This window comes from Veillonellales bacterium (genome assembly GCA_039680175.1).
Lineage (GTDB): Bacteria > Bacillota > Negativicutes > JAAYSF01 > JAAYSF01 > JBDKTO01.
In genome coordinates this window covers 1-57671 of the sequence record JBDKTO010000069.1, presented here as the reverse complement: position 1 = coordinate 57671, position 57671 = coordinate 1, and the positions used below count along the sequence as shown (strand labels likewise).

The following is a 57671-nucleotide window of genomic DNA, read 5'->3' as shown; positions in this document are numbered from 1 at the left end:
GGCAATTGCCTCGGTTAAATCCTCATTCAGCATCAGTCCCCGGGCAATGGTCCGGGAAATCTGCGCCACTTCCAGGCTATGCGTCATTCGCATACGGTAATGATCACCCGGTGATATATACACCTGCGTTTTATGCTTTAAGCGCCGGAAAGCTTTGCTGTGAATAATCCGGTCACGGTCACGCTGAAATGCAGTACGAAAATCGCATGCCGTTTCTCCCTGAGACCGCACGGCTTCCCGGCTTTTTCTGGCAAAAGGCGACAATATTTTATACTCCTGAGCTTCAACGCGTTCCCGAACATTCATGACACAGCCCTCCCGTTTCTATTGTGACTATACAAGGAACTCCATTTTTTCCCTACTCAAACCGCGGTAAAACCTGCTATAATAGAAATAAAAAAAGAAAGGATCCTTTTCTTATGAAACGAAAAATACCTTTACTTTGCCTGCTGATCGTATTCCTGCTAACAAACATCACCTTTGCCGCTATGCCTTCCATTACGGCCGATAGGCAGTATTTCGATGTCAATACCGGCCTTCAGGTTTTAAGCGGCAATGTGCATATTGAACACAAAGGACGAACCGTTACCGCCGGCGAGGCCAAAACCAACATGGTTGAAATCTGGGGCTCAGGCGGAATTACCTTCACTCAGGATGACATATACTTTTCCGGCGACAGTGTTTACGTCTACTTTCCTAATCATTTGGCTCAAATCAACGGCGGCGTTTCCTTTTCCCGCGACGGAATAAAAATCACTGCCGACAAGGTGAATTTCAACTGGGACACGAAAATAGCCGACTTTAACGGCAATGTTTGTGTCGCACAGGGCAATACGACTTGGACGGCAGACAGCGCAAGTTACAATGTTGCAGCAAATACGTTTAACTAAAGGATACGCTAAAAATTTTTTAATTCCTTTAACGGATTGAAAAGAATATAAAAAACCTGTACGTAACGTACAGGTTTTTTATTGCATATTTACTAAACTATTTTGCTTAAATCCGCCAGTTTCCCTGTCAGGCCGACAATTGCTTTTAACAGCGCCAGCCGATTGCGGCGAATCGCTTCGTCCTTATCCATAACCATCACCGCTGCAAAAAAAGCATTAATCGGAGCGTTTAACCCGGCTAAGACAGGAAAAACGCCGGCATAATCCTTTTCTCTTGTCTTGTCGTCAATGGATTGACGGGCGGCGGTAAGTGCATTATACAAAACGTGTTCCGCCTCGTCAGTAAATAATGAGCTGTCGACGGTGCTGTCAGCAGCAGCATTTTTCGCCAGATTCCCCGCCCGGTTAAAAGCCTGCACCGTTTTTTCCATGACAGGCGTACTGCCCTCGGCCTTCATTGCTTTCGCCCGCAGCCAGCTGTCATACAGATCGTCGGTGCCAACCGCCATCACCGCATCAACCATATCATAGCGCACGGCTTCGTCCGCTAAAACATTTTTGAGCCGCAGGCGGAAAAATCCCTGAATTTCTTCAAGTAATCCGGCCTGCTGTTTTGCCTCACGGATGTCAAGCAGCTCCATAGCATATTTTATTACTTCACTTAATGAAATATGATAGTTTGCGTCAATTAAAATATTTACAATTCCCAGGGCCTGACGACGCAAAGCATAGGGGTCCTGAGAGCCGCTGGGAATTAAGCCGCGGCTGAAAGTAGCCACAATATTATCAATTTTATCGGCAATGCTGATCGCCCTGCCTGCCGGCGACGCCGGCAGCACGTCGCCGGCAAACCGAGGTAAATAATGTTCGAAAATGGCTTGGGCGACTGCACTCTCTTCCCCGTTCAAAAGGGCATATTCCCGTCCCATAACTCCTTGCAGTTCCGTAAATTCACAAACCATTCCCGTCACCAAATCAGTCTTGGACAATTTAGCCCCACGGGCGACTATACCGCGCAAGCTGCTGTCGGCACCGGTGATTTCAGCAATTCTGTCCGCCAGTTTCTCTATGCGGCTGGTTTTATCGTATAACGTACCCAATCCTTCCTGAAACACGATTGTTTTCAATTTCTCCACCCGCTGAGCTAAGGGAACTTTCTGATCCTCTTCAAAGAAAAACTGGGCGTCGGCCAGCCGGGCCCGCAGCACCCGTTCATTACCATGCCGCACAATGTCGATATAGTCGGCGCCGCCGTTGCGTACAGTAATAAAATAAGGCAGCAGTTTTCCTGCCTTCGACACAACCGGAAAATAGCGCTGATGTTCCCGCATCGGCGTTATCACGGCTTCCGGCGGCAGCTTTAGGTACTTCTCTTCAAACCGGCCGCATAAAGCAGTCGGATATTCCACTAAATAAACAATTTCCTCCAATAAATCCTCGTCAATCGCCGCCGTTCCGCCTTGCCCGATCGCTATCTTTTCCACCTGTTCCCGAATAACCCTGCGGCGAATCTCCGGATCAACCATCACATGGCCTTCCGCCAGCTTGGTAAAATAATCATCGGCAGATTGCACCACAATCTCACCCTTACTGAGAAAGCGATGACCACGGGTCGTATTCCCCGTATGCACCCCGGCAACGGTAAACGGCACAATATCGCGGCCATACAGACACAACAGCCAGCGGATCGGCCGGACAAACCGCATATCCAAACTTCCCCAGCGCATATTTTTCGGAAAACTTAAACTATGAATGATATCCTGAAGCAGATCCGGCAGCAATTCTGCCACTGCCCGTCCGGCTTCGTGAACCATAGCATAAACGTATCCGTCTTTTTCGACTAAATGACTGACGTCCAGCCCCTGCCCCCTGGCAAACCCATGAGCCGCTTTGGTCGGAGCGCCTTTATCATCAAAAGCGATTTTGACGGAAGGTCCTTTATTTTCACTTTTTTTATCGGCTTGCTGCCCGGCAACTTCCCGGACAATCAAAGTCATGCGGCGAGGCGTCCCCACAGTCTGAACCGCCTCATATTGAATCCGCCCTTCCTCCAGCTTCTCCGCTGCCAGAGAGCGCAATTGCACCAATATTCCCGGCATAAATCTTGCCGGGATTTCTTCCGTACCGATTTCCAATAACAGATCTTGCGGCATGTTAGTTACCTCCTTTAAGCAGCGGATAGCCTAATTTTTCCCGCTGTTCCAGATACCCCTGGGCGCATAGCCGGGCCATATTCCTGACTCTGCCGATAAAAGCGGTCCGCTCACTGACGCTGATTGCCCCCCGGGCATCCAGCAAGTTAAAGGTATGGGAACACTTCAATACATAATCATAGGCCGGCAGAACGTAGCCCAGCTCAATAACGCGTATCGCTTCCCGTTCATACATATCAAATAATTGAAACAACATAGCTGTGTCCGCAATCTCAAAATTGTAAAAAGATTGTTCCACCTCGTTGCGGTGAAAAATATCGCCATAAGTAATGTTGGCAACCCATTCAAGATCAAACACATTTTCTTTTCCTTGAATATACATAGCCAAACGTTCCAGGCCATAGGTAATTTCTACTGCCACTGGTTTTACATCGATACTTCCTACCTGCTGAAAATAAGTAAATTGCGTAATCTCCATTCCGTCCAGCCAAACTTCCCAGCCCAGCCCCCAGGCGCCTAATGTGGGCGATTCCCAGTTGTCTTCCACAAACCGGATATCATGTTTATCCGGCTCAATCCCCAACTGGGCTAAGCTGGCGAGATAAAGCTCCTGAATATTAGCCGGCGACGGCTTCATAATTACCTGAAACTGGTGGTGCTGAAACAACCGGTTGGGATTATCGCCATAGCGTCCGTCCGCAGGACGGCGGGATGGTTCGACATAGGCCACATTCCACGGCTCCGGACCTAAAGCCCGTAAAAAAGTAGCCGGGTTCATCGTTCCTGCCCCTTTTTCCACATCATAGGGCTGTTGAAGAATACAATGCTGTGCCGCCCAAAAATTTTGTAAAGAAAGGATAATTTCCTGAAAAGTCATACACGTTTCGCCTCCTTGAGTTCATTTATAAAAAATAAAAAGCCTCTCTTCCCGGTAACATAATGTTACAGGGACGAGAGACTTATTCCCGCGGTTCCACCCTGATTGGCCAAAATCGACCCACCTTATATTATATAGCGAAGTTTACTCTCCGGCCCGTCGCATTCTCTGCAACCTGCACCGGATTTCCTTCCGCAGCTTGGGAGAGCCTTCGCCGGCCTGTTTCCCGGGCTTGCACTATCCCCAGGTCGCTGCTGCCGCCAGCTACTATTTCCCGCATTGCCATAACAATCTAATGTACCATTAAATATACCAAAAATCATTGTGGTTGTCAAACACTTAAAGAATATCCGTCTTGCCTCTCTCCTCTTCGGACGGCTCCGCGCCGGTAGCATCGTCATCCCGTATGACTTCAATGGTGCAGCTTTTGAATACGGCAAGGACTACGCCCAGAGCTGCCAGCTGCGGCAGCGCAATAGCACCGATCGCCCCGACGGACACCGGAATCTCCAAAAGCACCCTTCCCTCGTGTTTAATGCGGATCTTATTTACATTACCTTTATGAAATAGTTCTTTTACTTTATCAATCACTTCATTCGACCGGACTGAAAATTCTTCCGTCCATCTTGTCTGCTTATTGCTTTCCAGCTCAATTAAAGCTTCGATGACATCTCCCTGATTACGTTCCAGAGCTTCTTTTGCCTCCCTGTAGGATAAACCGGTGCGTTCCCGTAAAATATCAATCTTAGCTAACGTTATTTCTTCCATAAGCTGACGCCCCCTTTATGCATTTTAATTTCCCCCTGAGTACAGCACTTTATTCGTTCCGTTCCGGTTTATCTGACGGTGAAAAGGCCGTCACCTGTTGAATAAAGTCCATGGATTTTAGCGGCTTGTCCATCTGGCAAAGCAGATAGTCCGCCAGTATTTTTTCCGACTGAATCAGCGTCGCGCCGCTCACTGAAAAATGGCCGGGATTACTCCAGTTTAAGCCTAATAGAATATCAATAAATTCAGCTGAGGACTGATGAAAAGCCAAAAGGCCGGCATGACCGCACTCTAAACAGACTCCTCCCCCAGCCGTTGTATCAAAATATGCCGGAAAATGAAGTTTCCGGCTGCATACCACACAATGCCGGTACTCCGGTAAATAACCGGCGAGAGCCAATAGCTGCCAGGCTCCGGCAAGAGCCACTACCCGGGGATTGCGCCGGGAAACGAACTGAAACAGCTGCAGCAGCAAATCAAAGACCTGCGGCTCCGGCTGCCGTTCCGGACAAAGTTCAGCCGCTAATTCCGCCAAAAAAGTAGCATACGCCATACATGTCAAATCTTCCCGTAATTGTCGAAAAGAATTCCTGGCTTCATACTGCTTTACAGAGTCCAGATTTTTGCCAGCCTGCAGCGATAAGTCGACATGCATAAACGGCTGCATTCCCGCTGCCAAGCGGCTTCTTGGCCGTCTGGATCCATAAGCGACCGCCGTGATCTTGCCGAATTCACGGGAAAGTAAAGTGACCATCCTGTCCGCTTCGCCGAAATTACGCACCGCTAACAAGACTGCTTCCGTTTGATATTGTGCCATAATATACTCAAGTGATATCCGCGTGAGTCTGCGAAAATGTTTTCCCTTGGCTGCCATCTGCTTCACTAAAGGAACGATACGCCAAATAGGCCCCGATATGCCCGGTACTCTGGAAGATTTCCCACATAAGATCCCGCAGCAACACTCGACATCATCCTTCCCACGTCGTATTTTATTCTTCGTCAGCAACCGTACCCGGGACGGGTATTGCTTTCACCCGTACAACACGAAAACCATTCACTTTCAGCACGTCAAAAGTATAATCACCAATGGCTACTTGATCGCCTACTTCCGGCCGGCGGCCCAGCAGTCCGAAAATATAACCGCCGATGGTATCCTCCTCATGTTCTTCCAGCTCGATATGCAGCAGTTCAAAGACCTCATCCAGCAATACCCGGCCGTCAAATTCATAGCTGTGATCCGGCAGACGCTGAATTTCCGTCTCCATAATTTCATCATGCTCATCCTGGATATCACCGACAATTTCTTCGATAACATCCTCCAGGGCAACTAATCCGGCCGTACCGCCGTATTCATCCGCCACCACAGCCAAATGAATGCGCTTACGGCGCATGACCTGCAGCAATTTCGCTACCGACATGCCTTCCGGTACAACCAGAATTTCCCGCATGACAGATTTTAAATCTTTTGCGGCGGCTTTATCGTCTAACCCAAAATCCATTAAGTCGCGAAGATGGATCATGCCGATAACATGATCTTTATCATCTAAGCACAAGGGAAACCGGGTGTGATGCGATTCTCTGACCACCCGCATATTTTCCTCAAAGGAATCCTCGGTAAACAGGCAGATCATATCCTGACGAGGCACCATCACTTCCCGTGCCAGCCGGTCGGCAAAATCAAATACATTATCCAGCAGTTCGCTTTCCATTTGGTCCAATACGCCGCCGCGCTGACTGGCGCTGACTATCATCCGCAGTTCTTCCTCCGAATGAGCCAGATCTCCTTCATTGGCAGCTTTTAAGCCAATCAGGCCTAAAATAGCATGGGAAGCATGATTAAACAGAACAATGATCGGATAGCCGATCTTATGAAAAATATAAAGCGGCAGCACCGTCCGCAGCGCAATACTCTCCACTCGCTGAATCGCCACGGATTTCGGCACCAGTTCCCCCAGTACAATATGCAAAAAAGTAACAATAATAAAGCCAATAGTAATACTAATCGTTGTAATCAGCCATCCGGATCCGGGCACATATTGCAGCAAAACCGGCTCCAAAAGAGCGGAAATCGCCGGCTCCCCCAGCCAGCCCAGAACAAGGGAAGCCACGGTAACACCCAGCTGAGTTGCACCAAGGTAGGTGTCAAAAGAAGATACGACTTTCAACGCCAAAGCCGCTCTCTGGTTTCCCTGCTGAACCAATTCTTCCAACCGGGTCCGGCGGATTTTAACTAATGAAAACTCCGCCATTACAAAAAAAGCATTGATCAAAACGAGTACAAATGCTCCTAACAGCTTAAGACCTATATAGATAGGCGAATCGATAACGCATCTCTCCCTCGAAGGCTAGTACAAAACGGCAATCCCCCAAGATAGATTTAGCCGCATTTATTTCATTTTCGGCGCATTATGATTGTGTTCCTGAGGCATAATCGCTCCGGCGGTAATGACATATTGCAAAGCACTCTCACTGGTTACGTCTAAAAATATTATATCCCGTTTCGGAACAATAATATTAACGCCTGCCGTCATATTAAGGCTCATAGGTATAAATACACAAACATGTTCTTCCGTCAGTTCGGCCGCCAGCGGCGATGATAAATCCGGCATCAGAAATCCCAATGCTTTCACCCCCGGATGGGGATAGGGTACTAAAACCGGCTGCTTTAATAATTGCTGGGACTCAAATACCGCTGTTGAAAGCTGCTTCACACTTTTATAAATAAATTTAACTACCGGTATCGACTCCAGTATCCGCTCGCCAAAATCCAGCAGCCGCTTCATCAGCCAATAGGAAGATAACCAGCCTACCATTACAATAAGCAGAAACACTGTCAATAAACCGACGCCGGGAAAGTGAATCGGCAAATACCTTCCCAGAATCATTTCCGCAAAGGAAAAAATCTGTATAATTACATACGCCGTAATCGCGATTGGAACAATGACAATCAGACCATTTAAAAATTTGTTAGATATCCACCGCATAATTCACCCCTCTTTACAAATGATACCATTTGTAAGCACCGTGGTCAATAAAATAAGACCAAGTCCCGGCCTATTAACTCCCGGAAAAAATATAAAGAGCTGTCGGCAAGCGACAGCCACAACAGATATCCTGATATCTTTACCCTATTCGGTTATTCAAAGCCAAAGCTTCGCAGTATTCCTTCCCGGTTGCGCCAGTCTTTCTTGACTTTAACCCACAAATCCAAAAATACTTTAGAGCCCAGCAAGTTTTCAACATCTATTCTCGCCAGCCGGCCTATCTCTTTCAGCAGCCGCCCGCCGGCGCCGATAACAATTCCCTTTTGCGATTCTCTTTCCACATAAATAACCGCTCTGATATATAAATCAGCATTATGCCTGGTAGTAATTTCTTCAATATCGACCGCAACGGCATGGGGAATCTCGTCGCGAGTAGCCAGCAAAACTTTTTCCCGGATCATTTCGGCAATTACCATGCGTTCCGGTTGATCGGTGACCATATCCTCCGGATAATACTGAGGACCCGGTTCCAAATATTTTTTTATTTCGCCAACTAAGTCAGGCAAATTGGTCTTTTCCAAGGCGGATATCGGCAGCACCGCCGCAAAATCATACTGGGACGTATATTTTTGAATGATCGGTAATAACTGCTGCTTCGATATTTTGTCTATTTTATTTACCGCCAGCAGCACCGGAGTTTTCACCTCCGCCAGCCGTTCCAAAATATAGCGTTCGCCGCTGCCCAAAGACTCCGTGGCATCAACAACAAATAAAATTACATCCACTTCGCGCAATGTTTTTTCTGCTGTCTGAACCATATATTCGCCAAGTTTGTGCTTGGGTTTATGAATTCCCGGCGTATCGATAAACAAAATTTGGGCATCTGCCAGCGACAACACACACAATATCTTATTGCGAGTCGTCTGCGGTTTATCGGACATAATGACCACCTTCTGTCCAATCAGACTGTTGACTAAGGTGGACTTCCCCACATTCGGCCGACCGATAACCGCTACAAATCCGGACTTATATTCTTCCGGTTTTTTCAACCTTCAACACCTCCTGCTAAGTCGCTTTCGCCAAATGAATACGGCAACAGTTCTGTTAAACTCACAATCAGCGGCTTCCCTTTTAGATTGCTCATGATAACCGTTGCTATACCAAATTCGGCCATTACCTGGAGGCAGGCACCGCAAGGCGACGTTGGCCCCGGTGTATCGCCTACTACTGCCAAGGCCAGCAGCTTGTCCTCCCCCTCGGAAACCGCTTTGAAAATAGCCGTTCGTTCCGCACAAATCGTCAAACCATAAGATGCATTTTCAATATTGCAGCCACTATAAATCCGGCCGCTTGCCGTTAGCACGGCAGCACCCACTTTAAACCCGGAATAGGGGGCGTAGGCTTTTCCCCTTGCCTGCCTGGCAGCATTCACAAGCTCCTCCATCGGGCATTCCCTCCCTTACCCTAACAGTCTGGGCAGCAGCAGAACATAACCAACAAGCAGCGAGGCGGCAGCAGTCACCAAAACCGCACCTGCCGCCACATCTTTGGCGATCTTCGCCAAAGGATGAAACTCCGGTGAAACCAGATCCACCACTCGCTCAATGGCCGTATTAAACATTTCCGCCACCAGGACAGCTGTCACCGTTAACAGCAAAATCAACATATCCCGGCCTTCCAATTCCAGCCGCCAGGCCAATCCGGCGACGACTGCCGCTGCCACACCATGAATTTTCATATTCCGCTCCGTCTGAAAACAATAAAGAATGCCGGCAGCCGCATGGTAAAAGGATCGCAACATACTTTTTTCCCTTTTCATGCTACTTCCTTGTTATGCCTAACAGCCCTAAAATATGTTCTTCTTCACCGCGCATTTCCTGACGATCGGCCTCCTTCAGATGATCATAGCCCAATAAATGCAGCATGCCATGCACCGTTAAAAAAGCCAGTTCCCGTTCCAAACTGTGATTGTATTCTGCCGCCTGCCGCGCCGCCGTCGGCAGAGAAATAACAATATCCCCTAATAAAGTTTCACCCGGCCCGTCGATCACCTCCGGTTCGTCCCCTTCATTGAGGGCAAAAGACAAAACATCGGTAGCGCAGTCTTTTCCCCGGTAAGTGCGATTTAACTCACGAATCGCAGCATCATCCACTAAAACAACGCTCACTTCAGTATCCGCCTCAATGCCATACGCCTCAGCCGCCTCATTTAACACTGTCGTCACGATTTGTTCCATTTGTGGCGTTACCGTCATCTTTTCCTGGGAGCTGCTTATTACTATTTCCATTTTTCGGCTTTCTCCTTTCCAGTTCAGTTAACGCTTCCGGATATTCGATCCGGGTATGAAACATACCGGATAAAACCCGGATATAAACATCGCCGATAATATTCAAATCCTTCAATGTCAGATTGCATTCGTCAAATTGCCCGTCATTGAGCCGTTCCCGAATCAATTTGCGAACCATAGCCTCGATCCGGTTGACATTCGGCTTGGCAATGGATCGGACCGCCGCCTCGCAAGCATCGGCCAGCAAAATCAAAGCAGCTTCTTTCGTCTGCGGCCGCGGGCCTTCATAACGAAAATCGGCTTCAATAATACATTCACTGTGTTCAATTTCAGTAGCCCGCTTATAAAAATAAGAAACCAGCATCGTGCCGTGATGCTGCTGTACAATATCCATGATCACCGACGGTAGATGATAATCACGGCACAAATCCAGTCCATCCTTGATATGGGAAGTAACAATCAGCGTACTCAATGACGGCGCTATCTTGTCATGGGGGTTGTCCGTTCCTACCTGGTTTTCAATAAAAAAATACGGCCGTTTGATTTTCCCGATATCATGGTAATACGCACCCACCCTAACGGTGATCGGATCGGCGCCAATTAAACCGGCTGCCGTTTCAGCCAGATTGCCCACCAAAACGCTATGGTGATACGTCCCCGGTGCGTCCAGCAGCAAGCGCTGCAGCAACGGATGGTTGGGCTGCGCTAACTCCAATAATTTAATTGGCGTCGTTATATTGAAGGTATGTTCCAAATAGGGCAGTAAGCCGATAGTAATGACCGCCGAACCGACCCCGCTGATGAGGCCCATCAGTCCCTGGGTCAAAATCTGCGGGCTGCTGATTTGTTCCACAAAGCCCGCCGAAGCAATAACAATAAAATTTACGGCTGCAATCCAAAAACCGGTTTTGGTTAAACTGTGACCATGATTCAGGCGCGAAACATTATAAACACCAGCCATGCTGCCAATCAAAGCGACAATTACCGGCCGCAAGTCATGTTCCACTACTATACCAAACAGCAGCGCCAGCACTACGCTGACCAATAGGCCAACCCGTGTATCAATTAAAATAGCGCTCAGCAGCGCCCCGGCGGCAATAGGGGCGGCAAAATCCGAATAATAATGCGCGACCTTGGCCATCAACAGCGTCATCAGAATAATAAGCCCCATCAGAACCACGTGCAAATCATTCTGATACACCGGATAGGCAAATTTGTATAAATAACCTAAGGCAATGCCCATAACCGTCAGCACGAAAACCGTCAGGCCAAAAATCCGCAGTTCGTTGATCTGTCCTCTATGCAGCCCCAGTTCCTCCATAGCATGGATTTGTTCATTGCTAACCACGTCGCCCCGGCGAACTACAATCTGCCCCTGTTTGATTGTCTCTCTCACCGGATCGATACTGGCCAAAGCCGCCTGCTTCCGTTTATCTGTCTCCCGTACATTTAAAATAAAATTCGGGCTTAATAAAGACTGGGTGATTCCCGCCACCGCAGCCTCCTCATTTTTATCCAGATTTAATTCTTCCGTCTCAATGACCACTTGCTTCCTGGTAATATCCAGATCGTCATCCCGGATGCCGCGCTGGAAATACTTGCGCAGTATACTGCGGGTCTGCCCTTCGGCTCTGGTTAACCCTGCCTCGTTCAAATCGGCCAGACCGGCGACGGCGGTGCTTGGTAATGCAACTGTCAGGCTCCGTTGTATTTTGTCCATTCTTTGCTCAGAGTTTGTCAGGCTGCTGTCTGTAACGGCCAGCCGGGAACCATGAAAAATCGCCGTTACACTTTCTTCTGCCTTGGTTAAAACCTCTATATCCAGATCATAAACACTAGCCACACTGGCAAGAACTTCTTCTTCCAGTTTTTTCGTTCTGGCCGCGTCCACATAAGAAACTGTCCGGGGAGCAATAATATCCCGATCGCTTACCTGTCCTTCCTGATAAGAAACTTGGTCAGGAATAAAATCAGCCGACAAAATCACCATAAATAAAAAGAAAAATGCTAACCCCAGCACAATGCGGCGTGCAACCGGTTTTGCATACACACTATCCGGCTGCACGAATAATTCTCGCAATCGGCTATAAAGCGGGATCATTCATACTCACTCCACCCAACATTATTTTTGCTGCTCATATAATTGATAGGCCTTGATAATCCGGCCGACAATTTCATGCCGGATCACATCCTGTTCACTCAACGTTATGCATTGAATTCCCGGAATACCGGAAAAAATCGCCTGGGCCTGCTTCAAGCCGGAAAGGCTGCCATGAGGTAAATCAATCTGAGTGATATCGCCGGTCACAACCATTTTTGAACCAAACCCAAGTCTGGTTAAAAACATCTTCATCTGCTGGGTTGTAGTGTTCTGCGCTTCATCAAGAATAATAAAAGAGTCATCTAAAGTACGTCCCCTCATATAAGCAAGCGGCGCCACCTCAATAATATTTTTCGTCATATATTTTTGATAGGTATCTCCGCCCAGAATATCATATAAGGCATCATACAAGGGACGAAGATAGGGATCTACTTTGTCCTGCAAATCGCCCGGCAGGAAGCCCAGCTTTTCACCAGCCTCCACTGCCGGCCGGGTAAGGATGATCCGTTCCACTTCCTTATTTTTTAAGGAAAATACTGCCATAGCAACAGCAAGATAAGTTTTCCCTGTTCCTGCCGGTCCTATTCCAAAGGTAATATAATTGTGCCGGATCGCTTCCAGATAAACCCGCTGTCCCAGAGTTTTAGGCTTAATATGGCGTCCCTTGGCCGTAACCAGTACAGTGTCGGCAAACATCTGATGCAGATGCTCCAGCCGTTCCTCTTGCAGCAAACGGATACTATAACGCACTTCATGGTCTGTGACAGCATTTCCTTCCCGATATAAAAACAGCAATTCAGTAAATAGCCGTGCCAATTTTTCTACTTCATGCCCATCTTCACCGATAATCACGACTTCATCGCCCCGGGTGATAATCCGGCTGGAAAACTGTTCACGAATCATTCGTAAATGCTCATCGTTACGTCCTAAAATTGCCACTGCTTCCTGATTATCGTTAAAACGGATCCGAGTTTCACACTGTTTTTCCATCTCGTTCTGATTCAACTGCAAAAATATAATCCTCCTCGCATTTCGCCGCTATTATTGGGCTATCGGGACACTATAGCCAATATCTTCTATCGTTTCTATACTCACTTTCACACGAATCAAGTTTGGCTCTGATGATGGCAGCACTTCACTATTCCTTGATAGAATATGTGCCGCTTCAGGAATCAGGCTTTGTACCACATTGAGTGCCCTAGCCCGGGCTTCATCCCGGGCTTGTTCCGGCGATATCGCCAAACTAGAGGCATCCAGTTCATGATAGATATCTATAGTTGATTCGACAGGCAGCCAGTTATTCCTCCAACCCGGAAGGCTTTTATGGATAACCTCGGTTTCAAACAGATTATAGGGTTGGCGGGAAACCTGTTTCAACGGCAGTTCGGTTGAACCAATTTTTAAAGAAACGGCAATTTCCCTCGCACCGGTACGCCGGTAAATAATTTTTTCCACTGCGGCTTCGCCATAGCTTTCATACCAAACCCGGGCTTTTACAATACCTTGGGCTTTTGTCATTTGAGGCATTGCTTGCAGCATGAGCGGCTGCCCGGGGATACTGTCCATTCCCGCTTGCGGCGTAACGATTCCTTTGATGACAATATCCCCTTTTTTAACCGTATCTCCTATTTTTTTAGCAGCTTGGCCGGATAAAACAATAAGTTCGGTAAGAATCCCATCTTTGGCGGCAATAATATCAGCCGGTTCTTTGCCGGATTGCTGCGGCATGGTTTTTTCAACGATCTCAATAACGGCCCGCGTTCCGGTAAAACTCACCCCCACCCAGGCAACCTCCGGCACATTGAGCAGAATTTCAGTTTCAATTTGTTTGGCATTTACCTTTTCCTTGAGAATTCCGGGCTTTAAGCCGTTTTGACAGGCCAATTCCATAATTCGGTCGGAAGAAAGTTGGTTTACGCCGGTTACGTTAACAAACCAAATGTAGGAAGTAATGATATTGAGCAGCAGCAGCCAGATAATCCCGCCGATAACCAGCATTTTTCGTCGTTTCAGACGTTTGATCATAAACGGCAGCCCGGAAAATCCAACTACCTCAATATGAGTCCGGCTTTTTCGCGCTAAGGGACGGATGCGAAAAAAATCGGCCAGCCGCATTGTTACATAAAATAATTCTTCCTGTTTGCTGATTTCCCATAATAATATATGCTCGGCAATACAAAGATTGATAAATCGTTCCGGAAAATCACCCCGCACCAATATCGTAACTGTTCCCCAGGCATAATTCACTACATTATGCATCATATTCTACATGCCTCACTGCACCTTCAATCAGGATTTGTTCGGTTTGCAAATTGCCAATCATAAAATCCGCGCCCAGAATTTTCAATTCACCTTGACTGAGCTTAATGCGCACCAGTGACGGAGTGTACTCAATAATCCCTTTGTGATTTTCAACTAATAGCTGCTGATTTCCCAGCATAGTGATTCTTGGCAGATCAAATACAATGTCCCGGGGGATTTCCAATAATCCGGCCAAAGTCTGTAAACTTCCTTTTTTTCGACTCGCCACGACACTCCCTCCCTCCATATATAAATGTATGCGGTAAGAAAGGGTTTAGTACAAAAGAAAAACCGCGTCAGCGGTGCTGGAGGGAGCGTAGCACATGGCACAAAGGACTTGGTACTTTGCTCATGGATGGCTCACGGCCAAAGTTTGCCTATAGAGAAGCCCCGGAGTAAGTGCACATAGGCGGCCGTCAAACAGCGTGACGGTGCCTTGGGTAATGCTTACTGCTGGCAATAGCTCATAGCTCATAGCTCATAGCTCATAGCTCATAGCTCATAGCCAATTGTTACATAACGGGATTCAACTCACCATATCTTCTTTGCAAAAAGTCTTCAAATTTATGAACCTTTACCGGAGCGGCAAATCGCATGTAATTTGTCGCCACAATCATTTCCCCGCATTCTAAGTTTTTAATTTCATTTCGCTGCTGCAGAATATCTTTGCGGCACATCGCTTCCAGTTTTGATCGGTCGGCCTTGGAAGCCAGGCCGAGAATAAACAGAGTATTCAGCTGGGACAACACTTTATCGGCCAGCAGCCGCGGCTGCTGATCCACTACACACATCCCCAGATTAAATTTACGGGCCTCGCTTACCAGCCGGGCAAACACATTATTACTGCTGTGCTCTTTTTTCCCAAGGAACCGATGGGCTTCTTCCAAAACAAGTAAGACCGGTTTCACCTGATTTCGCTCCTCATCTGTCTTAGCCGCATAATGCTGCAATAATTTCTTCGAGAGTAGCGTGGATAATGCCTGTTCCCCCACTGGTGAAATATTTTTCAGTTCGATCAATACAACTTTCCCCTGTTCTACTTCTTGCATCATGTTGCTGATAGTCGCTTCCTGCTCCTCTTTCAGATTTAATTCCTGCTCCAAATTCCAGCAAACACTTTTAATTTTACCGATTGTGCGGGAATGAAATTTCTGTCCGGTACAGCCGGCCAGTTCATCAATAATATCCGCCGTGTCGTATCGCAGGACATAATTCAGCCAATTCTCCTGCCAGACTGATGCCATTTTATAAATAGCGTCCAGCTGCGGCTCGGTAAAGGTTGCACAGGCAGTTATGTCTTCCGGATCGACTTCAGCAAAATTCACCGACAGTTTACAGACATTTTCATTCTGAGGATTCGTATTGTATACGTGTAATTTTTCCGCTGCCCGGGGATGAGATGACAAATCCTTGAAATATTCATTATGGACATCAAAAATCAGCAAGCCATAGTCGCCATTATCAATCACCGAACTGGCGAGGACTTTAACCAGGTTGCTTTTACCGGAGCCGGTAGTGCCAAAAACGCCGATATGCTCGGTAATGGCCTTGGATCCGTAGATTCCTACCGGCAATTCCAGCACGCCGCGGCCGGTTTTCAAAAAGCCGATTTCCAAATCCCCCTTCATCTCCGCTAACAGCGCGCTGTCAGCAGCGTCCAAATCCCGCACTTCACAAAAAAAATCAGGACACGTTTTCGGATTATACAACTTGCCTTGACCATCGGCATAGCAAAGCTGCTCCGCCATACCGATTTTTACTGTATGGTTGCCGCCTAAATAGAAATCAAGTTCTTCCTGGTTTTCGACTTGACCATTTTCATCCAGCTTGCTCATTAAATAACCGACGCCATTGATGCCCGACCAGCGGGATTTGACTTTAAAATCATAGGCCCGAATATAAAAACGATCTTCGTTATGGCCTTCCACTACCAGAATATCGCCAAAATCAACATCCTGATTAGGAGCAACAACAAATTCCACAGAGGTGCCTTTCGCGTAGGTCAACCGTCCTTTATATTGCGACATCGGTTTGCCCCCCTTCATCGCCTTCAATTTATTGTTTTATTGTGTGCAAAGGCAAAAAAAAAAAAACAGGGTTTATTTTCCCCTGTTCGTGTATTTCGAAGTTCTTGCCATGACAACCGGACGATAAGCTCGCGGCGGCTGTAAAATCTCAGAAAAAATTACACCGTTTAGCACCGCATTCCGGTCCAGTTTTCCCTGCCAAGCGGATGGCTCCCGAAGCAGGGTCGGCTTGCTGATCTCCATTGGCACAGCAATATCCTGACTGATATGCGCCGCCGGTACCACCGCCTGCTGATAAGCGTCCTGTTCTGCGGAAAAAGATTCTGCCGGCTGCTTCTTATGAACTTTCGCTTTAGGCGGTGTCTTGGCGGGAATATCCGGGTACTTGTATTCCGCCGGACTTTTTCTGCGCCGCAGCAATTCCGGAACCAAATACAAAACTGCCAGCAGCACTACTATTATCAGTAATTCCATAGCATCACCTATTTTTTCGTTTCTTCCGGTTTATTTCCCGCTGCCGGTCCGGCTTTGCCAATCGTTTCCCGCATTTGTGTATCGGCCAGGACATTATTCATATTATAATAATCCATGACTCCCATACGGCCTTCCTTTAAAGCTACCGACAGAGCATGCGGCACTTCCGCCTGGGCTTCGACTACCTTAGCCTGCATTTCCTGGGTATAGGCCCGCATCTCCTGCTCTTGGGCCACTGCCATTGCCCGCCGTTCCTCGGCTTTGGCCTGAGCAATCCGCTTGTCCGCCTCAGCCTGATCGGTTAGCAGTTCAGCCCCGATATTGCGCCCCACATCTACGTCGGCAATATCAATAGACAAAATTTCAAAAGCGGTTCCCGCATCCAGTCCTTTGGATAAAACAGTACGGGAAATATGGTCAGGATTGGCTAAGACATCTTTATGATCATTGGAACTGCCGACTGTAGTTACAATGCCTTCGCCTACCCGGGCAATGATCGTAGCCTCACCGGCACCGCCTACCAAACGGTCAATATTGGCCCTTACCGTTACCCGGGCCTTGATTTTTAATTCAATTCCGTTATGGGCAACTGCGGAAACTACCGGAGTTTCAATGACTTTGGGATTTACGCTCATTTGAACGGCTTCCAAAACATTACGGCCTGCCAGATCAATAGCCGCCGACCGGGTAAAGGGCAATGGTATTTCGGCTCTATGGGCCGCAATGAGGGCGTCAATCACCTTATCGACGTCGCCTCCGGCTAAATAGTGCGCTTCCAGCTGATTCACGTTAACATCCAATCCCGCTTTATTCGCTTTAATCAACGGCAATACAATCTGAGCCGGCGGCACGCGCCGCAGCCGCATTCCAACTAAGGTAAGAATCCCCACACGAACTCCGGCCGCAATGGCGGAAATCCAGAGCCCAAGGGGAACAAAATGGAGAAACACACTAATACCAACCAGAATCAGCAATAACATCAATACAGGTCCCAGTAATGCTGACAAACAAACCGCCTCCTTATATTCACTACTCTTTCACAGGCCGCACTACAATCCGGCTGCCGCTTACGCTCACCACCTTTACTTTTACGCCTGCTTTAATATATTGACCTTCCGATACAACATCAAGCTGAGTCCCGTCAATTACGACGATACCGGCCGGACGCAGCAGCGATTGAGTAACGCCTTCCCGTTCCAAAAAGCGGCTGTAATCCTGACTGCTGCTAAAGCCGGACTGACTGTTTTCCGCGTCCTGTAAAACCACTTTTGCCCATAGTCGGTTCGATGGCAGCCGACTGACAATAAATAGAAAAATAATGACAGCCACCAGCATACTGACAGCCAAAATAGTAAGGGCAGCAGCATCTCCCCCCAAAGTCTGGTATAAGCTGAATAAAATGCATCCCGCGCCGGCAGCGCCAAAAATTCCCGCGCCGGGAGTATGGAGTTCAATGACCAGTAATAGGATACCGCCGATAAAAAGCGTCAGTTCCAGCCAGCCGGCCAGTCCGGTCAGCCATTGGCCGGCGTAAAACACAAAGGCGGCCAATAAACCGATCAACGCGGCAACTCCCATACCGGCGGTTTTGATTTCTACCAGTACCGCCAAAAAAATAACCGTCAGCAGCACTGCTTTCATCGTCGGATCTGACAGCCAGCCAGCCATTTTATCCTGCCAGGCGGAAGAATATTCGATTACACTGCTTGCTTCCAGTCCGTAATGGGCAAGAAGCTCCTGCCGATTGGCGGCAATCAAATCGGCATAGCCCAGCTGCACTGCCTGATAGTCGGTCAAGGCTAAAATCTGACCCGGTTCCGCATAGCCGGGATACCCCAGGGATTTATCCACCATGGCTTCGGCAACTTTGGCATTCCGCCTGTTTTTATTCGCCGTAGCGGCAAATTCCGCTTTGAGTGCGGCAACTGTCTTTTCAGTCGTAGGAATCGGTTCAGCCGCACCGATGCTGCCGCCCGGCGCCATGGCAATATGCTGGTGAGAAATAGCAATCAAGGCCCCGGCCGACCAAGCCCGGTTCTTCACATAGCAAATTGTTTTCACGGGTGATTCGCTGATCAAATCGCGAATTTTAACCGCCGAATCCACCAAACCGCCAAAAGTATCAATTTCGACCACAATTGCCTGCGCCTTGCGGCTCTGCGCATCCTTCACCGCCCGGTAGATCAGCGCCGCCTGGCTGCTGTCAATTTCCCCCTTAATATTCACAACAATAACGGGCGCTGGTTCCGGTGAGCCACCGGCACAATAACCGGGAGAAATTAATAACAAGCAGCTGATTATAAGTAGTACGGCAATTCGATAGCCCATAAAATTCACACCTTTTGCCATGCGGCTTGTTCTGTCCCATAATATTCCCAATACCCGAAAAAATTACGCTATATTATATTCTATGCCTGCTCCCGGCATTCCTGTTAACAAACAGCCGGCTGAAAAATAAATCCGGTACCTGTCTGTTCCAATCAGGTACCGGATTGCTTATTGATTTAACATTTCGCGCACAATGGTGTTCACCAGCTTGCCATCGGCACGTCCTTTGACTTTTGGCATGAGCACTGCCATTACCTTACCCATTTCCTTCGGACCGGCGGCTTTCGTGGTAGAAACCGCCTCGGATACTAAAACGCGAACTTCGGCTTCGGTTAATTGGGCGGGAAGATAATGGGCCAGAACAGCAATTTCCTGTTCCAGAGTTTCCACTAAATCCATGCGGTTGCCCTTTTTGAACTCTTCCATTGCGTCCCGGCGGGATTTTACTTCTTTTGCCAATACAGCAAGAACCTCATCTTCCGACAGTTCTTTCTTTTTGTCGATCTCAGCATACTTTATATTGGCACGTACCATCCGAATGACGGAAAGTCGCAATTTCCCCGCTTCCCGCTCCTTCATGGCCTGCTTCATGTCTGCTGTCAATTGTTCTTTTAAAGACATTTACCTATACCTCCGAAACTAATTAAACTTACGTTTACGTGCCGCTTCGGATTTTTTCTTCCGCTTTACACTGGGCTTTTCATAATGCTCACGCTTTCTTACTTCTGCAAGAGTACCGGCCTTTTGGCAAGTACGTTTAAATCTACGGAGTGCACTATCAATTGTTTCATTTTTGCCTACCTTAACTTCGGACATCTGTCTCCCTCCCCTCCACTTAGACCGTTACGGGAAGTGTATTCTCTCACATACACCTAAATATTATAACCGAATTACCCATTGATTGTCAATGTCAGCCTGGCGGCCACGCCATGAACCGACCGCCCAGCAAATGCCAGTGGAGGTGATGAACAGTTTGTCCTCCGTCATCTTTGGTATTTACTATTAACCGAAAGCCTTTCTCAGCTAAGCCTAACTGGGTTGCGACCTTGGGGATTGTAGTCATGATGTGAGAAATAAGTGACGTATCCTCAGGTGTAATTTCCAGAAGGTTGGCAATATGCTTTTTGGGAATCACCAGCACATGAACAGGCGCAGCAGGGTTAATATCGGGGAATACAATCATGCTGTCATCCTCATATACCGGCTGCACGGGAATTTCTTTTGCCGCAATCTTACAAAAAATACATTCTTCTTGCATACAGCACCTCCTCTACTCCTTGAGTGTAGTAATATACGGTTATAAATTGAAATATTCTGCCTGCTTATCCGATATCCTGCTGCAAATCTATGGTGATAAAATAAAATTAGTTTACTAAGACTCCCTGCACGCCGTCACGATACAATTTCTCCAGCTTTACTTGCCGCATGGTCCCCAGTAATGAATTTTCCCCCTGGCTGTACACCCGGATGTAATGTCCGGTCAGCCCTTCAATGTTTCCGTCTTTCTCGGCTTCAAACAGCACCGGCAGTTCCCGGCCGACAAAGCGCGCCAAAAACTCTTTTGCTTTTCGGTCCGCCAGTTCCTGCATGGCGTGTACCCGTTGCTTCTTTTCCGCTTCCGGCACCTGATCCGGATATTCGGCGGCTGGCGTACCACTGCGGCGGGAATAGGGAAAAACATGCATCCGGGAAAAATTCATACTGCGAACAAACTCCAGTGCTTGATCAAACATCGCCGACGTCTCCCCGGGAAAGCCCACAATGATATCCGTAGAAATCCCAATATCCGGTACGCGGCTGTAAATACGCTGGAGCAGTTTCCTGTAATCAGCCGTTGTATAATGGCGATTCATCCGTTTTAGAATGGAATCTTCCCCGGCCTGCAGCGGCAAGTGCAGATGATGGCAAAGCTTTGAATTTTGCTGCATGATGGCAATGAGTTCATCGGATACCTCAACGGATTCCAGAGAACCCAGCCGCAGGCGAGTTAAGCCGGGAGTCTGCAGCACTGTTTTTACCGCATCCTCTAAAGTCAGTTCTTCCGATAGATCTCTTCCATAAGCCCCTAAATGAATTCCGGTAAGTACAATTTCCTGAAAGCCTGCTTCGACCAGTTTTTGAGTTTCCCCGGCAACACTGGCCAGGGAACGGGATCGCAAAGGTCCTCTGGCGTAGGGAATAATACAATAGGAACAGTAATTCGTGCATCCCTCCTGAATTTTTAAAAAAGCCCGCGTACGTCCCGGAACATCCAGCAAAGGAATATCTTCAAAAACAGCCGCAGTCATAATATCAGCAACGGCATAGACTGGGCGCCGGGAACGGGCCGCCGCTTCCGCCAGTTCCACAATGCGCTGCCTATCCTGGGTTCCTACAATGACGTTTACCCCTTTAATCGAACGAACCTGCTCCGGTGACACCTGAGCGTAGCAGCCGGTAACAACAATGACAGCCTCCGGATTCAAGCGGGCTGCCCGGCGGATAAACTGCCGGGATTTACGTTCCCCCAAATGAGTCACCGAACAGGTATTGATCACATAGATGTCCGCCGGTTGGTCAAAGGCTGTCGTTTCATAGCCCCGGGCCTTAAACAGTCCTTCTATGACATCGGATTCAAACTGATTGACTTTACACCCTAACGTAGCAAAGGCAACCCGTGGCATCTCAACCGCCTCCCAAATCGCCCTGTTCATACATAACCGCAGCGACTGCTGCCACCGCTGCAGTTTCCGTACGTAATATGCGCGGACCCATTGATGCAATCTGCACGTCATGCTCCCGGGCAGACATAACCTCTGCCCGGCTGAAGCCGCCTTCCGGTCCTACCAGCAGGACATACTTTTCATCTGGCCGCCTAACGAGAACTTCTTTTAGGCCTAAAGGGCACTCTCCCTCATATAGCATAATCACCGTGCTGTCAGCAGCATGGTGATTGAGAATTTCCGGCAGTCTTTGAATCGGATTCACAGCTGGAACCATACTGCGTCCGCACTGCTTCGCCGCTTCCGCCGCAATCTTCCGCCAACGCTCTACCCGTGCCTGCCCTTTTGACTCGCTATACTGAACCACACTATGATCGGCGAGCAAAGGATAAATCCCGGCAATTCCCAATTCAACCGTTTTTTGCACGATATAATCCATCTTATCGTTTTTCGGCAGTCCCTGAGCCAAAAATACCCTGATCGGCGCTTCTTTATCCTCCGGCAATAGCTCCTGCAAGGCCAAGGTGACCCTGTCGGCTAAAAGCTGAGTGATTTTTGCCGCACCGGTTTGTCCGTCCGGATCGGTGACGATAATAATATCACCGGCCTGGAGCCGCAGTACCGTTCGAATATGTCGGACATCCGCCCCGGTAATCGCCACTTCCGCTTGAAGGGGCATATCAATAAAGAAATGCCGCAAAGCTCAAGCGCCTCCTTTGCGAATCATTATGGCTACCCAGCCGTCCTCTTCCACAACTTTATCGACCACTAAACCGCACTCAAGTATTGCCGCAGTGACATCGCTCAAACGCTCGCTGATAATGCCGCTGGCAATAAACAAGCCGTCATCCTGCAAATGATCGGGAATATCCGGCAGCAGCTTAATAATAATGTCGGCGATAATATTGGCGATAATAATGTTCGCCTTACCGGTTACCCCGGTCAGCAAATCTCCCTGAACCACACGAACCACTGGCTCCACGTGATTTAAAGCTACATTCTCCCTTGCCACGCGAACGGCCACCGAATCCAGATCAACAGCCTGTACGCCAGCCGCGCCCAGTTTAGCGGCAGCAATCGACAAGATGCCTGACCCTGTACCGACATCAAACACAATATCGCCCGGTTTCATTCCTTCCTCCAGGCAGCGGCTGCACATTGCCGTAGTATGATGGGTCCCTGTCCCAAAAGCCATGCCCGGATCCAGCTCAATAACGATATCCTTTGTCAGGGGCTGATATTCCTCCCAGGAAGGTTTGATTACAATTTTTTCACCAATTCTGACCGGATGGAAATATTCTTTCCAGGAGGAAGCCCAGTCTTCTTCTTTGATCTCCTGGCACTGAATCGAACCATTCCCCTTATCTAAATTATGCGTAACAAGTTCATCCACTGCCGTTTCAAAAACATGCAGCTTTTCCTTCAGATGTTCGTCAACTGGTAAGTAGGCCTTGACAATGACGGTTTCGGTATCGGTTTCCTCCGGTATGTCACAATAATCCCACGCTCCGGATCTGCGGTATGCGTTAATGAGTTCGGGGTCTTCGATCACAACCCCGCTGGAACCCAATTCGTGAAAAATATTTGCTACTGCTTCGGTAGCCTCATGCGTCGTCTGAATACTAATCTCGGCCCACTTCATACCAATCGCCCCTTACTTTTCTTGTTGCCGCCCCGCTGCCGGGAAGTTAGTTACACACCAAAGGCATCCTTCACTTTTTTGAAAAAAGTTTTCTCTTCCGGGCTAATATTATCCCCGGTGGCCTTGGCAAATTCCTGCAAAATTTCCCGCTGCTTTTCATTTAATTTCTGCGGCGTTAAAACCTTGATCCGAACATGCTGATCTCCCCGGCCATTACCCCGCAAGTGAGGAATGCCTTTGTCCCGCAGCCGGAAAGTAGTGGCTGATTGTGTGCCTTCCGGTATCCGCAATTTCACTTTGCCGTCTAACGTGGGCACTTCAATTTCATCACCAAGGGCAGCCTGGACAAAACTGATCGGGACTTCACAAATTACATCGCTGCCTTCACGGGTAAACAGTTTATGCGGTTTTACAAAAATATAAACATACAAATCCCCCGGCGGACCGCCCCGCATGCCGGCTTCCCCTTCATGGGCCACCCGCAGCCGGGAGCCGTTATCCACGCCCGGCGGGATTTTAATTTTAATTTTCCGCTTGACGCGGACTTTGCCCTGACCATGGCATTCCTTACAGGGAGTACGAACAATATGACCGGTGCCCTGACAGCGATCACATGTCTTCACGTTCACCATGCGGCCAAAGGGAGTATTTTGCATGACCTGAACCTGGCCGGTTCCCTTACACTGGGGGCAAGTCTCCGGATGAGTTCCCGCTGCAGCCCCCGATCCATGGCAAACGCTGCAGTCTTCCGTTCGGGGAAGCTGTATTTCTGTTTCTACCCCGAAAGCGGCTTCGTTAAAAGAAATCTCCATATCAAACCGCAGGTCAGAGCCCTTTTCCGGTCCTGCCTGACGTCCGCCGCCGAAGCCAAATCCCGTCTGACCGCCAAAAAACATATCGAAAATATCATTAATCCCGCCGCCAGCGGAACTAAAACCGCCGAAGCCGCTCTGCCCGCCGCCGGTGCCGTCAAAAGCCGCATGGCCGAATTGGTCATACTGTGCCCGGCGCTCCGCATTGGATAATACTTCATACGCCTCGTTCACTTCTTTAAATTTTTCCTCGGCTGCTTTTGGATCATCGCGGTTGACGTCAGGATGGTATTTCCGCGCCATCTTACGAAACGCTTTTTTTACTTCCTCATCAGACGCCGTTTTGGCTACGCCTAACACTTCATAATAGTCGCGCTTACTCACTTTTCACCATCCCAAACTAATAATTTTCACTAACCCGCCCTATAACCTACAGACGCAGGCTCTCCGGCTCTCTACAAGAGCCGGAGACTTCCTGCGGCATTGGCGGTTACTTTATTGCGTCAAATTATTTTTTGTCGTCATCCACTACTTTATATTCGGCATCAACGACTTTTTCGCCTTTTCCGTTACTTTGACTTTCCTGCTGACTGCCGGCACCGGCGTCAAATCCAGGCTGAGCCCCGGGAGCACCACCTTGCTGCTCCGTTGTTTTGTAAACCGCGGAAGTTAATTCATATAAAGTTTTTGTCAGTTCTTCCGTGTCCGCTTTGATTTTAGCAATATCGCTGCCTTTCAGCGTTTCCTTTAATTTATCAGCAGCCTGCTGTACTTTTTCGATCAAAGCTTTATCGGCTTTATCGCCTACATCCTTAATGGTTTTTTCAGCCTGGTACACTAAGGAATCGGCATTATTGCGGACCTCCACTTCGTCTTTATGCTGCTTATCTTCCGCGGCATGAGCTTCGGCTTCCTTCACCATGCGGTCAATATCCTCTTTGCTCATAGCGCCGGAAGCAGTAATGGTAATTTTCTGTTCCTTTCCTGTCCCCAAATCTTTGGCCGACACATGAACAATACCATTGGCATCGATATCAAAGGTAACTTCAATACGAGGCACACCACGGGGTGCCGGCGGAATACCGGAAAGTTCAAATCGGCCCAACGTTTTATTATAAGAAGCCATTTCCCGCTCGCCCTGCAAAACGTGAATATCCACAGAAGGCTGGTTATCGGCGGCAGTCGAAAATGTTTGGCTCTTGGAAGTCGGAATAGTGGTATTGCGCTCAATAATTTTGGTGCAGACGCCGCCAAGTGTTTCAATGCCCAACGACAGCGGAGTCACATCCAGCAGCAATACATCTTTGACTTCACCCACAAGAACACCGGCCTGAATAGCGGCGCCTACGGCAACGCATTCATCCGGATTGACTCCCCGGTGAGGCTCTTTCCCCAAAAATTTCTTGATTGCTTCCTGTACGGCCGGAATACGGGTCGAACCACCGACCAGGATGACTTTTTGAATATCCTTCGGTGACAATCCTGCATCACTCATGGCCTGACGGGTCGGTCCCATGGTTGCTTCCACCAGATCAGCCGTCAACTCATCGAATTTCGCCCGGCTGAGATTAATATCCAAATGCTTCGGGCCGGATTGATCGGCAGTGATGAAGGGTAAATTAATGTTGGTCGTCAAAACGCCGGACAGCTCGATTTTAGCCTTCTCTGCCGCTTCCCGCAACCGTTGTACCGCCATGCGGTCGCCGGACAAATCAATGCCATTTTCTTTTTTAAATTCGGCAATCAGCCAGTTCATAACCCGTTCGTCAAAATCATCGCCGCCTAAGCGGTTGTTGCCGTTGGTTGCTTTTACTTCAAACACTCCGTCGCCTAATTCCAGAATGGAAACATCAAAGGTACCGCCGCCAAGGTCAAATACCAGAATCGTGTGATCTTCGCCTTTATCCAGCCCGTAAGCCAGGGCCGCCGCAGTCGGTTCATTGATAATCCGCAGAACTTCCAGGCCGGCAATGGTGCCTGCATCCTTCGTTGCCTGACGCTGACTGTCGCTAAAATAAGCCGGAACCGTAATAACCGCCTGGCTGACGGATCCGCCAAGATAGGCTTCGGCATCTGCTTTCAGTTTTTGCAAAATCATTGCGGAAATTTGCTGGGGATTATACTCTTTATCGTTAATGTGTACCTTATGATCAGTCCCCATATACCGCTTTATTGAGCTGATAGTGCCATCCGGATTCGAAACGGCCTGGCGTTTCGCCAGCTGACCGACCAGACGCTCCCCGGTCTTGGAAAATCCAACTACCGAAGGCGTCAAACGGCTTCCTTCCGTATTGGCAATAACAACAGGTTCACCGCCCTCCATTACCGCCACTACCGAATTCGTAGTACCAAGGTCTATCCCAATTACTTTTGCCATTTTTTATTCCTCCCTTAAAAATAGGTTTCTGCCGTTAATATTACTTGCCGGCAACTTTCACCATGCTCGGTCGAACGACTTTGCCTTGCACAAAATACCCTTTCTGCAATTCCTCAAGAATCGTACCTTCCGGTTGAGAATCGTCTTCGACTCGCATTACAGCCTCGTGCTGCTGCGGGTCAAATATTTTTCCTACCGCCTCAATGGCGGTCAAGCCGTTTTTCCCCAGGGCCGCGGCAAACTGACGATAAATCATCTCCACGCCGGACAGCAATCCGGCGGCATCCTGGGTCGCGGCACTAGCGAGAGCCCGTTCAAAATTATCAACAACCGGCAGCAGTTCCCGGATAATCCCCTGAGCCACAATGGCCGACAGTTCTTCCTTTTCCTGCCGGGTACGCCGCCGAAAATTGTCATAATCGGCTTGCAACCGCTTATAGCGTTCCGCCTGCTCGGCCAGCAGCCGATTTTTTTCTTCAATGGCAGCCCGCATTTTTTCAATTTCAGCATAATTAGAACAAACTTCCGGGTTTCCCTTTTCCTGTTGTTCCTGCTCTGGATCCGCTTGCTGCTCTGCCGGTGGTTCGGCAGTTTGCGGCAGCATTGCTTCGTCTTGCTCCTGATCAAGTTGCTCCTTTTTTTCTACCATGCACATCACCCCATTAAACTATACTCGCTATTAGCCTAAAAGTCGGGCAATCCGGCATCACTGCCGCCGGCAGTCTTACTCGGTTCCGCCGTGCCTTCTTCTTTCTTCTTAATGATCGTATCGATACGGAGAATCGCCACTGCTACTTCACCCGCCGCTTTGATGGCATGAAGCTTCACCGGAACCGGATCCACAATTCCCCGTGCCAGCATATCGGCTACTTCGCCTGTATCACAGTCAATGCCCAGACAATCGACATCCCTGGCAAGCTGGGCATCCACGACCTCTTCTACTTTTTCCAGGGGATTATAACCGGCATTCTCCACAATTTGCGACAAAGGACGCTTTAACGCACTTGTGACGCAATCAAGGCCGTAAGCCGCCATTCCCTTGAGATTCTCCCGGGATTTGCCAACTTCCCGGGCGACGGCAATTTCTATGGAGCCGCCGCCTGGCAGATAACCGCCCTTCACGGCCGCCTGCACGCTGGAAGCCGCATCCTTAGTGATCCGCTCCCGCTCGCCCACTACTTCTTCCGTAGCTGCTCCGACTAAGATAGTAGCCATTGGCTTCCCTTTGCCGCCAAGGATTCGAACCTGTTCCAGTTTTTCATCTTCGTAAACTTTCTCAGCCTGGCCGAGATATTTCTCAATATCGGCGATATTCTTCTTAAGGCCGGTACGCTTAATCATCCGGGCCCCCGTATGCTCGGCTGCCCGGCGGAGATCTTTTGCCGCCACCCGCTGGATGACCATAACTCCCCCATCGGTCAGAATCTCTTCAGCGGCATCGTTCACTCCCCGGTCTGTCAGCACAACATTTACGCCCAAGTCCACAATTTTATGTACATTGGCCTTAAATTCATCCTGCAGCTCAACATAGCGCTTAAAACCGGTTTCCGTGCCAAGAGCCTCGTCTTCCATTTCTTCCGGCTCCAGGGCATCATCAATCAATAGCAGCTTTACTCCGGTGAGCGCCAAGGGCATCTCCTGGCTCATTCGTTCCTTATCCACAATGACGCCCATGAAGACTTCGTTCCCTGCGCCTTCCTCTGCCGTTATAATATCCGACAGCTTAAAATTATTTTCATTTAACTTTTCCACCCCGATTAAACGGGCTGCTTCCACTACCAAATCGGCAATATCTTCGTATTCCCGTCCGGCAATCATCGCAATATGCCGTAAAACCGGATCATGCATATCCGTAATCTGCCGTCCCCGGGCCTTTACTTCCGCTTTGGCCCGGGAAATGCCGTATTTAATTCCTTCAATGACCCTGGCCACTGGCACTCCCCGCAGCACCTGGCTGACTCCTTCCGCCACCAAACCGCCGGCCATAATCGTAGCCGTCGTCGTGCCGTCGCCAACCTCGGCCTGCTGGGCCTTGGCAATATTGATCAGCATCTTGGCGGCAGGATGATTCACATCCATTTTATCTAAAATCGTCACGCCATCATTCGTGATAATCACTTCGCCAAAACGATCCACCAGCATCGTGTCAAGGCCTTTGGGGCCGATTGTTCCCTCAACAGCCGCCGTAATAGCCCGAACCGCATTGGCATTGGTTAAAAGTGCCGCTAACCGTTCATCCACTTCCGAACCGCTGCCGGCCTGCTTCAGATTCATTTGTTTTGCCTCCCGTATCCTGGATATAAAAAACTCTTTACATCTTGTATTTGCGTAAAACATCCCCTAAATGGCTATGCATAAATTCAAGAATCGCCATTATCTTGCCATACTCCATCCGCGTCGGTCCCAAAACCGCCACGGTGCCCACCACCTGTCCGTCAATACGATACGTTGCCTGAACCATACTGCAGTCCTGAATACCACTATATTTATTTTCCTGACCGATGGTTACAACAACTCCATCCCGCTCCTGCATATGCAGAATATCGCATAACAATCTTTCTTGTTCCAGCATTGCCAGCAAATCCTTTACTTTATCCACGTCACGAAACTCCGGCTGGCTTAGCATCTGGGTCGTACCGCCTAAATACACCCGCTTGTTCTTCTCAACCGACAAGGCTTGCTGCAGGATTTCAACTGCCGCGTCAAACAGATGAGTATCCCCAATAATATCATCCCTGATTTCACGCAGAATCGAAGACTTAATCCGGTCGAACGGCAGCCCGGATAAACGGCTGTTAATCCCGGCGGCAATTCGCTGTAAATCCTCAAAAGAAGTTTCCTCCGGCAAATCGATAATTTTGTTTTCCACAAAGCCGGTATCGGTTACAACAATTAAAATAGCCCGCCGTTCATCAAGGGGTAAAAACTGCAAATATTTAAAAACACATTGGGAAAACTGGGGCGCCAAAACCAGGGAAATATTATGAGTCATCCGGGATAAGATTTTGGCCGTAGCCTGAAAAACCTCTTCAATTCGCCGAACCTTGGCCGCATACCAATGATTAATTAACGTAATCTCATTTTCCGTTATCGGTTCCGGCGACACCAGAGAATCAACATAAAACCGATAGCCCTTCGCCGACGGAATACGACCGGAAGAAGTATGCAATTGTTCAATATAGCCTAATAATTCAAGATCCGCCATTTCGTTGCGAATGGTAGCCGGGCTGACTCCCAGGTCGTATTTGCGGGCAATAGTGCGAGAGCCAATAGGTTCTGCGGTGGAAATATAATCATTTATAATTGCCTGCAATATTTTACGTTTTCGTGCATCAAGCATTACTCCACCTCCTATTGTTAGCACTCTCATCGATAGAGTGCTAATATCTAATAAAAAAATACCACTCCTGCTTCCCAATGTCAAGTATTCCCTTGCCACAATTCAAACCTTATCCGGCAAAAATGCACGAAAAGCAACATTGCCGTATTTCATGCCCCGCACGGTCAGACGCACCGTCTTATCGCTTAGAACAATCAGCTTCTGCCGAAGCAGCTGCTTAACAACCAAGTGATAACAGGCAAAAAAATCAGTTTGAAAATATTGATTAAAGTCTGCCACAATCAGCCCCCGAACCGTCCGCAGAGCCAAAAAAATATATTCCGCCATAGCATCGGCCCGGCTGGTCTTCTCCCGGTAACCGACCGCAGATTCTCCCCGTTCCTGACTATCAATATATTGCCGGACATCCGCCACATTGGCGTAGCGCTCAGCGGCAAAAAAAGAATGAGCCGCCGCTCCCAGGCCGATATAGGGTTGAAACCGCCAATATTTCAGATTATGACGGCATTCGGCTCCCGGACGGGAAAAATTGGAAATTTCATAACGCTGGTAGCCTAAATCCGGCAGATGACGAACCGTCAATTCATACATTTGTTCTTCTTCCGCCTCATCCGGAAGTTCTAGCCGATTCGCTTTTAATAAGCGAACCAAAGGAGTCCCCTCCTCCACTTTCAGGCCATAAGCCGAGATATGGGTGCTTCCCAGGACGGCGGCCTGCTCTATGCTCAAAGCCGCATCTGCCAGGGATTGTCCCGGCAGCCCGTACATTAAGTCAATATTAAAATTGGTAAAACCGGCTTGCTTCGCCCATTCAACCGCCCGGACAGCCTCTTCGGCCGTATGAATCCGGCCGATGCTGTGGAGCAGTCGATCATTAAAACTCTGGACACCGACACTAAGCCGATTGATGCCGCTGTCCCGCAACGCCTGAAGTTTCAAACGGTCGACCGTACCCGGATTGGCTTCGATGCTGATTTCGGCATTGCCGGCAACTGTAAAATGAGTATACACCGTCTGCATTATCTTCACTATTTGGGCTGTCGCCAGCACTGTGGGCGTCCCGCCGCCAAGGTAGATTGAGTCAACTACCTGTCCGGTGAAACTGCCGCCTTGCCCGGATATTTCCCGGCATAAGGCGGCTGTGTAGGCCTCATATTCATTTTCCAAACCGGCATAAGACGGGAAATCGCAATAATAACATTTCTGCCGGCAAAAAGGAATATGAATATATAACCCCAGATTCATGATAGCCTCCCGGCTGGCTGATTAATCAATTTTCAAAATCGCCATAAAAGCTTCCTGCGGCACCTCGACGCTGCCGACCTGCTTCATCCGCTTCTTGCCTGCTTTTTGTTTCTCCAGCAGCTTTCGTTTCCGGGTAATATCGCCGCCGTAACATTTGGCCAAAACATCCTTGCGCATGGCACGCACCGTTTCCCGGGCAATTACTTTACTGCCGATAGCCGCCTGTATGGGAATTTCAAACATCTGCCGGGGAATAATGCCTTTCAACTTTTCAGCCAATAACCGCCCCCGGTAAGACGCTTTATCCCGGTGAACGATAATGGACAATGCATCCACCGGTTCACCGTTCAGCAGAATATCCAGCTTCACCAGCTGAGACGTTTGATAACCGATCAAAGCGTAATCCAGGGAGGCATAGCCCCGGGTGGAAGATTTCAACCGGTCAAAATAATCATAAATAATTTCGCTTAGCGGTAAATGATACGTCAGCATAACACGAGTCGTGTCCAAATATTTCATATCTTTAAACTCGCCCCGCTTTTCCTGGGACAGTTCCATGACCACCCCGACAAAATCATTGGGCACAATCACTGTAGCTTTTACATAAGGTTCATCAATATGATCAATTTCCTGCACCACCGGCAGACGAGACGGATTGTCAATATCCAGCATTGTCCCGTCGGTCTTGTATACTTTATAAATAACGCTGGGCGCCGTAGTAATCAGCGTAAGATGATATTCCCGCTCCAGCCGTTCCTGAACCACGTCCATATGCAGCAGCCCCAAAAAACCGCAGCGAAAACCGAAGCCCAAAGCGACCGACGTTTCCGGATCGAACAGCAGGGAAGCATCATTCAGCTGCAGTTTTTCCAGCGCATCCTTGAGATTATCGTAATCGGCGCTGTCTACCGGGTACAATCCGCAGTATACCATCGGCGTTATTCTGCGATAACCCGGCAGCGGCTTGGCGACCGGCCGATCGGCATCGGTAATGGTATCGCCGACCCGGGTATCTTTTACGTTTTTAATACTGCCGGCGACAAACCCTACCTGTCCCGCATCCAGTTCGTCCACATTCGCCAGGTATGGCCGGAAAATACCTACTTCCGTCGCCTCAAAGACTTTATCGGTTGCCATCATTTTCAGTTTCATCCCCGGCGTTATCCTTCCGTCCATCACCCGCACATAAGCGATAACACCTTTGTAGGAATCAAAATAAGAATCAAAGATGAGCGCACTTAACGGTTCCGTCTCCCGGCCCTGAGGCGACGGAATTTTCTTGATAATCGCTTCCAGAACCTCTTCCACGCCAAAGCCGGTTTTAGCACTGACCAATACGGCTTCCGAAGCATCCAGGCCGATCACGTCTTCAATCTCCTGTTTTACTTTTTCCGGGTCAGCGCTGGGTAAATCAATTTTATTAATAACAGGAATAATTGCCAAATCATGCTCCAGCGCCAGATACACATTGGCCAGCGTCTGGGCCTCAATACCCTGGGCCGCATCAATCACCAGCAGCGCACCTTCACACGCCGCCAGACTGCGGGAAACCTCGTAGGTAAAATCAACGTGGCCGGGTGTATCAATTAAGTTAAGCAAATACGTTTCGCCATTCTTCGCCGTATACTCCAAACGAACGGCCTGGGCTTTGATTGTAATGCCCCGTTCCCGTTCCAGATCCATCTGGTCTAACACTTGGTCTTCCATCTCCCGGGCCGAAAGAGCACCGGTATATTCAAGCAATCGGTCGGCTAGTGTTGATTTCCCATGATCAATATGGGCGATAATTGAAAAATTCCGAATCTGTTTCGTATTCATACAAGACCTTCTCCCTTACCCTACCCTGATAAACAGAACATAGTCACCTGGTAATTTACTACTATTATAAAATTATATCATCTGCTGCCTGCCGCCTGCAAGCATTACCTCAATTAGCGGATATAGTCAGCCATTTTAGCCGAAAGCTCAGCAATATACCGCTGTAAGCTATACTTGCATTGGAACGCCTCACCGGTAATCGGTTTAACCCACAGCGTAAATCTCTGTCTGGCTTGTCCGGCATCCAGATCCATTTTTGTAGGTATTACAATTTGATAATTTCCTGCTGTTATGATCATGTCATGGTCCTGATTCAAAATTTTTGCCACCGGATAAACAGCCTGGATATGATAAACCTGCCCAAAAAAATAAGCGGTATAACCGCCAGGGAAATCCCGTTTCATATTTAACACCTGCACACAATCCTGGCGCTGGGTCAAACTGTTTATCTGGCTCTCGGCCGCTACTACTCCGGCGATAATAATCAGCAATAATACCAAAAGACCCCGAGCAATATTTATCAATTCCGACGATGCCGGACGAATAAACATCTTTTTCCCTCCTTGCAGCAAACCATCACTGATTCTTACTTTCGTTAATAATTTCAGCCAATACATCAGCCAGCATTTCAATGCTCCGTTGTGCTTCTTCTTTTGTATTTTCCTGACAACCGACTTCCAGCAGCAGCGCCCGGGGATGAAGCTGCTGATTATAACGCCATTCTACCAGCTCGATTCCACGGGATAAGCCTGGATAATGCTGATTTAACTTTGCATCAATCAGTTTAGCGAAAGCATGATTTTCTTTCCAATGAGGCTGCTCCAAATCCTTTTGTCCTGTAGCCACTACCAAAAGAATCCGCGCCGCACTGACCCCATTAACTGAAGCTGTAACATCTTCCCGTTTGCCGGCATCACGATGAATATCAAGGATGATCTGCAGAGAAGGATTTTCGGCCAGCATATTTTTCACCGTTATTTCCGATGCGCCATACGCTTTCATAAAACTTGGATAATCATGAATCGTTTTGCTTTGTATCGCCGGTACCCCGTCCTTGGCCAGTTGCTGTACCATGGCTTCCCCCACAGCAACAATATCCCCTCGCTGACCGCCTGGTTTATGGGCGGCGCCGGAAGACGGAATAAAAGACTCCGCCGTATGAGTATGATAGATTCCCACTAACGGCTTACCGCCGGACAATACACTCATGGAATCGAATTTGGGGAAATTTGGCAGGCTCATGGCGCTTACTGTCGGTGCACCCGGTTTAATCGCCGCCAGCAAAGGAATCTCGGAATGGAAAAAGGAGCGCAGATCTTTAATATCCACACCGGTAAACAGCATAATGGCACCCCGCAGAAAATGCTGAGGCGTGAATTCCTCCTGCACCACTACCGTTCTGTTTCCGGCCACCAGCCCCGGAATACCGGAAGACAATACCTCCGACCATTCGGGCTGCAATATCCCCCGCTGGCCGGAAACGGGGGGGAAAGCTGCTGCCGGCAGCACTTCTGCCGACTCTTTCACTATTCCCAAAACTATCAGGCAAAATAGAAGCCCTGCCAGAAGACTGATCGGGACGATCTTGCTTCTGTAATAATACCGCTGCTGCCGCTGCCGTCTTTTTAGCATGAATACCTCCTAATTAACACAACCGGGTAAGTTGGCATTTTGTTTACATACAATCTATATGCCCGGCAACTGCGGTATATTACACGGCAGCAGCAAAAATCAATTCAGACAGAAATCGTTAATGCAAATACATATGAATATTTTCATAATCAATATGGGGATGCATAGCCTGGTTAATTCCGCCGGCTACTACATCCGCAATATCGGCAATCAAGCGGTCAACCTCCTTTGGTGTTACCATGAGGTCGCCAAGAGCCTCCGGCAAAACCTGACGGACTATTGTCTGACGGTCCTGCTCCGTCAGATTCCCCAGGCTTTTAAAATAGCGGGAAAATGCAGCGTGTTCCTGCAGTATATTCAACGTATCCATGGCAATTGTCGATGCATGCACCACAGTAGGAACGCCGATAGCGATCACAGGGATGCCAAGGGATTGCTCCGTCAATCCAAACCGCTTGTTGCCAACCCCGGATCCGGGATGAATGCCCGTATTGGCCAGCTGAACGGTACTGATGACCCGGCGGCTTGACGCAGCGGCCAAAGCGTCAATGGCAATCACCATATCCGGTCGAATCGTACTCACAATACCGTGCACAATTTCAGCAGTTTCCATACCGGTAATGCCCAGTACTCCCGGCGCTATAGCACAGATCGAACGAACTCCGCCCTTTAATTCGGGGGACAGCATTTCCTGCAAATGCCGGGTGACAACTATTTTTTCTACCACCCGCGGGCCTAAAGCATCCGGTGTAATATTCCAGTTACCCAGACCAACAATCAGCACTGTTGCGTTATGTGACAGCTCTGCCAGGGATCCCAGCTCCCTGGCCAGAAGGTTCATTACTTTTTCCTGCAGCGGCGTATTTTTATACCGCAGTCCCTGAGCCTCAAGGGTAATATATCTGCCCCGAACCTTTCCCATCATTTTCTCTGCCTCACCGGTAGTGATCTCGACCCTGGTAATCATAACCTCTTCCTCTTTAGCCGTTTCCATAAAAACACCGGGAAGTTCCTCCCGAACCCGCCGGGTAAGCATTTCCCGGGCCTCAAGCGCCAAATCTGTCCGCGGTGTCATCTGCTGCCGCTCCATGGCATGCCCTCCACTCAGTAATAGAATCGGAAAGTTCCGTTAATCACTATCTTAACCGAAATATTTGTCTCCTATTCAGACAGTATTTCCAATAATGCTGTCATTCCCGATACGCTGAGAATCCGACTTGCATTTTTTAATATCACGTGCTAGAATATTTTAGGTAACATAGTCATAAGGAGGTGAATCACTTGCCAAACATTAAATCATCTGAACGCAGCGTAAAAACTGATGCTGAACGGCGCTCCCGTAACTTTCCGGTGAAATCTGCCTTGAAAACGATTTCCCGTAAAGTCGTTGAGTCGGTAGAGGCCGGCAATGCGGATGAGGCTAAAACCCTCCTGACCAAAGCTAGCAGCGCTATTGACAAAGCAGTCGTCAAAGGCGTTATCCATAAAAATGCCGCGGCTCGTAAAAAGTCCCGCTTGGCGCGTAAAATCAATTCTATAGCAAAATAAGAAAAAATAAAGGCCCTGTCCCGCTGTAAATGCGGACAGGGCCTTTATTTTTTCTCTTTAAATGCTAATTTTAGCGCCCAGCAGTTCCACAAACGCTCTCAGCCATTCAGGATGGTTAGGCCATGCCTGGGCTGTCACCAGGTTGCCGCTGATTACCACCGGTTCATCTTTCCACTGTGCGCCGGCGAGCCTGCACTCCGCAGCGCAAGCCGGATACGAAGTCACCGTACGGCCTGATAAAACATTCGCCGGGGCTAACAGTTGCGTACCATGGCAAATGGCCGCTACCGGCTTCCCCTGGGCAAAAAATTCCTGTACAAGGTTCACTGCATCATCATACATCCGGATATATTCCGGAGCTCTGCCGCCGGGAACCACCAGTCCGACATAATCAGCAGCTTTGGCGTCCTGGGAAGCAATATCAATCGGAATCCGGTGACCGGTTAATTCCACGTAAGTATCCAAACCAATAAAGTCGTGGCACACCAGCTGCAGCGTGTCGCCGGCTTTTTTATTGGGAGCCGCCACTTCTACCGTATAGCCCAGCATCGCCAGAGCCTGTTGCGGTACTTTAACCTCATAATCCTCGGCACAATCGCCCGTCAATAACAGAATCTTTTTCGCCATCTGATTCCCTCCTTTTTAGTCTGCATATTTCTTCTATGCCGCCGATAAAATTCCTTCTTTTTCCTATATTAAATAATATTAACAACCGATCTGATAGTAAACTAATAAAACTACCCAAGACGAGTCTTGGGTAGTTTTATTAGTTTACTATATACACTTTTACATTTTGAATACCGAACTGATATGCTTCCGGCACAGAATTCAAGGCAATATCGATCCGGTTGCCCTTAATTGCACCGCCGGTATCTTCAGCTGTTGCCTCCACGCTATGACCATCGGCAAACTCGATCCGGACTTTAGAACCCAGCGGAATTACATTGGGGTCAACGGCGATAATTCCCGGACGAACCGCAGTTCCCAGATAAGTTTTGTTTTCCCACTTGCCATTGTCATGAGCCCCCGGTGCATAAGCTGTTGCGACTATATTCATTGCAGCCTCATGGTCTTCGTGTCCCTGGGCGGCGTAAGCCGCCGGTAATACTGCGCTAAACCCAAAAATAGCCATAGCAATAACACCTAGCATAAACTTCTTCATTTTTTATACCCCTTTCCTACGCCTGCGGAGTTAGCTGACGGGTTCGGGATAAAGGGACTCCCTACCGCGCAAATGCGGATTCACCCCATAAATGGGTCCCCCGTGTTCATTGAACTTCGGCGTGACATGTATATTAACATATTTATTGACATAATTCAATAATAATTTTTTCCAACACCACACTGTCTGTTCGGCTCGTTTTCAGCCCAAAATCCGCATCTGCCAGTGCCAGGGAGGCCTGTTTCAGTGATTGCAATGAAAATTGCCGGCTCTGTCTGACCATCTTTTCGCCGATAAACGGCGGCACTTCCAGCCGAACGGCTATTTCCCGGCTGCCCCTGCCGTTGGCGGACATTTCTTTGGCCTGCCACAGCATTCTGACTTGCCGCGCCAATAAAGACAGTATTTTCAGCGGCGGCTCCCCTGCCGCCAGCTGCTCGTCCAGCAATTGCAAAGCCTGGGAAACCTGCTTCCGGCTTAAACTATCAATCATGGTAAAAATAGAAATTTCCGGAATAGACGACAGCACTGCCTGGATGTCCCTTAACATAATCTCCCGCCGCTCCCGGGTATACAGCGCCATCTTTTCCAGCTCATTGGCCAAAAATTCTAAAGAAATCGGCGACATAATGCCGATAATACTCATGAAATATTCCATCGCATCCGGTTTCATTCGCTTATCCAATTGGATCAATTGTTCGTTAAGCCAGGGACGTATCTCATTCACTTTTAATGGTGCCACCGGAACAACAGCGCCGTTTTTCTCCACCGTTTTAAAAATTGTCCGGCGCTTATCCGCTTTTCCCCGCGTAGACAGTACCAAACAGCTATACTCCGGTATATTGCTGAAAATTTCTATCCACTGCCGGTCTGCCGAATCCGCTGGTGCCGTTTCCTCACCGCCGCCTTTGCGCGAGCGAAATAACCCAGTTCCTCTGATAATAACAACATTTTTTTCTCCCATAAACGGAGCTGTTTCCACCAGATTTCGCAATTCCGGCGCCGGCGGCTCCCGATCCAGAACAGTTAGATTCATCTCCTGCTCATCCGGCTGCAGCACCGCATCAATAATTTGCTTTTCAATCTGCCGGGCCAGATACCCCTCTTCACCGTAAATAAGGTACAGCGGCCGAATCCGGCCGATTTTAATTTCTTCTACTGCTGCTGCATAATCCATAGCTTTCTCCTTCTTAACCTTGGTTCGTTTTTATCTGACAAAGGTACGAACCGCCAATTCGCTTCCATCACTATAAAAAACAATGGCGCCTTGAAGATCGGTACGAAGTACGGAAATATCCCGGGATACAAACCGTTCCAGTACATCTGGATGAGGATGACCAAACCGGTTATTGCTGCCTACCGAAATAACCGCATATTTAGGATCAATCGCCTGCAGGAAAGGTATGGTAGAAGCCGTTTTCGACCCATGATGCCCCACCTTTAACACAGTCGCGGCTAGAGAATCATTACCGGCAAGCATTGCCATTTCCCCTTGTGCCTCTAAATCGCCGGTAATCAGAAAACTGTGGCTGCCATAACTCGCCCGCACGACACTTGATACCTCGTTTCCCGTACGGACAATCGCCCCCTCTGCTGCGTGGAGAATATCAAGCCGGACTCCGTCAAGGACAATCTGCTGTCCTTTGTAGATGGGAATAATCGTGCTATTCTTTGCGGCATGAAGCATTGACTGTACCGCCGGAGAATAATCCTCCCGGGACAGCATCACATTTCGAACCGGAATAGCAGCGACGACAGAGGCGGCACCGCCGGCATGATCCTGATGCCCGTGAGTCAAAACCAGATAATCAACCTGCCGCACCCCATAATGCTTTAAATAGGGAACCACTACCCGGGCACCAACATCAAAATCTGTGGATTCCCCTAAGCTGCCGCCGGTATCCACTAAAACCGACCGACCGTGAGGAGTAGTGATAAGAGTCGCGTCTCCCTGGCCGACATCAATAAAATGCACCGCGACGGCAGCAGGATAGCAAATATATCCGGTAAACAAAACAATGGCCGCTGCAATAAAGCCGGCACTGCTTTTGGGCCAGCGCCGCACCAGTTCAGATAAACCGGGAAACCTCCGGGGCTGATATCCGTACAGCCACCCTACAAACAAATAATAAACCATTCCCCCGGCCAGGCCAATCGGCGGCAGATAGACGGCACTGCCCGGAAGGGCCGCCAGCACAGTCACAATTTGAACAATCAGGCCAATCAACAGGCTGCATAGCACCAATATAATCTTGCCCGGCACACTTAAAATAGAACCGATTAACACTCCGGCCAGACCCAAAACAACGACTGCTTCAATAATAGGGACAACAATAATATTGGCAATAAAAGAGCTAAGGGAAAAACTATTAAAATACCATGCCAGAAACGGCAAGACAGCCAGCTGGGCGGATAATGTCACCGCCAATGCTTCCGCTATCCAGCGGGGCAGAAACAGCAGCCGTCCCACTGTCTTCGGATAGAGATACACCAGCCCGGCAGTGGAACCAAAGGAAAGCTGAAAGCTGATGTCATAAATAAGCCCCGGCTGAACAACCAGCATACTAAGTCCGGCCAGAGCCAAAGCGGCCGGCGCATCTTTTTCCCTGGCAAAGCCCATGGCAGCCAGAGCCGTAAGCCCCATAACTGCCGAACGGATCACCGGCGGCGTCAGACCGGCAAAAACCGAATAAAAAAGAATCGAAAAGCCAGCGAAAAAAGCCACGATACCCTGCCTTAGCTTCAACCGGGACCCCAGCCACAAAATCACTCCCGCCACCAGCGCAATGTGAGAGCCCGACACCGATAAAATATGAACGATGCCGGTAGTCGCAAAATCGGCAATGACCTGCGGCGTGATCCCGCTGTAACCGCCAAACAGCGTACCCACCAAAATAGCTCCGTTGCCGGCGGGCAGTACGGTTTGTATCTGAGCGATAACACTGTCCCGCCATTGAGCGACTTTATTCTGCCAATGGGGAGCTTCTGCTTTCTGAAAGCGGCTGCTGCCGGATTCTACTGTCATTCTGGCGGTAATGCCCTGACGTTGTAAAGCGGCTACACTGTTAAATTGCCCTGGATTATTATAGCCGTGCAATGATACGATTTTACCGCTCATGGCTGCCATATCGCCATATTTCCCAATATAGGAATTTTCAGCCTGCCGGGAACTCACAATGACGGAACCAGTGGTAGCTGTTTCCGCTGCTTTGCCAAAACGAATTTTTCGGACTGCCAGCACATATTTTACCTTAATTTTCCCCTCGTCCAGCTTCGTCACCTGCGGAACAGCAGCAATTTCGCCGACAACAGTGCCCTGGCGTCCGGCATATTGGCTGATATCCAATGGCGATAAGGCCTCAGAATGAATAAACCGTATCATCCCGCAGACAAAGAACACCGCAGCCAACAGCCATACTGCCGCCTTGGGACGCCGAAAACTATACCACAAGGCGGCAGAAATCAGCACCGCCGCACTGCCATACAAGAACCCAAGCGATCCAAAATACAGACTGCCAAGCCAAATACCGCCGGCAAAAGCGACAGTCAAAACGACAATAAGATTCGGCCGGTTCACTCGATACTGAACCGCCAGGCGCAGGCCCATTCCTGAGGATGATCATCCGGCGGACAGCCTACACACTCTGTCTTAATCCTGGAATCAATAGCCCGGGCAAAGGTCGTATACTCCACCAAACCAGCCGACTTGCAGGGATAATCCTCCAGTTCTTTGCTGTTTCTGGCGGACTGCACCCGGCAGTCATTCATTTGCAACAATATGCTGGCAGGACTTTCCTCAATAATGGACTGTACGTTAATTCTGGCATACAGCCGCAGTTGCAGCGCTGTTTTCAATCCTGCCAGTCCCGGCTGTTCCGGCAGATTCAACAGCCGCTTGATCGACCAAGCCTCGAAGGGGGAAAACCAAGCCCAGCAGGAATCGTTGCAGCGCTTGGCAGCCAACATCCCCTGCCTGGACTCCACTGCCTGAAACCAGATGCCGTCACCGGCCAGCCAGTTTAATCCCAAACTGCTGATCAATGCAGTCAACTTTTCCTGGGGCATGTCCAGCAGCGGCTCGGGAATTCCATCCACCAGCTTAAAGCCAAACATTTTTCCCAAACGATGCAATTGAACTCCCCGGCTTTTTCCATAAGCATCGCCCATGATTTCCAGGGCTTTTTCAAAGCCGAATTGGTGCTCCACTTCTTTAAACCAAAATACGTGATGCACTATAGTTCGATGCAGCATGTCTATGACCATACCGGCAAGTTCCTTTTTGTTTAAATTATCTACAGCAAATTCCTGTTGTTCCATAAAACAGCTCCCCCTCCTATATCATTTCATCTGAAGCTGCGATAACAACATTCCGGTCATCATCAGCCCACAACCCAGCAGTTCACGTAATCCAAGGACTTCATTGAGAAGAAAGTATCCTCCAATCACCGCAAAAACTGTTTCCATGCTGAGAATAATAGCAGCGTGCGAAGGCTCAGCATATTTCTGTCCGACAATTTGTAACGTATAAGCAATACCAACCGAACAGAAACCACCGTATAAAATCGGCATAATCGCCTGCAGAATTCCATCAATCGTAATTGTCTCCAGCCATAGCGCGGTTATAAGACTCAGTACAGAGCAAGTAGCAAACTGAAAAAAAGCCAACTGCAAAGTATCGATCTTCCGGGAAAAATGATCAATCAGCAGAATATGGACTGTCCAGAAGCACGCTCCGATAAGCTCAAGCAAATCGCCGCATAATATAGTGAAGCCTTCCTTGATACACAAAAAATATAATCCGGCTATGGTCAATAGACAGCCGCACCAGGTACCGATAGTAATCCGCTGCTTCAAATAAATCCCCGCAATGGGTACAAATACAATATACAAGCAAGTTACAAAAGCCGCTTTTCCGGCAGTCGTATAAATCAGCCCAATTTGCTGAAAAGTTACGGCTATAAAAAGAATGAATCCTGCCAGCAGTCCCACCCGCCAGCCATGGATCGGTTTAGTGCTGTTGCTGCTCGTATTCAGGGAATTCCTTTTATAAACATAAATCAGCGGCACTAAAGACAAACTGCCTAAAGCAAATCTCACTCCATTAAAAGTAAACGGCCCTACATAATCCATACCCACTCGCTGGGCGACAAAGGCGAATCCCCAAATGGCGGCTGCAAGTAAAAGTAAAAAATCAGCTTTGAACTTCATATCCGCAATCATATGCCGATTTTGTCTTTAAGATTATTATATTTGCTTTCACTAATCCCCTGGACTTTCTTAATCTCAGCCGGATCTTTAAACAAACCGTTCGCCTGACGGTAATCAACAATACGCTGGGCCAAGGCGGGACCAATCCCTGGCAGCTTGTCCAGCTCCGCTTTGTCCGCCGTATTGATATTTACCCGGTTTCCGTTCACCACTCCGCCGCCGGCAGCACCAGTCGCACTCACAATACCGCCCGGAACAAAAATATGCATGCCGTCTTTGACGTTTTGAGCCAAATTCAGTTTATTGACATCCGCTCCCGAAGCCAGTCCCCCAGCCAAGTTAATAGCATCAATTACCCGTGTTCCGGCGGGAACTCTGACGACCCCCGGCTGATTGACCGCCCCGTTGATGTAAATAACGATTTCTCCCTTTAACTCCGCCATGGGCATACTGTCTTTCGTCCCGCCGCCAGCCGCCGTTGTTTCCGCTGCCGTGTTTTTCTGCCAAAAAGCATACGTGCTGCCAGCCAAGATAACAGCAGCTAAAACAGCAGCCAAGACCAGCCGCTTTTGCAGTTTCTCCACTCCGCCACCCCATTTACCAGCATTTTTCTTACCAGACCCGTAGGATTCCAAAATGCAACGAATAATTACTATTTTTGACATAAAATTGAAAATACCTATCAGAGTATATAAAAAATATAGCAGAACAGTAAAAAAACAGTCAACGTTTGCGTCAACTGCTTTTTACGGTGATGTTCCCTTATCTGCCGGCTAATTCTATTTTACTACTATATTGACTATTTTTTGCGGAACGCAAATGATCTTGACGATTTTCTTGCCGGCAATAAGCTTCTGAACTCTTTCCTGTTCCAAGGCGATCTGTTCCAGCTTCTTGGCGTCCAGCCCTACAGATACAACTATTTTATCCCGCACTTTGCCATTAATCTGCAGCACGATTTCAACCTCGTCCACTTTGACGGCTGCCGCATCAAAAACCGGCCAGGGCTGTTTATGCACGCTGCCCTGCTTGATGGTCTCATGCCATAATTCTTCAGTAATATGCGGTGCAAACGGGGCCAGCAGTCGCAGCAAACCGGATATCACTTCGCGAACCAGCCCCGGATTCAGGGAATCCTGCTGATCTTTGGCAGCATACATGGCATTCACTAATTCCATAATCGAACTGATTGCAGTGTTAAAATTAAACCGGCTTCCAATATCTTCCGATACTTTCTTAATCGTAACATGCAAAGCCCGCCGCAAGTCAGTTTCCGTCTTGGTTAGCTTGCCAGGATCACAGTCACTGTCATCTTCGGACAGAAACGCAGCATAATGGCCGACAATTCGCCACAGCCGGCCAAGGAACCGATAGGAACCCTCCACTCCCTGATCGCTCCATTCCAAATCCCGTTCAGGCGGAGCGGCAAATAATATAAACAATCTGGCGGTATCGGCACCGTATTTGCCAATAATTTCTTCCGGCGATACCACATTGCCTTTCGATTTTGACATCTTGGCACCGTCTTTGATCACCATTCCCTGGGTAAGCAGATTTTTGAACGGCTCATTTACTTGAATCAATCCGGCATCCTTCAGAACTTTGGTAAAGAACCGGGAATACAAGAGATGCAAAATAGCGTGCTCAATTCCGCCGATATACTGATCCACCGGCAACCAATGATTTGCTTTTGACGGATCGAAAGGAGCTGTGGTGTTGCGGGGATCCGTATAGCGCATATAGTACCAGGAAGAACAGATAAAGGTGTCCATCGTATCCGTTTCCCGCTTCGCTTTGCCGCCGCATTTCGGGCAAGTACAATTTACAAACTCCTCAGCCTGAGCCAGCGGTGACACAACACCGGCGTCAAATTGTACATTTTCCGGCAGCAGCACCGGCAGTTGATCCTCCGGCACCGGAACAACGCCGCAATCAGGACAATAAATGATGGGAATCGGTGCTCCCCAATAACGCTGACGAGATACCAGCCAGTCTCTGAGACGATAGTTAACCCGGCGTTTGCCAATTCCCTTTTTCTCCAGCCAGTCTGCTATAGCGGATCTGCCCTTGGCATTGTCCATACCGGTGAACGGTCCGGAATTGACCATCATTCCGGGACCATCGTAAGCTCCGGTCATGGTCTCAATCGTCAAATCAGAACCGGCTGGGCTGACCACCAGGCGCTTCGCCAATCCATATTTATTCGCAAACTGCCAGTCACGCTCATCATGGGCCGGCACACCCATCACGGCCCCGGTTCCGTATTCAAACAAAACGTAGTTGGCTACCCAGATAGGAACCTCTTCGCCGGTAAAGGGATTGATCGCATAAGCGCCGGTAAACATCCCTTCCTTCTCAAATTCATTGGAAGTCCGGCTGATTTCACTTAAATGGCGAACCTTTTCAACAAACTCCCGTACGGCCGGAGCTGTTTCTTTTCCCTCAATTAATCTTTCCACAAGAGGATGCTCCGGTGCCAATACGATATAGGTAACACCAAACACAGTATCCTGCCGTGTCGTATAAACAGGAATTCTTTCCTTCAATTCGGGAACTTCAAAACTGAACTCCGCCCCTTCACTGCGGCCGATCCAATTCTCCTGCATCGTTTTTACCCGATCCGGCCAGCCCTTCAGCTCGCTTAAGTCTGCCAGCAGCCGATCGGCGTAATCGGTAATCTTAAAAAACCATTGCTCCAAATCCTTTTTTCTGACCGGTGAATCACACCGCCAGCAGTGACCGTCAATGACCTGCTCATTAGCCAGCACCGTATTACAGTCGTCGCACCAGTTGACGGTTGCTTTTTTCTTGTAGGCCAGTCCCCGTTTGAAAAACAGAAGAAACAGCCACTGGGTCCAGCGGTAATATTCCGGATGGCAGGTCGCCACTTCCCGTTCCCAGTCATAGGACAGCCCCAGTTCCTGCTGCTGTCGCTTCATATTATCCATATTGCCCCAAGTCCACTCTGCCGGATGAATGCCATGTTTAATGGCTGCATTTTCCGCCGGCATGCCAAAGGCGTCAAATCCCATAGGGTGAAGCACATTGTAGCCCTGCATGACCTTAAAACGGGCCAGCACGTCGCCGATAGAATAGTTGCGCACATGCCCCATATGTAAATTGCCTGAAGGATAAGGAAACATTTCCAAAACATAATACTCAGGCTTTTGACGGTTTAATACCGTTTTAAAGGCATCCTGCTCCTGCCAAAGAGTTTGCCACTTCTTTTCAATCTCCCGGGGAACATATCTCTCGTTCATGCTATACCTCCCAATTTGTTAGAAACTCCTGTTTCGTCATAAGCGAAAAAACGCCCCATGGCTTATAAGCCAGGGACGAGTGATTCCCGCGATACCACCCTGTTTGATGACCATGTCATCCTCTCGTTGATTCGTAACGTGAATCAGCCGTCAGTTTCCTTGCAACTGCTCCTCCACAGCCAGTTCGGCACCCCGGGGATTGGCTCGCATCAGCCGCCAATTTTCTGTTTTCCCCATACTGGGCTTACTACTCTGTTTCTTTGGATTTATGCATGTAATTATATCCCAGTCAGTTTAAAAAGTCAACTTTTTGCGAACCGATTATTGTTCTATAATGCTTAATCAAACATACAATATTTTTGAGGGAGGTGCATGATGTATAAATTAATTATCGGCAACGTCAGAATTACGGTAGCGGAGGACACCATCACCCGGGAACAGGCTACCGCCGCCGCCAGACAGGCACTCAACACTGCTCAGCAGCAAGGCAAGCTGCTAAGCCATATTGAAATCAGCCTTGATGATACGGGACTGCAAGTATTCACCGAAGAAAAGGCCGGCTACCGCTCAACCCATAAAACCATTAAACAAAGCATGCTGGATGACATGCGTACAACAATAAAGGAAAAATTTTATCCAAGCAGTGCCTACAGCAGCAAAGACAGCTGGCTTGACAATGATACCGGCCAGGAATGGCGGGGCTCGGAAGTAGATACGACCCGCAGCGAATTGCTGACCAAATTCGAAGCATGGATAAAAACGGTATAAAAACTTTTCAGCCAGGCTGCTCTTTTGCCTTGCATAAATCTGCCGAATTATTCTATAATGAAGTAAATTCGTAAGACAAAAAGGAGCAGCTCAGGATGGACAAATCGCCTGCAAGAGCAGAGGTTTTGAATCGGTTGAAAAATGTGAAAGGACATATTGCCGGGATTGAGGGAATGGTGGAAGAAGGCCAGTCCTGCAGCAGTGTGCTGATTCAGCTTTCTGCTATCCGAGCATCGGTTGAAAAAATCGGCATTTATATATTGGAAAATAACGCCGTCGAATGTCTCTGTGACAATGAATCCCCTGATATTGCAGATAAAGAAAAAATAGCCCGGATTGTAAAACAAATGATTACCTTTTTAAAATAATAGCACCATCCATTTAGGGAAAAGCCACCCCCAGGGGTGGCTTTCCATAACAAATCATCCTGGAGGCGTTAACTTGCATCAGTATCTTTTTTTTATTGGCGACTTTCCTATTCGGGCCTACGGCTTAATCCTGAGTCTGAGTATTATTCTGGCTACATGCACCGCCTACTTCCTGGCCAAGCAAGACGGCCGCTGGCAGCAGCATGTGCCGGATATCGGCATTTACTGCGGTTTGGCAGGAATTGTCGGCGCAAGGTTATGGGATGTTTTCTTCTTTGATTGGGAATATTATCAACACCATCTTTTAGAAATCCCCTTTGTCTGGCAGGGAGGAATGGCAATCCAGGGAGGTGTTATCCTGGGAGCCATTGTCGGTTATTTATACACCAAATGCCACCATATCGATACCTGGGCCTTTGCCGATATTGTAGCCGCTCCTTCCATTATCATGGGACAAGCCCTGGGAAGAATGGCAAACCTGCTGAATGGAGATGCCTTTGGTCACCCTACCGGCAGTTCTTTCGGTATTATTTATCCCAATACTACCTTAGCCTACCAAGTATATGGCAATCAGCCGCTTTGGCCGGCAGAAGTCTGGGAAGGACAAATTGATCTGGTTATTTTTGTCCTGCTGCTGCTATTTAGAACCACCAATCATGCTAAAGGTCAGGTTTTTATTTTATATGCCGTATTATATTCCCTTGCCCGCTTCTTTTTGGAATACCTGCGGGGCGATTACGGCACCCTGCTGTGGGGGTTAAAATCAGCCCAGTTAACCAGTCTGGCCGCAATTATTATCGGCAGCATTTTATTTATTTGGTGCGGCCATCACAGTGAACGGATCTGCCCCAAAAAATAACTGGCGCAACAATCGACGTCAGTTGTTTTAAGCAGCCTGGATGATTTTTATTTACGGCTCGGGGTAAACGGCAATTAATTCCATTTCCACAAGAACATTACGCGGCAGCCGGTCAACCTGAACACAAGCCCTGGCCGGATGCTCTTGCGTAAAATATTGACCGTAGATCTTATTCATTACCGCAAAATCATTCATATCCTGCAGGAAAACCGTAGTTTTGACTACATCGGAAAATGTCAGCTTTTCTTGCTCTAAAATTGCCCTCAGATTATTTAATACCTCATATGTCTGAGGCTCAATTCCGCCATAAACAGTTTGTCCGCTTACCGAATCCAACGGTATCTGCCCGGAAATAAATAGAAAACCGTTCGCCTTTATCGCCTGAGAGTAAGGGCCAATGGCCTGAGGCGCCTGACCGGAACATACGACAGTTTTCATAGAAACACCACCCTTTGATTTAGTGAAAATATTATACATCCTATATCTTATTCCCTAATACTTTGAAAATTCCTGTAACTCAGCCTTGACTTTCTTGCGGCAGAGAACGGTGAGCCAGCCCAACGGCTACTTCATTTAAGTTCAGCACTCCCACTCCGAAATATATCGCCACACATAAATGTTCACCACAACGGGCTATCCCGATTTTTCCGCCGACATTGAGTCCCACGGCTTTGGGAGTAATCTGTTCCAGCGCCGCACGCGCCGCACCGGCAACCGCTCCTTCCCCTACGTGATTGGGCGCTACCAGCCCCTGCCTTTCTGCCGCCACCACAGCCCGTTCAATGATTTTCTTTACGGAAGCTACAAACTCGCCGCCAAAGTCAACGGCTACGGAATGAATGCCGCGTTTCAACAATTCCTGCCGTATGCACTGTTCATCCTGACGAGTTTCACTGATGGCAATGCGCAGTGATGCCCTGCCAATATCAATGCTCGTAATATCTTCCACGCTGCTGATTCTCCTTTCTACTGTACTACCTTACTCTGAATTCTATTCTTAGTATAAACCTGATAACATGGTTTGTCTGTTTACGGAAAAAATAAAATGTGATACAGTTTACAGTAGGATAAAAAATAGCTGAATGAAGAAAGGGGGGCGGCGTTGTCTCCTGATAACCAGGTTGATAAGGCGCCGGTAATTTATGGATAAAATTCGTATCATCATTGCTGACGACCACGCAGTGCTCCGCTCCGGACTAAAAGCCCTGTTGAATTGTTCGCCGCAATTCGAAGTAATCGGTGAAGTTGGCGATGGTCTGGAAGTGCTGAAGATGGTAGAAGAACTCACTCCTGATGTTCTCATTCTTGATCTTTCCATGCCGGGCATGAGCGGTGTGGACTGCCTCAAAGAAATCCGTTCTCGCAATCTTTCCTGCCGAGTGCTGGTTCTGACAATGTACGACGATGAAGAATATATCAAAGAAGTTATGCGAGCCGGAGCAGACGGCTACGTCTTAAAAAAATCAGCTGATACCGAGCTGATTGAGGGTATCCTGAAAATTCACGCCGGCAAAAGATATTTAAACGAAACCATCTCCCAAACCCTGATTGACAGTCTATTGCATTCCTCTGTGAATGAACCGGACAGTCGAAATCCTTATGTACTGCTTAGTATCCGTGAACGGGAAGTGCTCCGTTTCTTAGCCCAGGGCCACACTAACAGCGAAATTGCGAAACTACTTTCCATCAGTGCTAAAACCGTCGACACCTATCGTTCCCGGGTAATGAATAAGCTGAATGTAAGGAAAAAATCAGAGCTGGTAAATTACGCAATTCATTATAAACTCATCAATATTTAGCTTTGTAGGTATACATCTTACGCATATGTAAGGATTTTACTGATAGAATAATACTACCTTTACCTGATTTACTTCTGCCAAAATTTCAGCGAAACTATTAAGTAGTAGATATGTATGTCTCATATGTTTATAAAATTCAATTAATTTGTAGAGGAGTTTTGAAAAATGCAAACCAGTACCCTTGATGCATTAAAGAAGATTGTTGGTCCTGAATATCTATTGACCAGCCCTGAAGACCTGTATTGTTACTCCTATGATGCAACTCCCGGTCATCAGCATCTTCCTGAGGCAGTTGTACGGCCGGCCAGCACAGAAGAAATTTCCAAAATTTTGGCTTTGGCCAACAGCAACAAAATTCCTGTTTATACCCGTGGCTCCGGCACGAATTTATGCGCCGACACCTGTCCCACCAATGGCGGTATTGTCCTAGTAACAACTCGTATGAATAAAATCCTGGAAATTGATAAAGAAAATTTGATTGCCGTAGCTCAGCCAGGCGTAGTTGTTGCTGATTTAAACAAGGCAGTGGCAGAGTTCGGCCTTATTTATCCGCCTGATCCCGGTACTGTTGCAACTGCAACTTTAGGCGGCACCGTTTCTGAAAATGCCGGTGGATTAAGAGGCTTAAAATATGGGGTTACCAAGCACTATGTCATGGGAATGGAAGTAGTATTAGCTGACGGAAATATAATAAACTGCGGCGGTAAAAACGTAAAAGATGTATCCGGGTATGATATGACCAAACTCTTTACCGGTGCTGAGGGTACACTTGGTGTCATTACTAAACTTATCCTCAAAGTAGTTCCTGCTCCCGAAGCAAAAAAAGCCATGATGGCTATCTTTAAAAATCTTGATGATGCTGGTAATTCTGTAGCTGGTATTATTTCCCATAAAATCATTCCTAGTACTCTGGAAATCCTGGATAATTCAACCATCCGTACAGTGGAAGATTCTGCGAAAGTCGGCTTGCCACTGGATGCGGAAGCTGTTTTGCTCATCGAAGTTGACGGCAATCCAACCGTTGTGGAAGCGGAAGCTGAAAAAGTCTTTGCCGTTTTAAAAGAGAATCATGCTTTTTCCGTCCAAGTTGCCAAAAATCAGCAAGAAGTGGACAAACTTTGGGCTGCCCGCCGTGCCGCCCTGCCGGCATTGTCAAAACTTCGTCCCACCACTTTTTGTGAAGATGCAACCGTTCCCCGCAGTCAAGTCCCTAAATTTCTCCGTGCTGTAAGTGACATTGCTAAAAAATACAACGTTACCATCGGTACTTTTGGTCATGCCGGCGACGGCAACATGCATCCCACTATTGTTTGTGACCTCCGGATCAAAGAAGAAATGGAACGTGTTGATAAAGCCATGGACGAAATCTTTACAACGGCGCTTAAGCTGAACGGAACATTAAGCGGTGAACACGGAATCGGCTTAGGTAAGCTGTCCTGGATGGAACAGCAGCATGGTCCTATCCTCATGGAAACGATGAGATCAATTAAGCGTGCACTTGATCCCAATCTGATTCTTAATCCTGGAAAACTAGTGGGAGAGTGTTAATAATGAGCAATGAGATTACGGCCAAGGATATAAACGAGCACGATAAAGAGCTGCTGCGCGACATAGAAGATGCTCTGGCCAATTGTGTGAAATGCGGCAATTGTATGGCAGTCTGTCCCATTTTTAAAGAGGTCGGTGTTGAATCCGGCGTAGCCCGGGGTAAACTGGCACTCATGGAAGGCGTTTTAAAAGGCGATATTCCCATTTCCGACAATTTTGAGAAGGCATTGGGTAAATGCCTTTCTTGTAAAGCCTGTGCTGCAAACTGTTCTTCCGGCGTACCTGCCGATGAACTCATTATCCGGGGGCGTCAGGCCATTGTAAAGGCCCGTGGTCTTCACCCGATGAAGCAAAAAGTATTCACTTTGCTAAAGAACAGACCCCTATTTGACTTTGCCTTGCGGATGGCCGGTCTCTTCGGACCGCTTGGCATGAAAAAACTGCCCCGTCCAATGGCGGTTGTAGCTCGCTTCCCTATGCCCGGAATGGACAAAAGACGAGTTTTGACCCCCTTTGCGGCTACTCCTTTAAGAAATCAATATCCTGAAACAATTAAAGTGGATAAACCTAAAATGCGGGTAGCTTTCTTTACCGGTTGCACTATCAACTATGCATATACCGATATCGGACAATCTGTTATTAATGTTCTGAAAGCAAACGATGTTGAAGTTGTAATGCCCAGCATGCAGCATTGCTGCGGCACTCCGGTATTCACTTCGGGTGATATAGAAACCGGTAAAACATTTGCCAGACATAACATTCAAACCTTTGAACGCTATGATGTTGACTATATTGTTGCGGCCTGCGGTTCTTGCGCTGAAGCATTCAAATTTGAATATCCTAAAATGTTTAAGGATGAACCGGACATGAAAGCCCGGGCAGAAAAGCTGGCCAAGAAGACTTTAGAAATCAGCGAATTTCTCGTTGATGTAGTGAAATTCCGCAAGGATAATCTGGGAGAAGTGAAAGCAACGGTAACAATGCACGATCCTTGTCATATGGTTCGCGGTATTAAGGTCACCCAGCAGCCCCGTGAGATTGTAAATGCAATCCCCGGCATTAAATTCGTAGAAATGAAAGAACCCGCTCGCTGCTGCGGATCAGGCGGTTCTTTCAGCTTAGCAAACTATGAACTTTCCCGAAAAATCAATGATCGGAAGGTTGCCGATATTGCCTCAACCCATGCCGATATTGTCGCGACAAGCTGCGGCAGCTGCCGGATGCATATTACCGATGGTCTTGTACAAAATCATCAAGATAATACTCAAGTAGTTCATGTGATCCAGCTACTGGATAAAGCTTACCAGGCTGGTAAAAAGTAATTCGGATTCAATGAGAAAAAAAGGCGTTTAATATGATAAATATCATATTAAACGCCTTTTTCTTTTCCGCAGAGGGATTTCCACCGTAATAGTCGTTCCTTCCCCCGTATGGGACCTCAAATCAAATCGTCCGTCCAACAATACAACTCTTTCTTTCATTCCATAAATTCCCAGCCGCATTTTACTGTGAGCTTCAAAAGTATCCGGTTCAAATCCCACTCCGTCATCAATCATTGTCAAAAAAAGCTGGGACTGCTTTTTGCACAATGTAACCTGAACATAGGAAGCTTTGGCATGCTTGGCAATATTGGTTAATGCTTCCTGAATAATACGGTATAAGGTGATCTCAATTTCCGGTGAAAATCGTTCCCGGGATAAATTAGCAAAATTAATATTCACCTTGATGTCATATTGCCGCGAATAATTTTCAATATACTTTTGTACTGCCGCCACCAGTCCTAAATCGTCCAAAAGTACGGGACGTAATTCAACCGCTAAGCGGTGTACTGCCTCCAGGGTATTCACGGCAAGATCACGCATCTGCAAAATTTTTTCCTGCTCAGTTTGACTTTGAACATGTTCCGCCAGCACCCGTAAGCCGACAATAATGGAGGTTAACGACTGACTCGTTTCATCATGAAGTTCACGAGAAATTTTCTTTCGTTCGTCTTCCTGAATACTAATAGTTTTATTTAACAATACAGACTGCAATTCTTTCTTTTCGTTCAGCACTCCCAGCAGCTTTTCCTTTTGCGCATTCGATTCCAATGCCGCCTCCACAAACCTCGCCGCCAGCCGGGCATAAGGAGCGGCCAGCTCCGGATCACCGGTAACACCGATTACCCCTACACACCGCTTATCAAACATAATGGGCACACTGAGTCCTGGCCGCACACCATGTAAGCTATCGCCTTCATTACCGTATACCGCAACTTCCTGTATTTTCCCTGTTTTAAGCATCCGGGCCGCAGCTTCGTGAACCTGTTTAATCCGATCTTTGCTGAAAGATGCAATAATAACGCCATTATGGTCGGTAATATTAACGTTCTTCTTCAGTTCACTGGCGACAATATCAACTAATGACTGGGCAAACCGCGGATCAATACTTTCATATTCTTCCTGCATAAATACCATTCCTATCCCTTCACGGTTCTTATACTAACTGTATTATTAACTCTATTATATAACGCCAGACATATAAAAATCCACAACTTACCATAGAAGTCCTCCCCCGGTCTGTGCTATAATCTTATGTAAACCTTTTTTTAGCGGAGGTATGCCCATGGATACGTTATCCCATACCCTTATCGGAATCGCCGTAGCCGGTTTATCCGGACAACCGGCAACTGTAAATGACCCTGTATATATTGCAACACTCCTGGGCGCGCAAGCGCCTGATTTTGATATTATCGCTCTGCTGCGGGGTAACCTGGCTTATCTGAAGCAGCACCGCGCCTTCTCTCATTCCTTTCCCGGATTAGCTTTGTGGTCAGCATTAATTACTATCGCCATTCACTTGTTCATGCCGCAATCATCACTCCTTACTGTATTCAGCTGGGCCTATATCGGTGGAATCTCTCACATTGGTATTGACTATTTCAATACCCATGGGGCAGCAATTCTCTGGCCATTTCGAGCTGATCGCAAGAGTGTGCAGCTGCTCAATGTATTTGATCCGATACTGCTATCCCTCATGCTGCTATTATATGCAGGTGATTTTACGCCTGTCGGACTAGCTTCAGCCACTCTTGCAACGATTATTGTCTATATCGGTCTGCGGTTATATCTGCGTCAGCAAGCCACAAAATGGCTGACAGCAAACTTTGCCGCTCATACGGTCAGCCGGATTACTGTTATGCCCGCTTTAAAACGTCTCTTTTTTTGGGATTTTGTGTTAGAAACGGACGTGCGATATTTTATCGGCCAGATTAGTGCCTTCTATCCCCTTGTAGAAATTCACGCCAGCCTGCCAAAAGCTACTGAAGTATCCAGCCTTACTGTCGAAGCCCAAAAAACGCCATTAGGAGATTTTTTTAGCCGCTTTACTCCCTTTATCTATTATGAAGAACAATTAGATGTTGATCTACTCAAGGTTAATATTTACGATTTGCGCTATATCATAAATCAGCAGTTTTTACATCAGGCAACCATTATTTTTAACGAAAGAAACATTCCGGCAATTTCTTATATGCATTCTCATGGGCGTAAATTCAACGTTCCCTGTTAAACTGGCAGAAGCTGTTTTTTTACTGGCGTGGGGATTTTAAATAAAAGAAGGCTGGTACCTTTGTACCAGCCTTCTTTTTATTGATAAAGCAAAACCTTTCCCGGATTCAGGATGTGATTCGGATCTAACACATCTTTAATGGATTTTAGTATACCCAGCTGGCCGGCTGTCATATGTTTCGCCATAGCTTCGGCCCGTTTTGCGCCGATACCATGTTCGCCAGTCAGACTTCCCTCCAGTTTATAAACGGCTTCGTAAATTTCCGCCAGCACTTGATCTTTTAATTCATGCCAAGTATGCTCATCTCTGTCTTCACGCAACAGGGTGCAGTGAATGTTCCCATCACCGGCATGACCGGCGCTAGGAAGTCTGCAGTTATATTTCTCGGCAACTCGCTTAATTTCTGCTAATGCTTCAGGAATACGAGAAACAGGCACTACGATATCTTCCATGCAGTATACCGGACTGACCATACGCAGGGCTTCGGCAAATGCTTTACGGGCTTTCCATATCCGTTCTTCGCTGGCCATATTGTCGGATACAAATACTTCCAGTGCTTTGTTATCCAAACAAATTTTACCGATGATTTCATAATCGCTTTCCACCTGAGCCTCAGTCGTACCGTCCACCTGGCAGATAATATAAGCATCGGCATCGCTGTAAGGCAGTTTTTTGTTCAGATAAAGCTCGGACGCTTTGATGGACTCGCTATCCATAAATTCCAAACAAGCAGGAATAATGCCGGCCGTCATGATTTTAGGAACAACGCTGATTGCTTCCTGCATTGTCTGGAAGGGGACCAGCAAAGTCGCAATGTATTTAGGCAACGGCATTAATTTCAGCCAGATTTTAGTAATAACGCCTAGCGTTCCTTCGGAGCCGACGAACAAATGAAGGACATCGTACCCGCTGACATCTTTTACATTTTTACCGCCAAAGGTGACAATATCGCCATTGGCCATAACCATTTCCAAACCATATACGTGACGGCTGGTCGTACCGTATTTTACCGCTCTATTCCCGCCGGCATTCGTTGCTACGTTGCCGCCAATGAAAGAAGATTCAGCGGAACAAGGGTCGCCGGCATAGAATAAGCCATGTTCTTTCGCTTTACGCTGTACATCGCCGGTGGTAATACCCGGTTCAAGAACCATAAATAAGTTTTCCTCATCAATTTCGATGATTTTATTCATTTTTTCCAGGGATAATACGATACCGCCTTGCAGGGGAACAGCGCCGGCAGCCAGCCCGGTACCACCGCCGCGGGCAATAATTGGTACGACTTTTTCGTTGGCCCACTTAACGATCTTCGAAACTTGTTCCGTCGTTTCCGGCTTTACTACAGCCTCCGGCTCTTTTTCCCAAAGTTTATCGGAAACCTCATCTCTGGAGTACATGTCGATTTTTTCTGTATCGACAACAACATTGGCTTTACCAATAAGATCGCTTAACTCCTTAATATCTTCAGCAGTAAGTTTATGATATTGCATTCCTGCTCCTCCTTTTTACTGGCTTTCAAGTTTCCCACTGTTCAGCTCTGAACCATTAACGAGCGCAAGCAGCTTCCGATTTCGCGTTGGCTTTGTGCTGTTTTATTGCCTCAATCATCATAGGAACGACTTCAAAAACATCACCAACAATAGCAAAGTCGGCAACTTTGAAGATTTGAGCTTCAGGATCTTTATTTACTGCAACAATGACCTCAGAAGTTTGCATACCGGCTAAATGAGCAATTTTACCGGCTAATCCCAAGGCAATATACAATTTAGGAGCGACTGTTTTACCGGAAAGGCCGATTTGATGAGGATAGGTGGTAAAGCCTAATTCTACAGCATCGCGACTTGCACCTACGCCAGCTCCCAATAATTCAGCAAGCTGCTCGACCAGTTTGAACCCTTCCGCATTTTTAAAACCTTTACCGCCGGAAACAATGATCTCAGCATCCTCAATGCCTACCGTCTGGGTAGTATCTTTAATGAACTCCAGGAATTTTTCCGGAGTAATAAAAGTAGCACCGTCATATTTTTTGACAACAATCTCACCCGTGCGGGTACAATCCAAGGCTAGCGGTTTGCAGGACCGTGGACGGACGGTAGCCATCTGAGGACGATGCTGGGGAGTTTTTATGGTAGCCATAATATTGCCGCCGATAGCCGGACGGGTCTGCAGCAGCAGTTTTGTTTCCGGATCAATCGTCAGGGAAGTGCAGTCCGCGGTCAATCCGGTATTGACTTTGGCCGCTGCCAGAGGCATTACCGTACGGCCTGTAGTCGTTGCCGCCGCAATCACAATTTCCGGTTTTTCTTCTTCAATCAGTTTAACTATGGCATTTTGATACGATTTTGGTAAAAAGTTTTTCAAAGCGGCATCTTTTACATGTAAAATCCGATCGGCACCGCGATGAAAAACTTGCTCCATGTCTTGGATTTCATCGCCCAGCAAAATGCAGCTCAGCTTGCTGCCAAGATCATCTGCCAAAGAACGGCCGCGGGCAATTAACTCAAAAGTTACGGGAAGAAGCTGGCCGTCTTTTTGTTCACCTAAAACAAATACGCCTTTATATTGAGAAAGATCTTTTTGAACGCTCGCATTTACATTTGTAGACACGTCTATTTACCCCCCTTATATGCATTCCTTGGAAACGAGGAATTTCAGCAAATCTTCAACCGGTTGTGTAGTACCGTTAGCCTGTTTGAAGATTGTGTCACGCGACAGCTTCGGGCTGAATACTTTTACTACACGAGTTGGGGAACCTGTCAATCCTATTTCGGTTTTATCTATACCAAGTCCTTGGGCATCATAGACGCTGATAGGAACAGTTTTTGCTTTTAATTTGCCGCTTA

Annotated in this window: 60 protein-coding genes, 1 riboswitch and 1 other annotated feature (1 of these 62 running past the window's edge); of the genes, 9 read left to right on the top strand and 51 right to left on the bottom strand. The window is 47.9% G+C overall.

The window, feature by feature from the left end; all coding sequences use genetic code 11:
- On the bottom strand, positions 1-306 hold the 5' end (the start) of the coding sequence (locus ABFC84_11380; GenBank protein ID MEN6413341.1) for a deoxyguanosinetriphosphate triphosphohydrolase. 690 nt of this gene lie to the left of the window's left edge; the window shows 306 of its 996 coding nt (coding positions 1-306); its start codon is at positions 304-306; its stop codon lies off the left edge, out of view.
- A 113-nt stretch (positions 307-419) separates the two neighbouring features.
- Here ABFC84_11380 and ABFC84_11375 point away from each other — a divergent pair, with 113 nt between their 5' ends.
- Positions 420-890 carry an LptA/OstA family protein gene (locus ABFC84_11375; GenBank protein MEN6413340.1) on the top strand — a complete coding sequence of 157 codons (471 nt, stop codon included), beginning with the start codon at positions 420-422 and terminating at the stop codon, positions 888-890.
- 92 nt (positions 891-982) lie between these two features.
- Here the strand turns inward: ABFC84_11375 and glyS are convergent, their stop codons facing one another.
- From glyS to gpr, 36 genes are all read right to left on the bottom strand, one after another.
- Positions 983-3043, bottom strand: a complete 2061-nt coding sequence (gene glyS / locus ABFC84_11370; protein ID MEN6413339.1) for a glycine--tRNA ligase subunit beta — start codon at positions 3041-3043, stop codon at positions 983-985.
- Position 3044: 1 nt separating this feature from the next.
- A complete protein-coding gene (gene glyQ, locus ABFC84_11365; protein ID MEN6413338.1) occupies positions 3045-3920 on the bottom strand; it encodes a glycine--tRNA ligase subunit alpha in 876 nt (291 codons plus the stop codon).
- A 130-nt stretch (positions 3921-4050) separates the two neighbouring features.
- The gene (locus ABFC84_11360) at positions 4051-4200 is read right to left on the bottom strand and encodes a hypothetical protein (protein ID MEN6413337.1); all 150 of its coding nucleotides are present in this window, start codon (positions 4198-4200) and stop codon (positions 4051-4053) included.
- A 59-nt stretch (positions 4201-4259) separates the two neighbouring features.
- A complete protein-coding gene (locus tag ABFC84_11355) occupies positions 4260-4688 on the bottom strand; it encodes a DUF4342 domain-containing protein (GenBank protein MEN6413336.1) in 429 nt (142 codons plus the stop codon).
- A 49-nt stretch (positions 4689-4737) separates the two neighbouring features.
- On the bottom strand, positions 4738-5505 hold the full coding sequence (gene recO, locus ABFC84_11350; GenBank protein ID MEN6413335.1) for a DNA repair protein RecO: 768 nt from the start codon (positions 5503-5505) through the stop codon (positions 4738-4740).
- Positions 5506-5512: 7 nt separating this feature from the next.
- Positions 5513-5650 carry a hypothetical protein gene (locus tag ABFC84_11345; protein MEN6413334.1) on the bottom strand — a complete coding sequence of 46 codons (138 nt, stop codon included), beginning with the start codon at positions 5648-5650 and terminating at the stop codon, positions 5513-5515.
- 27 nt (positions 5651-5677) lie between these two features.
- Positions 5678-6982, bottom strand: coding sequence for a hemolysin family protein (locus tag ABFC84_11340; GenBank protein ID MEN6413333.1), 1305 nt, complete (start codon positions 6980-6982; stop codon positions 5678-5680).
- Between the two features lie 93 nt (positions 6983-7075).
- The gene (locus ABFC84_11335; GenBank protein ID MEN6413332.1) at positions 7076-7672 is read right to left on the bottom strand and encodes a DUF502 domain-containing protein; all 597 of its coding nucleotides are present in this window, start codon (positions 7670-7672) and stop codon (positions 7076-7078) included.
- A gap of 152 nt (positions 7673-7824) precedes the next feature.
- A complete protein-coding gene (era, locus tag ABFC84_11330) occupies positions 7825-8721 on the bottom strand; it encodes a GTPase Era (protein MEN6413331.1) in 897 nt (298 codons plus the stop codon).
- A complete protein-coding gene (locus ABFC84_11325; GenBank protein ID MEN6413330.1) occupies positions 8718-9116 on the bottom strand; it encodes a cytidine deaminase in 399 nt (132 codons plus the stop codon). The genes era and ABFC84_11325 overlap by 4 nt, the downstream gene beginning before the upstream one ends.
- Positions 9117-9131: 15 nt before the next feature.
- Positions 9132-9473, bottom strand: a complete 342-nt coding sequence (locus ABFC84_11320) for a diacylglycerol kinase family protein (protein MEN6413329.1) — start codon at positions 9471-9473, stop codon at positions 9132-9134.
- Between the two features lie 19 nt (positions 9474-9492).
- Positions 9493-9909, bottom strand: coding sequence for an rRNA maturation RNase YbeY (gene ybeY / locus ABFC84_11315; protein ID MEN6413328.1), 417 nt, complete (start codon positions 9907-9909; stop codon positions 9493-9495).
- A complete protein-coding gene (locus tag ABFC84_11310; protein ID MEN6413327.1) occupies positions 9878-12061 on the bottom strand; it encodes an HDIG domain-containing metalloprotein in 2184 nt (727 codons plus the stop codon). The genes ybeY and ABFC84_11310 overlap by 32 nt, the downstream gene beginning before the upstream one ends.
- Before the next feature lie 21 nt (positions 12062-12082).
- Entirely contained in the window at positions 12083-13051 is a 969-nt protein-coding gene (locus ABFC84_11305) for a PhoH family protein (GenBank protein MEN6413326.1), read from the bottom strand.
- Positions 13052-13102: 51 nt separating this feature from the next.
- On the bottom strand, positions 13103-14323 hold the full coding sequence (yqfD, locus tag ABFC84_11300) for a sporulation protein YqfD (GenBank protein ID MEN6413325.1): 1221 nt from the start codon (positions 14321-14323) through the stop codon (positions 13103-13105).
- The gene (gene yqfC / locus ABFC84_11295; protein ID MEN6413324.1) at positions 14313-14591 is read right to left on the bottom strand and encodes a sporulation protein YqfC; all 279 of its coding nucleotides are present in this window, start codon (positions 14589-14591) and stop codon (positions 14313-14315) included. Before yqfC ends, yqfD begins: the two co-directional genes overlap by 11 nt.
- A 283-nt stretch (positions 14592-14874) precedes the next feature.
- Positions 14875-16389 (bottom strand): DUF87 domain-containing protein, encoded by a 1515-nt coding sequence (locus ABFC84_11290; protein ID MEN6413323.1) that lies wholly within the window; start codon positions 16387-16389, stop codon positions 14875-14877.
- A gap of 72 nt (positions 16390-16461) precedes the next feature.
- Positions 16462-16863 (bottom strand): hypothetical protein, encoded by a 402-nt coding sequence (locus tag ABFC84_11285; GenBank protein ID MEN6413322.1) that lies wholly within the window; start codon positions 16861-16863, stop codon positions 16462-16464.
- A gap of 8 nt (positions 16864-16871) precedes the next feature.
- The gene (gene floA / locus ABFC84_11280) at positions 16872-17870 is read right to left on the bottom strand and encodes a flotillin-like protein FloA (GenBank protein ID MEN6413321.1); all 999 of its coding nucleotides are present in this window, start codon (positions 17868-17870) and stop codon (positions 16872-16874) included.
- Positions 17871-17892: 22 nt separating this feature from the next.
- Positions 17893-19242, bottom strand: coding sequence for an NfeD family protein (locus ABFC84_11275; protein ID MEN6413320.1), 1350 nt, complete (start codon positions 19240-19242; stop codon positions 17893-17895).
- A gap of 117 nt (positions 19243-19359) precedes the next feature.
- Entirely contained in the window at positions 19360-19812 is a 453-nt protein-coding gene (locus tag ABFC84_11270) for a GatB/YqeY domain-containing protein (protein ID MEN6413319.1), read from the bottom strand.
- 18 nt (positions 19813-19830) lie between these two features.
- On the bottom strand, positions 19831-20007 hold the full coding sequence (gene rpsU, locus ABFC84_11265; protein ID MEN6413318.1) for a 30S ribosomal protein S21: 177 nt from the start codon (positions 20005-20007) through the stop codon (positions 19831-19833).
- 94 nt (positions 20008-20101) lie between these two features.
- Complete coding sequence (locus tag ABFC84_11260) at positions 20102-20449, bottom strand: histidine triad nucleotide-binding protein (protein MEN6413317.1); 348 nt, start codon at positions 20447-20449, stop codon at positions 20102-20104.
- 106 nt (positions 20450-20555) lie between these two features.
- Positions 20556-21854 (bottom strand): tRNA (N(6)-L-threonylcarbamoyladenosine(37)-C(2))-methylthiotransferase MtaB, encoded by a 1299-nt coding sequence (gene mtaB / locus ABFC84_11255; GenBank protein ID MEN6413316.1) that lies wholly within the window; start codon positions 21852-21854, stop codon positions 20556-20558.
- 1 nt (position 21855) lies between these two features.
- On the bottom strand, positions 21856-22593 hold the full coding sequence (locus ABFC84_11250; protein MEN6413315.1) for a 16S rRNA (uracil(1498)-N(3))-methyltransferase: 738 nt from the start codon (positions 22591-22593) through the stop codon (positions 21856-21858).
- Between the two features lie 3 nt (positions 22594-22596).
- Complete coding sequence (gene prmA / locus ABFC84_11245) at positions 22597-23535, bottom strand: 50S ribosomal protein L11 methyltransferase (GenBank protein ID MEN6413314.1); 939 nt, start codon at positions 23533-23535, stop codon at positions 22597-22599.
- Between the two features lie 50 nt (positions 23536-23585).
- Positions 23586-24731 (bottom strand): molecular chaperone DnaJ, encoded by a 1146-nt coding sequence (gene dnaJ / locus ABFC84_11240; protein MEN6413313.1) that lies wholly within the window; start codon positions 24729-24731, stop codon positions 23586-23588.
- Positions 24732-24855: 124 nt separating this feature from the next.
- Positions 24856-26724, bottom strand: coding sequence for a molecular chaperone DnaK (gene dnaK / locus ABFC84_11235; GenBank protein MEN6413312.1), 1869 nt, complete (start codon positions 26722-26724; stop codon positions 24856-24858).
- 40 nt (positions 26725-26764) lie between these two features.
- Positions 26765-27373 (bottom strand): nucleotide exchange factor GrpE, encoded by a 609-nt coding sequence (gene grpE, locus ABFC84_11230; GenBank protein MEN6413311.1) that lies wholly within the window; start codon positions 27371-27373, stop codon positions 26765-26767.
- 35 nt (positions 27374-27408) lie between these two features.
- A complete protein-coding gene (locus ABFC84_11225) occupies positions 27409-28998 on the bottom strand; it encodes a TCP-1/cpn60 chaperonin family protein (protein MEN6413310.1) in 1590 nt (529 codons plus the stop codon).
- Positions 28999-29035: 37 nt separating this feature from the next.
- Positions 29036-30064 (bottom strand): heat-inducible transcriptional repressor HrcA, encoded by a 1029-nt coding sequence (hrcA, locus tag ABFC84_11220; protein MEN6413309.1) that lies wholly within the window; start codon positions 30062-30064, stop codon positions 29036-29038.
- 102 nt (positions 30065-30166) lie between these two features.
- Positions 30167-31309: a radical SAM family heme chaperone HemW gene (gene hemW, locus ABFC84_11215; protein MEN6413308.1), complete on the bottom strand. Its 1143-nt coding sequence runs from the start codon at positions 31307-31309 to the stop codon at positions 30167-30169.
- Positions 31310-31330: 21 nt separating this feature from the next.
- Positions 31331-33127, bottom strand: a complete 1797-nt coding sequence (lepA, locus tag ABFC84_11210) for a translation elongation factor 4 (GenBank protein ID MEN6413307.1) — start codon at positions 33125-33127, stop codon at positions 31331-31333.
- Between the two features lie 113 nt (positions 33128-33240).
- Positions 33241-33678 carry a hypothetical protein gene (locus ABFC84_11205; GenBank protein ID MEN6413306.1) on the bottom strand — a complete coding sequence of 146 codons (438 nt, stop codon included), beginning with the start codon at positions 33676-33678 and terminating at the stop codon, positions 33241-33243.
- A 25-nt stretch (positions 33679-33703) separates the two neighbouring features.
- On the bottom strand, positions 33704-34759 hold the full coding sequence (locus ABFC84_11200; GenBank protein ID MEN6413305.1) for a stage II sporulation protein P: 1056 nt from the start codon (positions 34757-34759) through the stop codon (positions 33704-33706).
- A gap of 118 nt (positions 34760-34877) precedes the next feature.
- A complete protein-coding gene (gene gpr / locus ABFC84_11195; GenBank protein MEN6413304.1) occupies positions 34878-35849 on the bottom strand; it encodes a GPR endopeptidase in 972 nt (323 codons plus the stop codon).
- A 191-nt stretch (positions 35850-36040) separates the two neighbouring features.
- Here gpr and rpsT point away from each other — a divergent pair, with 191 nt between their 5' ends.
- Positions 36041-36307 carry a 30S ribosomal protein S20 gene (gene rpsT / locus ABFC84_11190; GenBank protein MEN6413303.1) on the top strand — a complete coding sequence of 89 codons (267 nt, stop codon included), beginning with the start codon at positions 36041-36043 and terminating at the stop codon, positions 36305-36307.
- Between the two features lie 57 nt (positions 36308-36364).
- Here rpsT and ABFC84_11185 read toward each other — a convergent pair whose 3' ends face one another.
- The 8 genes from ABFC84_11185 to leuS all read right to left on the bottom strand — a co-directional run bounded on the left by ABFC84_11185 (position 36365) and on the right by leuS (position 45937).
- Positions 36365-36934: a DJ-1/PfpI family protein gene (locus ABFC84_11185; protein MEN6413302.1), complete on the bottom strand. Its 570-nt coding sequence runs from the start codon at positions 36932-36934 to the stop codon at positions 36365-36367.
- 139 nt (positions 36935-37073) lie between these two features.
- The gene (locus ABFC84_11180) at positions 37074-37469 is read right to left on the bottom strand and encodes a 3D domain-containing protein (GenBank protein MEN6413301.1); all 396 of its coding nucleotides are present in this window, start codon (positions 37467-37469) and stop codon (positions 37074-37076) included.
- A gap of 4 nt (positions 37470-37473) precedes the next feature.
- Positions 37474-37601: riboswitch (cyclic di-AMP (ydaO/yuaA leader) on the bottom strand.
- A gap of 10 nt (positions 37602-37611) precedes the next feature.
- Complete coding sequence (gene holA / locus ABFC84_11175) at positions 37612-38646, bottom strand: DNA polymerase III subunit delta (protein ID MEN6413300.1); 1035 nt, start codon at positions 38644-38646, stop codon at positions 37612-37614.
- Positions 38647-38676: 30 nt separating this feature from the next.
- On the bottom strand, positions 38677-41046 hold the full coding sequence (locus ABFC84_11170) for a DNA internalization-related competence protein ComEC/Rec2 (protein MEN6413299.1): 2370 nt from the start codon (positions 41044-41046) through the stop codon (positions 38677-38679).
- On the bottom strand, positions 41043-41786 hold the full coding sequence (locus tag ABFC84_11165) for a DUF6125 family protein (GenBank protein MEN6413298.1): 744 nt from the start codon (positions 41784-41786) through the stop codon (positions 41043-41045). The genes ABFC84_11170 and ABFC84_11165 overlap by 4 nt, the downstream gene beginning before the upstream one ends.
- Before the next feature lie 21 nt (positions 41787-41807).
- Entirely contained in the window at positions 41808-42689 is an 882-nt protein-coding gene (locus ABFC84_11160) for a DMT family transporter (protein MEN6413297.1), read from the bottom strand.
- Entirely contained in the window at positions 42686-43342 is a 657-nt protein-coding gene (locus tag ABFC84_11155) for a ComEA family DNA-binding protein (GenBank protein ID MEN6413296.1), read from the bottom strand. The genes ABFC84_11160 and ABFC84_11155 overlap by 4 nt, the downstream gene beginning before the upstream one ends.
- A gap of 114 nt (positions 43343-43456) precedes the next feature.
- Entirely contained in the window at positions 43457-45937 is a 2481-nt protein-coding gene (leuS, locus tag ABFC84_11150) for a leucine--tRNA ligase (GenBank protein MEN6413295.1), read from the bottom strand.
- A gap of 68 nt (positions 45938-46005) precedes the next feature.
- Positions 46006-46207: a binding site (T-box leader), on the bottom strand.
- A 105-nt stretch (positions 46208-46312) separates the two neighbouring features.
- On the opposite strand from leuS, the gene ABFC84_11145 reads away from it, so the two are divergent.
- From ABFC84_11145 to lgt, 3 genes are all read left to right on the top strand, one after another.
- Positions 46313-46705: a hypothetical protein gene (locus ABFC84_11145; protein MEN6413294.1), complete on the top strand. Its 393-nt coding sequence runs from the start codon at positions 46313-46315 to the stop codon at positions 46703-46705.
- A gap of 95 nt (positions 46706-46800) precedes the next feature.
- Positions 46801-47073: a metal-sensitive transcriptional regulator gene (locus tag ABFC84_11140; protein ID MEN6413293.1), complete on the top strand. Its 273-nt coding sequence runs from the start codon at positions 46801-46803 to the stop codon at positions 47071-47073.
- A gap of 73 nt (positions 47074-47146) precedes the next feature.
- Positions 47147-47932, top strand: a complete 786-nt coding sequence (gene lgt, locus ABFC84_11135) for a prolipoprotein diacylglyceryl transferase (protein MEN6413292.1) — start codon at positions 47147-47149, stop codon at positions 47930-47932.
- 51 nt (positions 47933-47983) lie between these two features.
- Here lgt and ABFC84_11130 read toward each other — a convergent pair whose 3' ends face one another.
- Positions 47984-48370, bottom strand: a complete 387-nt coding sequence (locus ABFC84_11130; GenBank protein MEN6413291.1) for a RidA family protein — start codon at positions 48368-48370, stop codon at positions 47984-47986.
- Positions 48371-48449: 79 nt separating this feature from the next.
- Positions 48450-48881 (bottom strand): HutP family protein, encoded by a 432-nt coding sequence (locus tag ABFC84_11125; protein ID MEN6413290.1) that lies wholly within the window; start codon positions 48879-48881, stop codon positions 48450-48452.
- Positions 48882-49074: 193 nt separating this feature from the next.
- On the opposite strand from ABFC84_11125, the gene ABFC84_11120 reads away from it, so the two are divergent.
- The 3 genes from ABFC84_11120 to ABFC84_11110 all read left to right on the top strand — a co-directional run bounded on the left by ABFC84_11120 (position 49075) and on the right by ABFC84_11110 (position 52601).
- The gene (locus ABFC84_11120; protein ID MEN6413289.1) at positions 49075-49731 is read left to right on the top strand and encodes a response regulator transcription factor; all 657 of its coding nucleotides are present in this window, start codon (positions 49075-49077) and stop codon (positions 49729-49731) included.
- Positions 49732-49896: 165 nt separating this feature from the next.
- Positions 49897-51279 (top strand): FAD-linked oxidase C-terminal domain-containing protein, encoded by a 1383-nt coding sequence (locus ABFC84_11115; protein MEN6413288.1) that lies wholly within the window; start codon positions 49897-49899, stop codon positions 51277-51279.
- A gap of 2 nt (positions 51280-51281) precedes the next feature.
- On the top strand, positions 51282-52601 hold the full coding sequence (locus ABFC84_11110; GenBank protein ID MEN6413287.1) for a (Fe-S)-binding protein: 1320 nt from the start codon (positions 51282-51284) through the stop codon (positions 52599-52601).
- Positions 52602-52643: 42 nt separating this feature from the next.
- Here the strand turns inward: ABFC84_11110 and ABFC84_11105 are convergent, their stop codons facing one another.
- Positions 52644-53726 (bottom strand): sugar diacid recognition domain-containing protein, encoded by a 1083-nt coding sequence (locus tag ABFC84_11105; GenBank protein MEN6413286.1) that lies wholly within the window; start codon positions 53724-53726, stop codon positions 52644-52646.
- Between the two features lie 157 nt (positions 53727-53883).
- Here ABFC84_11105 and ABFC84_11100 point away from each other — a divergent pair, with 157 nt between their 5' ends.
- Positions 53884-54828 (top strand): metal-dependent hydrolase, encoded by a 945-nt coding sequence (locus tag ABFC84_11100; protein ID MEN6413285.1) that lies wholly within the window; start codon positions 53884-53886, stop codon positions 54826-54828.
- Positions 54829-54905: 77 nt separating this feature from the next.
- Here ABFC84_11100 and ABFC84_11095 read toward each other — a convergent pair whose 3' ends face one another.
- The 3 genes from ABFC84_11095 to ABFC84_11085 form a co-directional block, all read right to left on the bottom strand.
- A complete protein-coding gene (locus ABFC84_11095) occupies positions 54906-56318 on the bottom strand; it encodes an FAD-linked oxidase C-terminal domain-containing protein (protein MEN6413284.1) in 1413 nt (470 codons plus the stop codon).
- A 55-nt stretch (positions 56319-56373) separates the two neighbouring features.
- Positions 56374-57435 carry an electron transfer flavoprotein subunit alpha/FixB family protein gene (locus tag ABFC84_11090; protein ID MEN6413283.1) on the bottom strand — a complete coding sequence of 354 codons (1062 nt, stop codon included), beginning with the start codon at positions 57433-57435 and terminating at the stop codon, positions 56374-56376.
- 15 nt (positions 57436-57450) lie between these two features.
- On the bottom strand, positions 57451-57671 hold a 221-nt coding region (locus ABFC84_11085), incomplete at its 5' end, for a hypothetical protein (GenBank protein MEN6413282.1).

Coding starts and splice junctions, on each gene's coding strand:
- prmA (MEN6413314.1), bottom strand. CDS start 23,535: ATGAAGTGGGCCGAGATTAGTATTCAGACGACGCATGAGGCTACCGAA.
- ABFC84_11180 (MEN6413301.1), bottom strand. CDS start 37,469: ATGAAGAAGTTTATGCTAGGTGTTATTGCTATGGCTATTTTTGGGTTT.
- ABFC84_11200 (MEN6413305.1), bottom strand. CDS start 34,759: ATGCTAAAAAGACGGCAGCGGCAGCAGCGGTATTATTACAGAAGCAAG.
- gpr (MEN6413304.1), bottom strand. CDS start 35,849: ATGGAGCGGCAGCAGATGACACCGCGGACAGATTTGGCGCTTGAGGCC.
- dnaK (MEN6413312.1), bottom strand. CDS start 26,724: ATGGCAAAAGTAATTGGGATAGACCTTGGTACTACGAATTCGGTAGTG.
- rpsU (MEN6413318.1), bottom strand. CDS start 20,007: ATGTCCGAAGTTAAGGTAGGCAAAAATGAAACAATTGATAGTGCACTC.
- ABFC84_11100 (MEN6413285.1), top strand. CDS start 53,884: ATGGATACGTTATCCCATACCCTTATCGGAATCGCCGTAGCCGGTTTA.
- ABFC84_11105 (MEN6413286.1), bottom strand. CDS start 53,726: ATGCAGGAAGAATATGAAAGTATTGATCCGCGGTTTGCCCAGTCATTA.
- ABFC84_11140 (MEN6413293.1), top strand. CDS start 46,801: ATGGACAAATCGCCTGCAAGAGCAGAGGTTTTGAATCGGTTGAAAAAT.
- ABFC84_11095 (MEN6413284.1), bottom strand. CDS start 56,318: ATGCAATATCATAAACTTACTGCTGAAGATATTAAGGAGTTAAGCGAT.
- leuS (MEN6413295.1), bottom strand. CDS start 45,937: ATGAACGAGAGATATGTTCCCCGGGAGATTGAAAAGAAGTGGCAAACT.
- ABFC84_11185 (MEN6413302.1), bottom strand. CDS start 36,934: ATGGCGAAAAAGATTCTGTTATTGACGGGCGATTGTGCCGAGGATTAT.
- ABFC84_11290 (MEN6413323.1), bottom strand. CDS start 16,389: ATGTCGCAATATAAAGGACGGTTGACCTACGCGAAAGGCACCTCTGTG.
- ABFC84_11120 (MEN6413289.1), top strand. CDS start 49,075: ATGGATAAAATTCGTATCATCATTGCTGACGACCACGCAGTGCTCCGC.
- ybeY (MEN6413328.1), bottom strand. CDS start 9,909: ATGGAACAAATCGTGACGACAGTGTTAAATGAGGCGGCTGAGGCGTAT.
- yqfD (MEN6413325.1), bottom strand. CDS start 14,323: ATGATGCATAATGTAGTGAATTATGCCTGGGGAACAGTTACGATATTG.
- hemW (MEN6413308.1), bottom strand. CDS start 31,309: ATGAATCTGGGGTTATATATTCATATTCCTTTTTGCCGGCAGAAATGT.
- ABFC84_11270 (MEN6413319.1), bottom strand. CDS start 19,812: ATGTCTTTAAAAGAACAATTGACAGCAGACATGAAGCAGGCCATGAAG.
- grpE (MEN6413311.1), bottom strand. CDS start 27,373: ATGGTAGAAAAAAAGGAGCAACTTGATCAGGAGCAAGACGAAGCAATG.
- ABFC84_11160 (MEN6413297.1), bottom strand. CDS start 42,689: ATGATTGCGGATATGAAGTTCAAAGCTGATTTTTTACTTTTACTTGCA.
- ABFC84_11115 (MEN6413288.1), top strand. CDS start 49,897: ATGCAAACCAGTACCCTTGATGCATTAAAGAAGATTGTTGGTCCTGAA.
- ABFC84_11355 (MEN6413336.1), bottom strand. CDS start 4,688: ATGGAAGAAATAACGTTAGCTAAGATTGATATTTTACGGGAACGCACC.
- hrcA (MEN6413309.1), bottom strand. CDS start 30,064: ATGCTTGATGCACGAAAACGTAAAATATTGCAGGCAATTATAAATGAT.
- mtaB (MEN6413316.1), bottom strand. CDS start 21,854: ATGCCACGGGTTGCCTTTGCTACGTTAGGGTGTAAAGTCAATCAGTTT.
- lepA (MEN6413307.1), bottom strand. CDS start 33,127: ATGAATACGAAACAGATTCGGAATTTTTCAATTATCGCCCATATTGAT.
- holA (MEN6413300.1), bottom strand. CDS start 38,646: ATGGATTATGCAGCAGCAGTAGAAGAAATTAAAATCGGCCGGATTCGG.
- ABFC84_11320 (MEN6413329.1), bottom strand. CDS start 9,473: ATGTTGCGATCCTTTTACCATGCGGCTGCCGGCATTCTTTATTGTTTT.
- ABFC84_11145 (MEN6413294.1), top strand. CDS start 46,313: ATGTATAAATTAATTATCGGCAACGTCAGAATTACGGTAGCGGAGGAC.
- ABFC84_11205 (MEN6413306.1), bottom strand. CDS start 33,678: ATGTTTATTCGTCCGGCATCGTCGGAATTGATAAATATTGCTCGGGGT.
- ABFC84_11110 (MEN6413287.1), top strand. CDS start 51,282: ATGAGCAATGAGATTACGGCCAAGGATATAAACGAGCACGATAAAGAG.
- glyS (MEN6413339.1), bottom strand. CDS start 3,043: ATGCCGCAAGATCTGTTATTGGAAATCGGTACGGAAGAAATCCCGGCA.
- ABFC84_11260 (MEN6413317.1), bottom strand. CDS start 20,449: ATGCAAGAAGAATGTATTTTTTGTAAGATTGCGGCAAAAGAAATTCCC.
- ABFC84_11165 (MEN6413298.1), bottom strand. CDS start 41,786: ATGGAACAACAGGAATTTGCTGTAGATAATTTAAACAAAAAGGAACTT.
- ABFC84_11130 (MEN6413291.1), bottom strand. CDS start 48,370: ATGAAAACTGTCGTATGTTCCGGTCAGGCGCCTCAGGCCATTGGCCCT.
- ABFC84_11375 (MEN6413340.1), top strand. CDS start 420: ATGAAACGAAAAATACCTTTACTTTGCCTGCTGATCGTATTCCTGCTA.
- glyQ (MEN6413338.1), bottom strand. CDS start 3,920: ATGACTTTTCAGGAAATTATCCTTTCTTTACAAAATTTTTGGGCGGCA.
- ABFC84_11335 (MEN6413332.1), bottom strand. CDS start 7,672: ATGCGGTGGATATCTAACAAATTTTTAAATGGTCTGATTGTCATTGTT.
- ABFC84_11285 (MEN6413322.1), bottom strand. CDS start 16,863: ATGGAATTACTGATAATAGTAGTGCTGCTGGCAGTTTTGTATTTGGTT.
- ABFC84_11305 (MEN6413326.1), bottom strand. CDS start 13,051: ATGGAAAAACAGTGTGAAACTCGGATCCGTTTTAACGATAATCAGGAA.
- ABFC84_11325 (MEN6413330.1), bottom strand. CDS start 9,116: ATGGAGGAGCTTGTGAATGCTGCCAGGCAGGCAAGGGGAAAAGCCTAC.
- ABFC84_11155 (MEN6413296.1), bottom strand. CDS start 43,342: ATGTCAAAAATAGTAATTATTCGTTGCATTTTGGAATCCTACGGGTCT.
- recO (MEN6413335.1), bottom strand. CDS start 5,505: ATGGCACAATATCAAACGGAAGCAGTCTTGTTAGCGGTGCGTAATTTC.
- ABFC84_11360 (MEN6413337.1), bottom strand. CDS start 4,200: ATGCGGGAAATAGTAGCTGGCGGCAGCAGCGACCTGGGGATAGTGCAA.
- ABFC84_11310 (MEN6413327.1), bottom strand. CDS start 12,061: ATGATCCCGCTTTATAGCCGATTGCGAGAATTATTCGTGCAGCCGGAT.
- ABFC84_11225 (MEN6413310.1), bottom strand. CDS start 28,998: ATGAATCTGAAGCAGGCCGGCAGCGGTTCGGAAGTGGATGAACGGTTA.